Source organism: Mitsuaria sp. GD03876, from assembly GCF_029840635.1.
In the GTDB taxonomy this organism is placed as follows: Bacteria; Pseudomonadota; Gammaproteobacteria; order Burkholderiales; family Burkholderiaceae_C; genus Roseateles.
Genome location: NZ_JAOCCU010000043.1, coordinates 1 through 52,639, shown reverse-complemented (window position 1 = coordinate 52,639; position 52,639 = coordinate 1). Strand labels below are relative to the sequence as shown.

Annotated in this window: 42 protein-coding genes and 6 tRNA genes; 19 read left to right on the top strand and 29 right to left on the bottom strand. The window is 71.1% G+C overall.

Going from position 1 to position 52,639, the window contains the following annotated elements; genetic code table 11:
- From N5D62_RS22420 to N5D62_RS22400, 5 genes are all read left to right on the top strand, one after another.
- Positions 1-551: hypothetical protein (locus N5D62_RS22420; protein ID WP_279760107.1), on the top strand; the 551-nt coding region annotated here is incomplete at its 5' end.
- A gap of 133 nt (positions 552-684) precedes the next feature.
- On the top strand, positions 685-1,539 hold the full coding sequence (locus N5D62_RS22415; protein ID WP_279760106.1) for a hypothetical protein: 855 nt from the start codon (positions 685-687) through the stop codon (positions 1,537-1,539).
- Positions 1,536-3,263 (top strand): ATPase, T2SS/T4P/T4SS family, encoded by a 1,728-nt coding sequence (locus tag N5D62_RS22410; RefSeq protein WP_279760105.1) that lies wholly within the window; start codon positions 1,536-1,538, stop codon positions 3,261-3,263. Before N5D62_RS22415 ends, N5D62_RS22410 begins: the two co-directional genes overlap by 4 nt.
- Before the next feature lie 3 nt (positions 3,264-3,266).
- The gene (locus tag N5D62_RS22405) at positions 3,267-4,343 is read left to right on the top strand and encodes a hypothetical protein (protein ID WP_279760104.1); all 1,077 of its coding nucleotides are present in this window, start codon (positions 3,267-3,269) and stop codon (positions 4,341-4,343) included.
- Positions 4,340-4,846 (top strand): lytic transglycosylase domain-containing protein, encoded by a 507-nt coding sequence (locus N5D62_RS22400; protein ID WP_279760103.1) that lies wholly within the window; start codon positions 4,340-4,342, stop codon positions 4,844-4,846. The genes N5D62_RS22405 and N5D62_RS22400 overlap by 4 nt, the downstream gene beginning before the upstream one ends.
- Here the strand turns inward: N5D62_RS22400 and N5D62_RS22395 are convergent.
- The gene (locus N5D62_RS22395; RefSeq protein WP_279760102.1) at positions 4,827-6,152 is read right to left on the bottom strand and encodes a hemolysin family protein; all 1,326 of its coding nucleotides are present in this window, start codon (positions 6,150-6,152) and stop codon (positions 4,827-4,829) included. The genes N5D62_RS22400 and N5D62_RS22395 overlap by 20 nt on opposite strands.
- Before the next feature lie 108 nt (positions 6,153-6,260).
- On the bottom strand, positions 6,261-6,758 hold the full coding sequence (locus N5D62_RS22390; protein ID WP_279760101.1) for a histidine phosphatase family protein: 498 nt from the start codon (positions 6,756-6,758) through the stop codon (positions 6,261-6,263).
- 194 nt (positions 6,759-6,952) lie between these two features.
- Here N5D62_RS22390 and N5D62_RS22385 point away from each other — a divergent pair, with 194 nt between their 5' ends.
- Entirely contained in the window at positions 6,953-10,705 is a 3,753-nt protein-coding gene (locus tag N5D62_RS22385) for an ATP-binding protein (RefSeq protein WP_279760100.1), read from the top strand.
- Here N5D62_RS22385 and ligD read toward each other — a convergent pair.
- Positions 10,659-13,523: a DNA ligase D gene (gene ligD, locus N5D62_RS22380; RefSeq protein WP_279760099.1), complete on the bottom strand. Its 2,865-nt coding sequence runs from the start codon at positions 13,521-13,523 to the stop codon at positions 10,659-10,661. The two genes, N5D62_RS22385 and ligD, sit on opposite strands and share 47 nt — an antisense overlap.
- 81 nt (positions 13,524-13,604) lie before the next feature.
- A complete protein-coding gene (locus tag N5D62_RS22375) occupies positions 13,605-14,612 on the bottom strand; it encodes a Ku protein (protein WP_279760098.1) in 1,008 nt (335 codons plus the stop codon).
- A 151-nt stretch (positions 14,613-14,763) separates the two neighbouring features.
- Here N5D62_RS22375 and N5D62_RS22370 point away from each other — a divergent pair, with 151 nt between their 5' ends.
- Positions 14,764-15,495 (top strand): phosphoribosyltransferase, encoded by a 732-nt coding sequence (locus N5D62_RS22370; RefSeq protein WP_347881830.1) that lies wholly within the window; start codon positions 14,764-14,766, stop codon positions 15,493-15,495.
- 99 nt (positions 15,496-15,594) lie between these two features.
- Here N5D62_RS22370 and N5D62_RS22365 read toward each other — a convergent pair whose 3' ends face one another.
- From N5D62_RS22365 to smc, 4 genes are all read right to left on the bottom strand, one after another.
- A complete protein-coding gene (locus N5D62_RS22365; RefSeq protein WP_279760097.1) occupies positions 15,595-17,160 on the bottom strand; it encodes a hypothetical protein in 1,566 nt (521 codons plus the stop codon).
- A gap of 1 nt (position 17,161) precedes the next feature.
- Positions 17,162-19,027: a hypothetical protein gene (locus tag N5D62_RS22360; RefSeq protein WP_279760096.1), complete on the bottom strand. Its 1,866-nt coding sequence runs from the start codon at positions 19,025-19,027 to the stop codon at positions 17,162-17,164.
- A gap of 133 nt (positions 19,028-19,160) precedes the next feature.
- Positions 19,161-20,261 carry a cell division protein FtsZ gene (locus tag N5D62_RS22355; RefSeq protein WP_279760095.1) on the bottom strand — a complete coding sequence of 367 codons (1,101 nt, stop codon included), beginning with the start codon at positions 20,259-20,261 and terminating at the stop codon, positions 19,161-19,163.
- 58 nt (positions 20,262-20,319) lie between these two features.
- Positions 20,320-23,832: a chromosome segregation protein SMC gene (smc, locus tag N5D62_RS22350; RefSeq protein WP_279760094.1), complete on the bottom strand. Its 3,513-nt coding sequence runs from the start codon at positions 23,830-23,832 to the stop codon at positions 20,320-20,322.
- Between the two features lie 328 nt (positions 23,833-24,160).
- Here smc and queF point away from each other — a divergent pair, with 328 nt between their 5' ends.
- From queF to N5D62_RS22310, 8 genes are all read left to right on the top strand, one after another.
- Positions 24,161-24,592 (top strand): preQ(1) synthase, encoded by a 432-nt coding sequence (gene queF / locus N5D62_RS22345; RefSeq protein WP_067281975.1) that lies wholly within the window; start codon positions 24,161-24,163, stop codon positions 24,590-24,592.
- Between the two features lie 40 nt (positions 24,593-24,632).
- Positions 24,633-25,058, top strand: a complete 426-nt coding sequence (locus N5D62_RS22340) for an SET domain-containing protein-lysine N-methyltransferase (protein WP_279760093.1) — start codon at positions 24,633-24,635, stop codon at positions 25,056-25,058.
- Positions 25,059-25,122: 64 nt separating this feature from the next.
- Positions 25,123-26,358 carry a succinyldiaminopimelate transaminase gene (gene dapC / locus N5D62_RS22335; RefSeq protein WP_279760092.1) on the top strand — a complete coding sequence of 412 codons (1,236 nt, stop codon included), beginning with the start codon at positions 25,123-25,125 and terminating at the stop codon, positions 26,356-26,358.
- A gap of 50 nt (positions 26,359-26,408) precedes the next feature.
- Positions 26,409-27,227, top strand: coding sequence for a 2,3,4,5-tetrahydropyridine-2,6-dicarboxylate N-succinyltransferase (gene dapD, locus N5D62_RS22330; RefSeq protein WP_279760091.1), 819 nt, complete (start codon positions 26,409-26,411; stop codon positions 27,225-27,227).
- 55 nt (positions 27,228-27,282) lie between these two features.
- Entirely contained in the window at positions 27,283-28,449 is a 1,167-nt protein-coding gene (locus N5D62_RS22325; protein ID WP_279760090.1) for a PilT/PilU family type 4a pilus ATPase, read from the top strand.
- Positions 28,449-29,600 carry a succinyl-diaminopimelate desuccinylase gene (gene dapE / locus N5D62_RS22320; protein WP_279760089.1) on the top strand — a complete coding sequence of 384 codons (1,152 nt, stop codon included), beginning with the start codon at positions 28,449-28,451 and terminating at the stop codon, positions 29,598-29,600. Before N5D62_RS22325 ends, dapE begins: the two co-directional genes overlap by 1 nt.
- On the top strand, positions 29,597-30,517 hold the full coding sequence (prmB, locus tag N5D62_RS22315) for a 50S ribosomal protein L3 N(5)-glutamine methyltransferase (RefSeq protein WP_279760088.1): 921 nt from the start codon (positions 29,597-29,599) through the stop codon (positions 30,515-30,517). The genes dapE and prmB overlap by 4 nt, the downstream gene beginning before the upstream one ends.
- The gene (locus tag N5D62_RS22310) at positions 30,514-32,553 is read left to right on the top strand and encodes an ATP-binding cassette domain-containing protein (RefSeq protein WP_279760087.1); all 2,040 of its coding nucleotides are present in this window, start codon (positions 30,514-30,516) and stop codon (positions 32,551-32,553) included. Before prmB ends, N5D62_RS22310 begins: the two co-directional genes overlap by 4 nt.
- Positions 32,554-32,589: 36 nt before the next feature.
- Here N5D62_RS22310 and N5D62_RS22305 read toward each other — a convergent pair whose 3' ends face one another.
- Positions 32,590-33,981, bottom strand: coding sequence for a hypothetical protein (locus tag N5D62_RS22305; protein ID WP_279760086.1), 1,392 nt, complete (start codon positions 33,979-33,981; stop codon positions 32,590-32,592).
- A 213-nt stretch (positions 33,982-34,194) separates the two neighbouring features.
- The gene (locus N5D62_RS22300) at positions 34,195-34,680 is read right to left on the bottom strand and encodes a hypothetical protein (protein WP_279760085.1); all 486 of its coding nucleotides are present in this window, start codon (positions 34,678-34,680) and stop codon (positions 34,195-34,197) included.
- Between the two features lie 292 nt (positions 34,681-34,972).
- On the opposite strand from N5D62_RS22300, the gene N5D62_RS22295 reads away from it, so the two are divergent.
- Positions 34,973-35,452 (top strand): MarR family transcriptional regulator, encoded by a 480-nt coding sequence (locus tag N5D62_RS22295; protein WP_279760108.1) that lies wholly within the window; start codon positions 34,973-34,975, stop codon positions 35,450-35,452.
- A gap of 49 nt (positions 35,453-35,501) precedes the next feature.
- Positions 35,502-35,936: an organic hydroperoxide resistance protein gene (locus tag N5D62_RS22290; RefSeq protein WP_279760084.1), complete on the top strand. Its 435-nt coding sequence runs from the start codon at positions 35,502-35,504 to the stop codon at positions 35,934-35,936.
- A gap of 124 nt (positions 35,937-36,060) precedes the next feature.
- Here the strand turns inward: N5D62_RS22290 and N5D62_RS22285 are convergent, their stop codons facing one another.
- Positions 36,061-36,996, bottom strand: coding sequence for an asparaginase (locus tag N5D62_RS22285; protein WP_279760083.1), 936 nt, complete (start codon positions 36,994-36,996; stop codon positions 36,061-36,063).
- A 112-nt stretch (positions 36,997-37,108) separates the two neighbouring features.
- On the opposite strand from N5D62_RS22285, the gene lexA reads away from it, so the two are divergent.
- Together lexA and N5D62_RS22275 are read left to right on the top strand one after the other, a co-directional pair.
- Positions 37,109-37,786, top strand: a complete 678-nt coding sequence (lexA, locus tag N5D62_RS22280) for a transcriptional repressor LexA (protein ID WP_279760082.1) — start codon at positions 37,109-37,111, stop codon at positions 37,784-37,786.
- 2 nt (positions 37,787-37,788) lie between these two features.
- Positions 37,789-38,109 (top strand): helix-hairpin-helix domain-containing protein, encoded by a 321-nt coding sequence (locus N5D62_RS22275; protein ID WP_279760081.1) that lies wholly within the window; start codon positions 37,789-37,791, stop codon positions 38,107-38,109.
- 115 nt (positions 38,110-38,224) lie between these two features.
- Here N5D62_RS22275 and N5D62_RS22270 read toward each other — a convergent pair.
- The 18 genes from N5D62_RS22270 to N5D62_RS22185 all read right to left on the bottom strand — a co-directional run.
- Positions 38,225-38,301, bottom strand: a tRNA-Asp gene (locus N5D62_RS22270).
- Positions 38,302-38,403: 102 nt separating this feature from the next.
- A tRNA-Glu gene (locus N5D62_RS22265) sits at positions 38,404-38,479 on the bottom strand.
- Positions 38,480-38,529: 50 nt separating this feature from the next.
- Positions 38,530-38,605 (bottom strand) — tRNA-Ala (locus N5D62_RS22260).
- A gap of 47 nt (positions 38,606-38,652) precedes the next feature.
- A tRNA-Asp gene (locus N5D62_RS22255) sits at positions 38,653-38,729 on the bottom strand.
- Between the two features lie 182 nt (positions 38,730-38,911).
- Positions 38,912-38,987, bottom strand: a tRNA-Glu gene (locus N5D62_RS22250).
- Positions 38,988-39,029: 42 nt separating this feature from the next.
- Positions 39,030-39,105, bottom strand: a tRNA-Ala gene (locus tag N5D62_RS22245).
- Between the two features lie 145 nt (positions 39,106-39,250).
- Positions 39,251-40,651 (bottom strand): glutamate--tRNA ligase, encoded by a 1,401-nt coding sequence (gene gltX, locus N5D62_RS22240; protein ID WP_279760080.1) that lies wholly within the window; start codon positions 40,649-40,651, stop codon positions 39,251-39,253.
- Entirely contained in the window at positions 40,648-41,883 is a 1,236-nt protein-coding gene (locus tag N5D62_RS22235; RefSeq protein WP_279760079.1) for an O-succinylhomoserine sulfhydrylase, read from the bottom strand. Before N5D62_RS22235 ends, gltX begins: the two co-directional genes overlap by 4 nt.
- Complete coding sequence (gene purF, locus N5D62_RS22230; RefSeq protein ID WP_279760078.1) at positions 41,883-43,394, bottom strand: amidophosphoribosyltransferase; 1,512 nt, start codon at positions 43,392-43,394, stop codon at positions 41,883-41,885. The genes N5D62_RS22235 and purF overlap by 1 nt, the downstream gene beginning before the upstream one ends.
- 60 nt (positions 43,395-43,454) lie before the next feature.
- Entirely contained in the window at positions 43,455-43,943 is a 489-nt protein-coding gene (locus N5D62_RS22225) for a CvpA family protein (protein ID WP_279760077.1), read from the bottom strand.
- A 66-nt stretch (positions 43,944-44,009) separates the two neighbouring features.
- Positions 44,010-45,002: an SPOR domain-containing protein gene (locus N5D62_RS22220; RefSeq protein WP_279760076.1), complete on the bottom strand. Its 993-nt coding sequence runs from the start codon at positions 45,000-45,002 to the stop codon at positions 44,010-44,012.
- 125 nt (positions 45,003-45,127) lie between these two features.
- Positions 45,128-46,522 carry a bifunctional tetrahydrofolate synthase/dihydrofolate synthase gene (folC, locus tag N5D62_RS22215; protein ID WP_279760075.1) on the bottom strand — a complete coding sequence of 465 codons (1,395 nt, stop codon included), beginning with the start codon at positions 46,520-46,522 and terminating at the stop codon, positions 45,128-45,130.
- 97 nt (positions 46,523-46,619) lie between these two features.
- Complete coding sequence (gene accD, locus N5D62_RS22210) at positions 46,620-47,492, bottom strand: acetyl-CoA carboxylase, carboxyltransferase subunit beta (RefSeq protein WP_279760074.1); 873 nt, start codon at positions 47,490-47,492, stop codon at positions 46,620-46,622.
- Between the two features lie 52 nt (positions 47,493-47,544).
- Positions 47,545-48,342: a tryptophan synthase subunit alpha gene (gene trpA / locus N5D62_RS22205; RefSeq protein WP_279760073.1), complete on the bottom strand. Its 798-nt coding sequence runs from the start codon at positions 48,340-48,342 to the stop codon at positions 47,545-47,547.
- On the bottom strand, positions 48,339-49,649 hold the full coding sequence (trpB, locus tag N5D62_RS22200; RefSeq protein WP_279760072.1) for a tryptophan synthase subunit beta: 1,311 nt from the start codon (positions 49,647-49,649) through the stop codon (positions 48,339-48,341). The genes trpA and trpB overlap by 4 nt, the downstream gene beginning before the upstream one ends.
- 44 nt (positions 49,650-49,693) lie before the next feature.
- Positions 49,694-50,329, bottom strand: a complete 636-nt coding sequence (locus tag N5D62_RS22195) for a phosphoribosylanthranilate isomerase (RefSeq protein ID WP_279760071.1) — start codon at positions 50,327-50,329, stop codon at positions 49,694-49,696.
- Between the two features lie 13 nt (positions 50,330-50,342).
- Positions 50,343-51,125 carry a tRNA pseudouridine(38-40) synthase TruA gene (truA, locus tag N5D62_RS22190; protein WP_279760070.1) on the bottom strand — a complete coding sequence of 261 codons (783 nt, stop codon included), beginning with the start codon at positions 51,123-51,125 and terminating at the stop codon, positions 50,343-50,345.
- Positions 51,126-51,269: 144 nt separating this feature from the next.
- Positions 51,270-52,639: FimV/HubP family polar landmark protein (locus N5D62_RS22185; RefSeq protein WP_279760069.1), on the bottom strand; the 1,370-nt coding region annotated here is incomplete at its 5' end.

Sequence of the window (52,639 nt, the reverse complement as noted above, 5' to 3'; positions counted from 1 at the left end):
TCGCGGCCTTGCCACTGAGCCGCGCGGGCTGGACCCTGCAGCGGATCGCCTGCCGCGGCGGCGCGGGCTGCGTCGCCACCTGGGCGCGGCACCACGGCACGCTGGCGCAGCTGGACGCGGCAGCGACGACCGCGCTCGTCATCGATCGCGAACCGGGCGCGGACCGGCTCGCGATGCCGATGCGCGAGGCGCTGGCCGTCCGCGCGCCGGGCGATGCCCCGGCGCCCGCGCTGCGCGCCGGCGCCCTGCCACCGTTGCGCGACGCCGTCGTCGACTGGGGCAGCCGGCTGCAGGACCTGATGCTCGTCGGCGGCGGACAGGCGACGCTGGACACGGGCACGGCGCTCGAGCCCCCCGGCAGCGGCCACCCCGCCGCCGTGGCCCCGGACGTGCTGCGGCTCGGCTGGCGGCTGCGGGACGGCCTGTGGTCGCTGCCCTTCCTCCAACTGCCGCCCTACGTCGTCGCGGACTCCCTCGTCGTGACCCTGGGGGCCACGCACATCACCTATGAACTCTCCGGCTCCCTGTTCGCGCTGGGTCCGTCGCCATGACGGCGCGCAACGACCCTCGCCCCGTACCGGCCGCCTGCGCCGACACCTCGTCCTGGCGGCCGCCGGGCTGGCCGCCCTTCCCGGCACCGGCGGATCGACACCGTCTGGCGCCACCGGCGAGGGCGACGCCGCCGTGACGCTGCGCCAGCTGGTCGATGCCGCGAGCCGGCAGAAGGCCGCCGAACTGGCGTCGGCCGCGGCCCGGCTGGCGGCCGGCGTCGGGGCCGGGAACGGCAACGGCAACGGCAACAACGCCGGCATCCCCGCCGGAATCGGCGCAGCCATCGGCAACGGCCAGCGCGTCGCGACGCTGTCGCCGGACATCGGCGGCGCTGCCGGAGCCGCAAGCGACGAGCCGCCTCGCCTGTGGTCGCTGCAGATGGTCCGAGGACGCTGGCAGGCGGAGATCGTCGTCGGCGGACGGGTGCATCGGCTCGACGCGTCGGGCGCCGCTACGGGCGCCGCCGCGAGTGAGGCTTCGGGTGGGGCCGCATGTGGGGCCGCAGGTGATGCCGCAGGTGAGGCCGCAGGTGCGGCGTCGGGTGAGGCGTCGGATGGAACCTCGGGTGGAACCTCGAGCGGGGCCCCGGGTGGAACCTCGAGCGGGGCCTCGGGTGGGGTCTCGAGTGGGGTCTCGAGTGGGGCTTCGGGTGACGCCGCGGGTGACTCGTCACGCCGGGCCGGGCCCTGGCGCGCGATCGCCCTGACCGCCGGCGGCCTGCTGCTGGAGCGGACAAGGCCGGTCGCGCGGGCGCCTCGCCACCTGCTGCTGGCACCGCCGGGTCGCGGCAGCGTGGCCGCGGCTTTCCCCGTCGACCGCGTGGCGATGCCCGCCGCGCCCCTGGCGGCGGCGCCCTCGCCCTCGCCCTCACTCTCACCCGAGCTCGAGGCCTGGCGCCGCGCGGCCGCGCTGCCCCTGCCGGCCGGGTCCTCGGACCCGGCGCCGTCGGCCGCGTCGCCGCCGGCGCCCCCCGCTTCCGCGCCTTGAGCCGCCACATCGACGACCCCGCCCGGCTGCCGCCGTTCGAGCGGGTGCTGTCCGGCGTCGCCGACGCGCGTCCCGCCGATCCCTCCTCCGGCTTGCTGCCGGTGGCCGCCCACAAGCAGGACTGCCTGGCGGCGCTGGCGCTGCCCGGCGGGCGCTTCGCCGTGGTGTCGACCGTCGACGAGGTCCACCGCCCCGACTGGTATCGCCTGGTGCAGGCTGGCAAGGCGCGCGGCCTGGTCTTCGCCGGCCATTGGACGGCCGACGCCGGGGTCCTCGCCTCGCTGCGCGCCGGTGTCGCCGCGGCGCCGGCCGAGCCGACCGCCGACGAACGCCGCGCCGAGGAGGCCGCCCGCGACATCGAGGCGATGGTCGCGGACTCCTCCCCCCTGGAGTGGTTCCGCGGCATCGTGTCGCGCTGCCTGCACGCTGGCGCGAGCGACCTGCACCTCGAGCTGCGCGGCCCGGTGGCGCTCGCGCGCGTGCGCCTGGACGGCCGCATGCGGGTGCTGGGCCGCTATCCCGCGCGCCATGCGATGAACGGCGTGTCCGCCGCGTACACCATGCTGGCCGAGGAGCGCTCCCGGACCGAGGTCGCCTTCAACGGCGGCGTGCCGCAGGCCGCGATGATCCCGCTGGACCTGCCGGGCCAGCGCCTGACGCTGCGTTACCAGAGCCATCCGGCCGTCGGCGGCATGGACGTGGTGATCCGGCTGCTGCGCGCGGCCGCGCCGGCCACCGGCGCGCAGGCCCGGGATCCGCGCCGCACGCTGGCCTCGCTGGGCTTCACGCCCTGGCAGGCCAGCCGGCTGGGCGAGGCGCTGGCCTCGGCCTGGGGCGGCGTGTTCGTCGCCGGCGTCACCGGCTCGGGCAAGACGACGACGCTGAACACCATGATGGGGATGCTGGCGGCCGAGGGCTCGCGCAAGCTCTTCACCATCGAGGACCCGGTCGAGTACGAGACCCCCGGCGTCAGCCACCTGTCGATCCAGCGCGGCGCGTCCGGCGGCGCCGACCCGTTCCACGCCGCGATGCTGGCCTTCCTGCGGATGGATCCGGACGTCGGGCTGTTCGGCGAGATCCGCGACGCGCTGTCGGCCTCGATGGCGCAGGCCGCGATCCAGACGGGCCACAAGATCCTGTCGACGGTGCACGCGACCTCGGCGCTGGGCATCGTCGGGCGGCTGTCGTCGCGGCTGCTCGGGCTGGACCGCGCGGACCTGTGCGACCCCGAGTTCCTCTCCGCGCTGGTCTACCAGGTGCTGATGCCGCTGAACTGCGAGCAGTGCAAGCGCCCTGCCGTCCAGGTCATGAGCGCGCGGGCGCTGGCGGTGTACGAGACCGGGTTCGGGCTCGATCCCTTGACCATTCACTGCGCCAGCGCGCGCGGTTGCCCGCACTGCCGCCGGCCCGGCATCGACTACGGCGACGCCGACGACGGCGACGAGGCCCGCAACGGCACCGCCGGCGTCAAGGTCGGCGCCGAGGTGATCGTGCCGGACCTGCGGCTGCTGGACCTGCTGCGCCAGGGCCGCGACGCCGAGGCCCGGCGCCACTGGCGCCGCCGCCGCGCCACGGCGTTCAGCGATCCGGACATGGACGGCAAGGACGCCTGGGGCCACGTGCTGCACGACGTCGCCCGCGGGCGCGTCGATCCCTTCCATTTCGAGCGGGCCTTCGGCAGCGCGGCGCTGCTGGCCAAGACGCTCGCCGACGACGAGGACTGACCGATGCATCCGCTCGACTGGTTGCTGCTGCGCGCCGCCGCGCGTCGACTGAGACGCCGGCGCGGCGACTTCTACTTCGACCTGGCCTCGGCGCTGGAGGACCGCGTGCCGCTGTTCACCGTGCTGCGCAAGCTCGAGGCCCGCGCCCGGCGCCGCTCGCGCGGCGACCTGCTGCTGTACCGGCGCATGCTGCAGGCGGCGATGGGCGGCTCGCTGGCGCGGGCGCTGCACGGCCTCGTGCCGCCGACCGAGGTGCTCATGATCGACGCGCTGCAGGGCGGCGGCGACGAGCGCCTGTCCCAGGGCCTGCACTTCCTGTCCACCACCGTCGAGAAGGTCGACGGCATGTTCCGCGCGGTGCGCAAGGCGGTGGCCTATCCGCTGCTGCTGCTGGGCGCGATGACGGCGGTCCTGGTGGCGTTCTCGCTGCACGCGGTGCCGGTGCTGGCCGAGCTGATCGACCCGGCGCGCTGGCCGCCGCTGGGCCGGGCGCTGCACGCGGTGGCCTCGACGATCCACGACCACGGCGTGGCGCTGGGCGCGGCGCTCGCGTTCGCCGGCGGGCTGTTCACCTGGTCGCTGCCGCGCTGGCAGGGCCGCGCGCGCCGCTGGCTGGACCGGCATCCGCCGTTCAGCCTGTACCGGGACTTCTCCGGGGCGATGCTGGTGATCTCGCTGTCCTCGCTGATGCGCGCCGGCGTGTCGCTGCGCTCGTCGCTGGAACGCGCCAGCCGCTTCAGCGCGCCCTGGATGCGCTGGCACCTGCGCCAGATCCTGCGGCGGCTCTCGGGCGCCGAGGCGGCGCAGTTCGGCCGCGCCTTCGCCACCGGCGTGCTGTCGCCGGCGATGGAGGAACGCGTGCAGGACGCCGCCGAGCGCCGCGACCCGGTCGCCGCCTTCGTGCGCATCGGCATCGGCTCGATCGACCGGTTGCAGCTCGGCATCGCGGACTCCGCCGCGCGCCTGAACGGCGTGCTGATGGTCGTCGCGGCGGCGCTGATGCTGTTTCTCCTCGGCGGTTTCCTGAGCACCGTGATGGAGGTGCAGGGCAGCCTGCAGTCCGAGGTGGGGGCCTCATGAGGCGCCCGCTGCTGCTGCTGGTGCTGTCGCTGGCGCCGCTGGTCGGACACGCGTCGCCCGGGCGCTCGCCGGCCCGGACCCGGGCGCCCCTGTCGGCGCCCGCGCCCGCGCGTTTCGACCGCTGCTTCCTGGCCGCCGGCCAGCGCTACGGCGTGTCGCCGCTGCTGCTCAAGGCGATCGCGCGGCAGGAGTCCGGCCTGGACCCGGCGGCGCGTCACCGCAACGCCGACGGTTCCACCGACACCGGCCTGATGCAGATCAACAGCGCCTGGCTGCCGACGCTGGCGCGCCATGGCGTGCGCGAGAGCGACCTGCAGGACCCGTGCGCCAACATCCTCGTGGGGGCCTGGATCCTGGGCAGCAACTTCCGGACGATGGGGCCCACCGTCCAGGCGCTGGGCGCGTACAACGCGCGCGATCCGGCCAAGCGCCAGGCCTATGCCCGGCAGGTGCTGCGGCACTACGCCGCGCTGCGCGACGCGCTCAGTCCGCCGGTCCGCTGAGCTCCGCGGCCGGCGCCGCCGTGCCGGCCCGCGCGATCATGACCTGGTCGACGCGGTGGCTGTCCACGTCCACCACCTCGAAGCGCCAGCCGTGCCATTCGACGACGTCGGTGCGCTTGGGGATGCGGCGCAGCATCACCATCAGGAAACCGGCCAGCGTGTCGTACTGGCCGGGGTGGGGGAAGTCGTCGACGCCCAGCGCCCGCTGCACGTCGGGGATCGGCGTGATGCCGTCGGCCAGGAAGCTGCCGTCGTCGCGCCGGATGATCTGCTGCTCCTCCTCGTCGGTGGAGACCATCGAGCCCATCACCGTGCTCATCACGTCGTTGAGCGTGATGACGCCCACGACCAGCGAGTACTCGTTGACGATCACCGCGAAGTCCTCATGCGCCTGGCGGAACTGGGTCAGCACCTCGGCCAGCGTCAGCCGGTCGGGCACGATCAGGACCTTCTTGATCAGCCCGGGCTCGGCGCGCAGCGAGATCACCTCGCCGCGCAGCACGCGCTGGAACAGGTCGGTGGCGTCGACGTAGCCGACGACCTGGTCGATCTCGCCGTCGCAGACCAGGTAGGTCGAGTGCGGCGAGTCGGCGATGCGCGTGCGCACCAGCGCCTCGTCGTCGTCCAGCGAGAAGTAGACGACGCGCTCGCGCGAGGTCATCGACGACTCGACGGTGCGGAACTCGAGTTCGAACACGTTCTCGATCACCTGCTGCTCGGCCGCCGCGACGACGCCGGCCTGCTGGCCGGCCGCGGCCAGGGCGAGAATGTCGTCATGGGTGATCGTGTTGTCGGGCGTCACCGGCCGGCCCAGCAAGCGCAGCAGGCCCTCGGACACCAGGTTCAGCGCCCAGGCCACCGGGCGCAGCACCAGCGTCAGGAACAGCATCGGCCGGATCAGCGCCATCGCGACGCGTTCGGGCTCGTTCATCGACAGCCGCTTGGGCAGCAGGTCCGCCAGCACGACGAACAGCGTCGTGACGCAGGTGAAGGACAGCGCGAAGGCCACGCGCTGCGCGGTGTCCACGTCGATCAGCGGGCGCAGCAGCGTCTCGAAATGCGGCGTCAGCGCGCCCTCGCCGACCACGCCGGCCAGGATCGCCAGCGTGTTGACGCCGATCTGCACGACGGTGAAGTAGTAGCCGGGCTGCTCCTGGACCTTCAGTACCTGCGCGGCCCGCAGGTCGCCCTCGTCGGCCAGCTGGCGCAGCTTCAGCCGCCGCGACGCGGCCAGCGACAACTCCGCCATCGAGAAGAACGCGCTGGCCGAAATCAGCAGGAAGATCAGGAGCAGGCTGGAACTCAAGGCGGCTTTCGGAATGCGGAAGCCACCAGTGTAGCGGGCACCCCATGGCGCACGCGGTCCCGCATCGAGGCCGGCGCGCCCCTGGCGGCCAGCCCATCGGAGGGATGCTCACGGCGAATCGGGGGATCGCACCGTCAGCACGATCACGCCCGGCCGGTCCTGCGTGTCGCGTTCGCAGCGCAGCCACCAGAAGGCGCCCTTGCGCAGCCGCCACGGCGTGGTCCGGTCGAGCTGCGCCAGCGGCACGCCGCCGACCAGGTGGGCCAAGGCCAGGCCCAGCGTGGGCTGGTGGCCGACGACCATCACCGGCGTCGACGCGGTCGCCCAGCCGACGGCGCCGAGCAGCGCCGCCACGCCCTGCTTCGGCGCGAGCGCGTCGCTGAGCTCGACCTTGCGCCGCAGGTCCTGCGCCGTCTGCCGCGTCCGCACGGCCGGGCTCGACAGCACCCGGGTCGACGCGGGCAGGTGCTTGTCCAGCCAGTGCGCCATCTCGCGCGCCTGGCGCTCGCCGCGGCCGGTGAGCACGCGCGACAGGTCGTCCATGCCGGGCGCGGCGTCGGCCGCTTCGGCATGACGCCACAGGATCAGGTCCATCGAATCGGTCATCGTCGGGGCGGCTCCTGCGGCAAAAGAGGGAATGACGGCGGCGGTCTCCGCGCCCTTCGGCGGCAAGCGCGGTTCCCGGCACGCCGCGGCGTCGTCCCGGGAGCGGGCGTCCGGCGCCCGGGCGACCCGGGTGCGCCGCTTGCTTCGCGCTCCTGGATTCGACCTCCCTGGCCCGGACAAGGAAATTCCTGCCGATGCACGCCCTCCCCGACGGCCCATCCCCGTCCTCCTCCCCGTCCTCCCCCGCGCCCGCCTCCGCCGCGCCCTCGACCGCGGCGCGCCCTCCCACCGCCTCTTCCGGACCGCTCGCCGACGCGACGCGCCCGGTGGCGCCCGCCCCGCCCCGGCGTCGCCACTTCCTGGACGGCGGCGGCGAGATGGGCGAGCGGATGCGCGCGCTGGACTGGACGTCGACGCCGCTGGGCCCGCCCGACGCCTGGCCGCAGTCGCTGAAGACGGTGGTGCGGATGATGTTGGACTCCCGCTACGCGATGTGGATGGCGTGGGGTCCGGAGATGACCTTCTTCTGCAACGACGCCTACCTGCCGACGCTGGGCCTGAAGCGGGACTGGGCGCTCGGGGCCCGCTCGGCGCGGGTCTGGGCCGAGGTCTGGGATGCCGCCTACAGCCGCATCCGGCATGTGCAGACCACCGGCGAGGCGACCTGGGACGAGGGCCTGCTGCTGTTCCTGGAGCGCAGCGGCTTCGCCGAGGAGACGTACCACACCTTCTCCTACAGCCCGGTCTACGACGACGCGCTGAGCGTGAACGGCATGCTGTGCGTGGTCACCGAGGTCACCGACCGCGTGATCGGCGAGCGCCGGCTGCAGGTGCTGCGCGAGCTGGCCGCGCGCACCGTCGGCGCCGAGCGGCCCGAGGACTGCGTCCGGCGCGCCTGCCAGGTGCTGGACGAATTCCCGCTGGACCTGCCATTCGCGGCGCTGTACCTGGCGGACGCCGACGGCGCCTCGGCGCGCCTGGCCGGCTGCACCGGCGAGGCGCTCGGTCCGGACGGCCCGGACGGCCCGGCCGCGCGCATCCCCGAGCGGCTTTCCCTCGCGGAGCCGCCCCATGGCTGGCCGCTGCGCGCGCTGGCGGACGGCGGGCCGCAGGACCTGCCGTCGCTGGCGGCCCTCGACCTGGCGCCGATCCCGTCGCCCTGGACGGAGCCGATCGATCGCGCGATCGCGCTGCCGCTGCGCAGCGCGGGCCAGGCGCCGGCCGGTTTCCTGGTCGCCGGCGTCAGTCCGCGGCGGCCGCTGGACGAGGCCTACCGCGGCTTCCTCAACCTGGTCGCCGGCCAGGTGACCGCGGCGCTGGCCGACGCGTCGGCCTACGAGGCCGAACGCCGCCGCGCCGAGGCGCTGATGGCGCTGGACCGCGCCAAGACGACCTTCTTCTCCAACATCAGCCATGAGTTCCGCACGCCGCTGACGCTGATGCTGGGACCGCTGGAGGACCTGGTGACCTCGCCGGGCCTGGACGGCGCGCAGCGCGACCGCCTGGCCCTGGTGCTGCGCAACGCCGCGCGGCTGCAGCGGCTGGTGAACACGCTGCTGGACTTCTCCCGGATCGAGGCCGGGCGCGCGCAGGCGCGCTACGAGCTCACCGACCTCGCGTCGCTGACCCGCGACCTGGCGAGCACCTTCCGCTCGGCGATGGAGCGCGCGGGCCTGGCCTTCGAGGTCGACTGCCCGCCGCTGGCCCAGCCGGCCCACGTCGACCGGGAGATGTGGGAAAAGATCGTCCTGAACCTGCTGTCCAACGCCTTCAAGTTCACGCTGCGCGGCCAGGTGACGGTGCGGCTGCGCGAGGACCGCGGCGAGTCGCCGCAGGCGGTGCTCGAGGTCGCCGACACCGGCACCGGCATCCCGGCCGACGAGCTGCCGCGCCTGTTCGAGCGCTTCCATCGCGTCGCCGGCGCCGAGGGGCGCACGCACGAGGGCTCCGGCATCGGCCTGGCGATGGTGCAGGAGCTGGTGAAGCTGCACGGCGGGCGCCTCGAGGTCGCCAGCGTGCATGGCCAGGGTTCGTTGTTCCGCGTCCGGCTGCCGCTGGGGCACGCGCACCTGCCGCGCGAGCACGTCCGGGCGGCGTCCGCGTCGCCGGAGCCGGCGGCGAGCACGACCGGCGCGCGCGCCTTCGTCGAGGAGGCGCTGCGCTGGCTGCCGGCGCCGGAGCCGCTGCGCGACGGCGAGCCCGCGCGCATCGACGGCGGCGCCTGGCCGGGCGGGGACCCGCCGTTCGCGACGACCTTCGGCGCGCGGCTGCTGGTCGCCGACGACAACGCCGACATGCGGGCCTACCTGCGCGACCTGCTGTCGCCGTACTACGCGCTGGAGCTGGTGGCGGACGGGCTGAAGGCGCTGGAGGCGGCCCGGCGGGAACCGCCGGACCTGGTGCTGAGCGACGTCATGATGCCCCGGCTCGACGGGCTGTCGCTGCTGGCGGCGATCCGCGGCGACGCGCGGCTGGGCAGCGTGCCGGTGGTGCTGCTGTCGGCCCGGGCCGGCGAGGAGGCCCGCATCGAGGGCCTGGACGCCGGCGCGGACGACTACATGATCAAGCCGTTCTCGGCCCGCGAACTGCTGGCGCGGCTGGGGGCGCTGCTGGAGCTGCGGCGGATGCGGCAGGCGGCCGAGGCGGCCTTCCGGCTGCGCACCGAGCAGTTCGAGACGCTGCTCAACGCGGCGCCGATGGGCGTGTTCCTGGTCGAGCACGACGGCACCGCGCTGCGCCTGCGCGAGGCGAATCCGACCGCGCGGGTCACCTTCGGCGATCCGCCCGACCTGATCGGCGCCCGCTTCGACGCGCTGGTCGAGCGGCAATGGGGCCATCCGCTGTCGGACCAGATCGTGGCGCTGTTCCAGCGCACGCTGGAGACCGGCGAGCCGTACCAGACGCCCGAGTTCATCCAGGAGCGCAGCGACCTGGGCGTGACCGAGGCCTACGAATGGCAGATCAGCCGCATCCCGCTGGCGGACGGCGCGCCGGGCGTCGTGTGCTACTACCGCGAGATCTCCGCCCACCTGAAGGCGCGCTGGCGGCTGGAGGCGGCGGACCGGCAGAAGGACCAGTTCCTGGCGATGCTCGCGCATGAGCTGCGCAACCCGATCGCGCCGATCCGCAGCGCCGGGGACGTGCTGTCGCGGCTGGCGCTGCCGGACGACCGCGCGCGCCAGATGGTGGCCATCATCCGGCGCCAGGTCGAGACGCTGACGCGGCTGGTCGACGACCTGCTGGACGTGTCCCGGATCACGCAGGGGCGCGTGGAGCTGCAGCTCGCGCCGGTGGCGCTGCCGGACGTGATCTCGCAGGCGGTCGAGACGGTGGAGCCGCTGATGCGCGAGCGGCGCCACCAGGTCTCGGTGACGATGCCCGGCCGCGCGCTGCGGGTGCGCGGCGACCTGGCGCGGCTGGTGCAGTGCGTGGCCAACATCCTGACCAACGCGGCCAAGTACACCGATCCCGAGGGCCGCATCACGCTGGCGATGAGCGAGGAGCCGGGTCCGGACGGCGGCCCGGGCCTGGCGGTGATCGCGATCAGCGACAACGGCATCGGCATCCCGCCGGGCTTGCAGGCGACGATGTTCGACCTGTTCGTGCAGGGCGACCGGACGCTCGACCGCTCGCAGGGCGGGCTGGGCATCGGGCTGTCGCTGGTCCGGCAACTGATCGGCATGCACGGCGGCAGCGTCGCGGCGCACAGCGAGGGCCCGGCGCGAGGCGCGCGATTCGAACTGCGGCTGCCGTTGATCGACGCCGGCGATGCCGGCGCGACGGCCGCCACGACCTCCCAGGCCGATGCGGCCGACACGGCCGACACGGCCGACACGGCCGACACGGCCGATGCGGCTGATGCTGCCGATGCGGGCCGCTCGGGCGCCGCGATGGCGGCGACTACTTCAGACCCAGCAGCTTCATCCCCGCCGTCAAGGTCTGCTTGACCCCGCCGGCGCCCTTCCACGGGTCTTCCTTCTGGAAGCTGAGCCGGTCGCGCGCGTTGGCGATGGTCCACTGGTCGGCGCGCTTGACCTCGGACAGCTCGTCCCAGTCGATCGGCATCGACACGCCGAGCCCGGGCCGCGCGCGGGCCGAGAACGCGGCGGCGGTGGTCTGCCCTTCCCCGTTGCGCAGGTAGTCCGGGAAGATCTTCCCGACGCGGTTGCGCGGGCCGCTCTTGGCCGAGAACTTCTTCGGGAAGGTCGCGGCCAGGTGCTGCACCACCGCCTGGCTGAAGGCCTTCGCGGTCGCGTGGTCGTGCCGGCGCTCGAGCGGCACCACCACGTGCAGCCCCTTGCCGCCGCTGGTCTTGAGCCAGGCTTGCAGGCCGAGCTCCTTGAGCAGCGCGCGCGTGATCCGCGCCGCCTCCGCGACGGCGCCGAAGCTCACGCCCTCGCCCGGGTCCAGGTCGAAGATGATCCGGTCCGCGCGGTCGAGCCGGTCGTCCTGCGCGTTCCAGGTGTGGAACTCGAGGGCGTTCATCTGCGTCAGGTGCATCAGCGTCGCCGGGTCCGGCACGACGATCAGCGCGTCGCCGTCGACGTGCTTCTGGAAGAACAGCTCGCCCTCGATGCCGTCGGGCGCGCGCACGATCGCCACAGGGCGGCGGCCCAGGTGCGGCAGCATCCAGTCGAGGACGCTCTCGTAGTAGCGGACCAGTTCGATCTTCGTGTGGCCGGTGGAGGGGTCGATCACGCGGTCCGGGTGCGTGATGCGCAGTTGCCCCGACGCCGCGGAGGTCGACGCGGTCGATGCCTTCGTCGACGTCTTCGCTGATCCCTTCGTCGACGCCTTCGCCGATGACTTCGTCGACGCCTTCTCGGCGGCCGCGGAGGCGCCCTTCGACGCTGCCGTCGACACCGCCTTCGAAGCAGCCCGGGACGCCGCCCGCTGCTTGATCGGCGGCTTGGGCTTTTCGGCGGCAGCGGCCTTCGGCGCCTTCACCTCGTCCGCCGGCTTGGCCGACTCGCGCCCGACGTCCTTGGGCGCCTTGTCCTCGCGCTCGCCCTGGAACGACGCATGGCGGATGTGGCCGTCCGGCGTCCATTCGGCGAAGGCGACCTCGACGACGGTCCTGGGCTTGACCCACCGCGCCGCGCCGCCTGAGCGGCCGGTGATCCGCGCCCAGTGGCTGCGCGCGATCGTGGCCTCGTCGAAGTGCGGCGTCTTGACCTCGAGGGCCGACAGCCGCTTGTGCAGTTCGCCCGCCAGCGCATGCGACCAGCCGGTGCCGACGCGGCCGGCGTAGCGCAACTCCCCGTCCTCGTAATAGCCCAGCAGCAGGCTGCCCAGCGCCTTCGCGCCGTCGGAGCGGTCGGTGAAGCCGACGACGACGAACTCCTGGCGCAACTGGCACTTGAGCTTGATCCAGGCGTCGCTGCGGGTGGAGACATAGGCGCTGTCGGGCCGCTTCAGGATCAGGCCCTCGAGCCGCATCTGGCAGGCCGCGGCCAGCATCTCCTCGGGCGGCACCGCGAAGTCCTCGCTGAAGCGCAGGCGCTCGTCCTCCTGGCCGTCCATCAGCGCGCGCAGCACCGCGCGTCGCTCGCGCAGCGGCACCTCGCGCAGGTCGTGCCCGTTCAGGAACGGCACGTCGAACAGGAAATAGACGATGTCCTCGTGCCGCGTCCGCTTCGGATGCCCGATCGCGTTCTGCAGCAGGTTGAAGTCGGGCGCGCCGTCGTCGCGCAGCACGACGATCTCGCCGTCGAGCCAGCCGTTGTCCAGGCCGAGCGCCTGGAGCGACTCGGCCAGCGACGGCAGCCGCTCGGTCCAGTCGTTGCCGCCACGCGTGATCAGGCGGACCCGGCCCTTGTCGACGCGGGCCATCAGCCGGTAGCCGTCGAACTTGGCCTCGGCGATCCAGTCGCCGGGGGGCGTCGCGCTGACCAGCGTCGCGAGCTGCGGTGAGAGCTCGGCCGGCAGCTTCGCCTTCTTCGCGCGGCTCAGGTCCGGCGAAGCGGCGTCATCGCCGGGGGCGGCCGCGTCGTCCTTGTCGACCGCGGAGGCCGCCGCCTTCGCTCGCGCGGTGGCCGCCTTCTTCGACGCCCCCTTGGCGGCCGGCGCCGCATGGCCGTTGCCGCCGGCGGCACGCTCCTCGGCCAGCCCCAGCGGCTGCTGGAGGACGCTGTCGGGCAGCGCGACGGTGACGTCGTAGTCCGAGTGCGGGCGCTCGAGCCCGTCGTGTTTCTTGATCAGCAGCCACTGCTCGCGCTTGGACGCGTCGCGCGAGGTGCGGATCAGCTGCCACAGCCCCGCCAGCTTCTGCCCGTGCAGCCGGAACACCAGCTTGCCGTCGCGCAAGCCCTGTTCCGGATCGCCCTCCGGCTCCCAGGTGCCGTTGTCCCAGACGATGACCTCGCCGGCGCCGTACTGCCTGGGCGGGATCGTGCCCTCGAAGCCGCCGTAGGACAGCGGATGGTCCTCGACGTGGATCGCCATGCGGCGCTCCTTCGTGTCGTAGGACGGGCCCTTGGGCACCGCCCAACTGAGCAGCACGCCGCCGAGCTCCAGCCGGAAGTCGTAATGCAGGTGGCTGGCCCAGTGCTTCTGGATGACGAAGGACAGCGCCTGCGGCTTCGCGGCTCGGCGCGGCGCGGCTCGCTTGGCGCCCTTGGCGGCGGCCTTGGCGGCGGCCTTGTCGGCGGACTTCGCGGCGGGCCTGCCGCGCGCCGGACGCTCGTCGTCTGGCTCCGGCGTGACGCGGAAGTCCCGCTTCTGGCGGTAGCGGGACAGCGGATCGTGGCGCGGGGCGGTCGGCATCGGGCGGGTCTCCTGTCGCGTGGGGCGATGGCGGCAACGGCAAAGGCGGCGGCGTTGGCGGTGACGGCGGCCTTGGTGAACTCAGGCGCTCTTCTTCTTCGCCTTGCCGCCGAGGCTGCGCTTGAGCAGCTCGGTGAGGTCGACCACGTTGCCGCCCTCGCCGGCCGCTTCCGGGACGGCCTCCAGCGGCGTGACCGTCTCGGTCTCGCCGGCCTCGACCTTGCGCGCGATCAGGTCACGGATCGCGGCGGTGAACTCGTCGTGGTAGTCCTCGGGGTGCCAGTCGCTGCTCATCTCGTCGATCAGCTGGCGCGCCATCTGCAGCTCGCTGGGCTTGAAGCCGTGGGCGGACTTGCCCTCGGCGGGCAGGTTCAGGTCGTCGCAGGGACGGATCTCGTTGGCCCAGCGCAGCATGCCCACCATCAGCGCAGGCCCGGCCGGCAGCAGCGCGGCCAGGTGCTCCTTGCTGTGGATCACCAGGCGCGCCACGGCGATCAGGCCGGCGTCGGACATCGCCTCGCGCAGCAGCGCGTAGACCTTGCCGGACTTGCCGATCGGCTCCAGGTAGTACGGCTTCTCGAGGTAGACGAAGGAGACCTGCGTCGCGGGGACGAAGGTCTCGATCTCGATCGTCTGCGTGGTGGTGGGATAGGCCTTGCGGATCTCGTCGTCGGAGACCAGCACGTAGTCGCCGTTGTCCTGCTTCACGCCCTTGACGACCTGCGTCTTGTCGATGTCCTTGCCGGTGCGCTTGTTGATGCGCTTGTAGCCGACCGGGTCCATCGAGCGCTTGTCCAGCCAGTCGAAGTCCACGCGCTGGTCGCGCGAGGCCGGGTACAGCGCCACCGGCACGTGCAGCAGCCCGAAGCTGATCGCGCCCTTCCAGATCGCGCGGCGCGCGGCCGGCGCCTCGTCGCTGTCGCCGCGCGCGGAGGCGCCGCTGTCACGGGACTTCGCGCGGGCGCCGTGCGAGGCGCGGTCGGCGTTGGATGCCCGGGCGCGTGCCGCCGGCTTGCGGGCGCCGCGGGCCGCGGAGGCCTTGCTGGCGGAGGACTTGGCGCTGGACGTGGCGGCGGTGCGGCTGGGCATGCGGGACCTCGGCGGGGACGGTCAGGAGGAACCGCCGTGCGGCAAATCACGCGCCCGCGATCGAGGGGGTGGTGCAGGCATCCGGCTTGCTCTGAACTGGGGATGGCGACACCGCCGCTGCGAGCCCATCATGACCCCGGAGAACCCCGCCATGCTGCCTGTGCTGACCCCTCTCGACCTGCCGGAAACGCCGGCGCGTCCGCAGGCGATGCCCGCGCTGGGGCATCGCTTCGCCGACCGGCGGGACGCGGGCCGGCAGTTGGCCGGGCAACTGGGCGCCTACGCGCACCGCGACGACGTGACGGTGCTGGCGCTGCCGCGCGGCGGGGTGCCCGTGGCGGCGGAGATCGCCCGCGCGCTGGGCGCGCCGCTGGATGTCCTGGTGGTGCGCAAGCTGGGCCTGCCCGGCCAGCCCGAATACGCGATGGGCGCGATCGCCTCGGGTGACGTGCGGGTGCTCAACACGCAGGTGATCCAGCAGCTGGCGATCAGCTTCCCGGCGATCGACATCGTGACCCGCGCGGAGCTGCGCGAGCTGCACCGGCGCGAGAAGCTCTATCGCGGCGACCGGCCGATGCCGCCGATCGCCGGGCGCCAGATCATCCTGGTGGACGACGGCATGGCGACCGGCGCGTCGATGCGCGCCGGCGTCCATGCGCTGCGCGACCTGCACCCGGCACGCATCGTCGTGGCGGTGCCGGTGTCGGCGGCGCAGACCTGCCACCTGCTCGCGCAGGACGCCGACGAGGTCGTCTGCGGCCACACGCCGGAGCGCTTCCGCTCGGTCGGCCAGTGGTACGAGACCTTTGACCAGACCACCGACGACGAGGTGCGGCGCCTGCTGGCCGCCTCGGGCGAGCTCGCCACCGCCGGCCGCGAGTGAGCGCCGAGGCGCCGGCCGGCGGCGGCGTCATGCCCCGCCCATCGCGTCAGGCACTCGCCGCGCGCGGCGAGCCGGCGCAAGGGACGCGCATGGCGACGCTCAGAACGGGATGCGTGCCTCCACGACGCCGTTGGCGACGGTGAACACCTGCGCGGTCGGCGCCTGGTCGCTGCGGGCGACGTCCACGCCCTTGGCCGCGAGGTCCTGGAGCAGCGGCAGCCGCGGAATGTCCGGCCAGATGCTGCGCGTCAGCGTCGAGGCCATCGCGCAGCAGCCGCGCGGCAGGTAGCGCTTCACGAAGTCCGGCGGCGTCGCGTTGTGGCTGGCGTGGTGGCCGATCTTGTAGAAGCTCAGGCGGCGCAGCATCGCCTGCCACTCCTCGTCCGCCAGCACCGCCATCCAGGTGCCCCACTGCGCGTCGCCGGGGAACAGCAGCAGCGTGCCGTCGACCTCGATGACGATCATCAGGCTGGTGCCGTTGACCGCCTTGTCCAGCGCGACCGCGACGGCCAGCTCGGACAGCGCGCCGGCGCTCTCGATCTGGCGCCGGTCGGCGTCCGACAGCCACAGGCCTGGCGGGGTGCCTGCGGCCGCGAACTCGGCGGCGAACGGCGCGGGCAGCGCCGGTTCGGCCGGCTCGGGGGCGGCCCGCCGGGCCGCGGCGCCCGATGGGCGGGATGCGGTGGATGCGGCCGATGCCGTCGAAGCCGCTGAAGCCGCCGCCGCGGGGAGGTTCGTCGCGCCTCGCGCCGCATGCAGGCGCAGGTAGCTCGCGCCCTTGGGCGGCTCCATGTCGCGGATGACCTCGGGGTCCCGCGACGGGCCCAGGATGTGGAACTTCACGCCCGGGACCGCGTCGGTCTCGGCCAGCCGCGCCCGCTTTGGATCGGCCTCCGGCAGGAAGCGGCGCAGCGGACGGCCCTTGAAGCCGTCGTGCAGCGTCTTCATCGCCGACTCGTTGCTGAGCATCAGCGCGTTCTCGACCAGTTGCGCCTGCTGGCTCATCGCCGGCGCGAGGGCCGCGCCGGAGGCCCTCGCCTTCGCCACCGACTTGTCCAGCGCCATCGCCAGGTTGGACTGCAGGTCGCGGATGCGGCGCGCCGCCGGGTCCTTGGGGTTCTCGGTCCACGGCAGCCAGACCTCGCCGACGCTGACCTCGCGCCAGGCGGGGTCGGAGAAGCCGGAGACGTGGTCCTTGTGGCGGTGCGTGCCGATCACCAGGTCGATGCGCGCGTCGCCCGGGCCGCCCACGTCGGCCACGATGGCGCGGACGACGTCGGCCATCTTCGGCCCCGGCGCCGGCGGCGCGGCGACGGAGCCGCAGTCCACCAGGATGCGAAGGTCGCGGTCCTCGCCGGGGATCAGCACCAGGAAGGCATCGCCGAAGCCGACGTTGTACATGCGCACGCGGATCTCGCGCGCCCCGGCCGGCGCACGCTTCCTCGCGGGCGCGCGCTTCTTCGCCGGTGCGGTCTTCTTGGCCGGCGCAGCCTTTTTGGCCGGCGCAGCCTTTTTGGCCGGTGCGGCCTTCTTGGCCGGTGCGGCCTTCTTGGCCGGGACCGCCTTCTTCGCGGGCGCGGTCTTCTTCGCCGGCGCCGCGCCCTTCGCGGCGGGAGCGCGCTTCTTCGCGGCCGGCGGCTTCGCGGACGTCTTGACGGTTGCCATGTCAGCCTCCGTGCAGGTTGGCGAAGTTGGCCATCGCGGCGATGCGCCGCGCCGATTCCGTCTTCGTGTAGTACGGCGTCATCGCGTTGCGCATGTCGCAGCGCTCGACGAAATGCCGCTGCCGGGTCAGCCGCGCGAGCGCCGCGAGCTCGTCCTTGCCGCCCGACTTGAGCATCGGCTTCTTGACCAGGTAGCGACACCGCCCGTCGGACGACGCGATCAGCGTGCAGCCGCCGCGGAACGGCACGCCGCCGAGTTCCTCGCCCAGCCGGCGGTCGACCTGCGCGAACTGCGCCACCAGCTCGACCAGCAGCCGGCCGTTGGGCGCGACGCGGAACACCGGATGGAAGCCGCGCACCTGGATCTTGTAGTCCGGGTCCAGCGACAGGCCCAGCATCGTCGCGTTGGCAGTCGCGTAGCGGTGCAGCGCGACCGCCAGCTCCTTGCTGACGTCGATGTCGAAGGCCTCGCCCGCGTCTTCCTGGCTGAACTCGGTGTGCGCATCCGGTGCGTCGTCGGGCGACGTGGCTCCCAGCGGCGCGTCGATCGCACGCACCGTCTGGACGAAGGCCTGGCCGATCAGCCCCTGGAGCTCCGCGCCCAGCATCGGCAGCCGGCTCTCGACGTTCTCCCAGAGCAGCGACTCCTCGGCCAGCGAGGCGACGCCGTCCGGATAGATCGCCCGCATCCGGAAGGCCTCGATCATGGCGCCGCGGCAGTCGAACTCGTCCTGCGGCACCAGCTCGAAGTCGGCGGTGATCATCGCGCGCAGGAAGTCGCCGAAGGTGACGTCCACCGGCGGCAGGTAGTCGAAGGCGCGGATGCACATGTCCAGCACGCGCTGCGCGGTCTTGGTCGCCTCGGCGGCGATGCGGTTGGCCAGGTCCGGATGCAGCTCGCCGGTGGGCAGGTTGCCGGTGCCGCCGGTGGCGATGCGCACCAGGTCGGCGATGCGGCGCTGGTAGGTCTTGAAGAAGCCGTCGAACACCGCGGCCACCAGGATGGAGCCGCGCTCGTGCGGCTCGTCGATCGCGTCGCTGAGCCGGTTGCCCGGCTTGTCCAGCGCCGAGCGCAGCGCCGCGCCGGCCCCGGTGGCGTAGCCGAACTGCTGCGCCAGCTGCACCAGCGACGAGGGCTTGCGGATCTCCACGCCCTGGCGCTGGATCTGCTCGCGCAGGATGTCGGGGAAGGAGAAGTGCTGCAACAGCGCGACGATGTCGGCGAAGCCCTCGTGGAAGGCCAGCACGTCCAGGTTGCTCGGTTCCAGGAACAGCGGCCGCAACCGGTCGACGATCGCATGGGTCATCTCATGGGCGATGACGTCGTGCGACAGGCAGGTGAAGACGATCTGGCCCGGCAGGTTCTGGCCGACATCCTCCGCCTCGGCCTTGAAGTAGCCGAACAGGATCGCGTTGAGCTCGGGCGTGTAGAAGGCGTTGGCGCCGTAGAACGCATGCGGCAGCAGCCGCAGCCGGGGCTGCCCCTCGCGCCCGCGGCCGGCCCGGGCGCTCAAGCGCAGCGTGCGGCCGAGCGCGCGGTCGAAGTTCTCCAGCGTGCGCGAGGCCACCGCGTAGACCATCTGCTGGTGGAAGCGGGGATCGGCCTCGGAGGGCTCCAGCCCGCCCTGCAGCAGCACGACCGGATCGTCCAGGTCGACCGCCTTGTAGTAGGTGCGCTGCGCGCCGTCGTAGTCGACGACGGCCAGCCGCGCGCCGACCGGGCCGGCCTGCAGCGCCTCGTTGATGACGTCGATGCGGGCCCGGTTGCCGAAGGTCTTCCCCAGCATCGGGTCGGCGGCGAAGATCTTCAGCGGCCGCCGGGTGGCCGGCACGAGGCCGCCGGGCGAGGGGGAGAGTCGTCGGGCCATCGGGGTTCCTCCGTGTCGCGGCGGCCGTCCCGTCGCGCGATCGGGCGGGCCACAGGCCGGCGGACGGTAGCACCCGTCGACCGCCACCGTCCGACGCGGCCGGGGCGGGCATCCGCAATCTTGAGGATGCGGGTCAGCTGAACAGTCGCCGCGCCACCGCGCTGCCGGCGGCGAGGTCGCGCGCCGCGAGCGACTTGTACAGCTCGGCCAGTTCCTGCCCGATGGACTGGAAGGCGTGCAGGTTGAGCACCTGGCCGCGGTCGTCGCAGACATCGGCCTCGAAGTCGCGGGCCAGCGCGCGGGCCGATTCCTGCCAGGTCGCGAAGGGCTCCAGCGCCTCCGGCGTCTGCAACACGTCCAGCGCCAGCGTCAGCTCGCGCAGCGACGAGGCCTGCGGATCGTCCGCCAGCGCCGCCTGCGCGTCGAAGTGCAGCGCCAGCAGCGGCGGCGCGCCCTCCTCGGCCGCCGGCATCACCAGCCGGCCCGGGATCGCGCCGGGCACGAAGCCCTGGCGCAGCGCGCCCTGCTGGACGAAGCCCAGCGTCCACGCGGCGCCGCGCGCCCGCAGCACGATGGCGAGCTGCGCGTCGTGGCTGGCGGCGAACTGGTCCAGCTCGCGGGCCCGGGCCACGACGTCCAGCATGTCGGGGAACTCGGGCATCGCGCCGATGCCGTCGGCGAAGCCCTGGATCTTCTGCACGAACTCGGAGTACTCGATCTCGTTGAGCGCGCCGCTGCGGTTGGCCATCTGCAGCCCGGCCTGGAACTCGCTGTAGCGCTGGCCCGGATGCGGCAGTTCCCAGTCGCCGCTGTCGGCGTTCAGGCCTTCGACCTGGAACGGCTTGGTGCCCGCGCGCCGGCTGCCCGGCAGGTGCGACAGCGCCATCTCGCCGCTGACCGGCGATTCCGGCGTCAGCGTCGCGATCGCGTCGATCAGCGCGTCGATGCGGGTCGAGGCCTTGCGGGCGCGCGCCACCGCCGGCACGGTCTCGTCCAGCGTGCGCAGGTCCGGCAGCTCGCCGCCGGCACTGCCGTCCAGCGTCATCGCCGGTTCGCCCGCGGCCGCGCCGTTGGCGCCCAGGCTGGGCTCCTGGCGGTCGCCGGCCGGCGCCAGCGGCTCGGCGCGCCGCGGGCCCGCCTTGCGCGCGCTCCACCAGCCCTGCGCCAGCAGGCCCACCAGCACCACGCCGCCCAGCGCGGCCAACAGCGTCGTCAGGTTCCAGTCCGTCGTCATCGCGTCATTGCTCCTGCGGCCCCGCGCGCGCCCTGCGCCGCGATCGCCGTCGTCATCCTCATTGCTCGGCCATCGCCAGCGCGGATTCCATGTCCACCGCCACGATGCGCGACACGCCCTGCTCCTGCATCGTCACGCCGATCAGCTGCTTGGCCATCTCCATCGCGATCTTGTTGTGGGAGATGAACAGGAACTGCGTGATCTTGCTCATCTCCGACACCAGCCGCGCGTAGCGCTCGGTGTTGGCGTCGTCCAGCGGCGCGTCGACCTCGTCGAGCAGGCAGAACGGCGCCGGGTTCAGCTGGAAGATCGCGAACACCAGCGCGATCGCCGTCAGCGCCTTCTCGCCGCCCGACAGCAGGTGGATGGTCGAGTTCTTCTTGCCCGGCGGCTGCGCCATCACCTGCACGCCGGCGTCCAGGATCTCGTCGCCGGTCATCACCAGCTTGGCCTGGCCGCCGCCGAACAGGCTCGGGAACATGCGCCCGAAATGCTCGTTGACCTGGTTGAAGGTGGTGCCCAGCAGGTCGCGGGTCTCCAGGTCGATCTTGTGGATCGCGTCCTCCAGCGTCGTGATCGCGCTGGTGAGGTCGGCGAACTGCGCGTCCAGGAAGGTCTTGCGCTCGCGCGCCGCGCCCAGCTCGTCGAGCGCGGCCAGGTTGACCGCGCCCAGCGCCGCGATGTCGCGGGTGATGCGGTCGATCTCGCCCTGCAGCCCGTAGAGCTTGACGCCGCCGTCCTCGATGCCCTTGGCCAGCGCCTCCAGGTCGACGTTGGCCGCGACCAGCTGCTCCATGAACTGCGCGCCGCCCAGCGACGCCGCCTGCTCGTCGAGCTGCAGTTTCGTGATGCGCTCGCGCAGCGGCTCGAGCGCGCGCTCGATCGTCATGCGCTGTTCCTCGGCGCGCTTGAGGCGCTGGCTCAGGTCGTCGTAGTTCGCGCGCACCTTGGCCAGGGCCTGCTCGCGTTCCATCTTGAGCGCCAGCGCGTCCTGCAGCCCGGCCTGCGCGGCGGCGTCGTCGAGCTCGGCGCGTTCCTGCGCCATGTTCTGCACCGTCTGCTCGTTGACCTGCACCTGCTGGCGCGCGGTCTCGATGCCGCGCTGCAGTTCGCCGCGCTTGGCCGCCAGCGCGCGGGCGCTGAACACCGCCTCCTGCGCCCGGCGCTCCAGCACGCGCTGGTGCTCGCGGGCCTCGGTCAGCTTGCGCTCGGCGTTGATCACCGCCTCGTCGAGTTCGGCGTGCTTTTCCTGCGTCGCTGCCAGCTGCAGGTCCAGCTCCTCGAAGCGGGCCTCGCCTTCCATGCGGCGCTCCATCAGCGCCTCGGTCTGCGCGTCGATCTCGCCGAGCTCGTCGTCCAGCTGCGTGCGCCGCGCGACGGCCGCCTCGGTCTGCTGCGCCAGGCGCAGCAGCTCGACCTGCAGTTGATGCGCGCGGGCCTGCGTCTCGCTGGCCTCGCGCCGCACCACCGCCAGGCGCTGCGACGCGTCGGTGTAGAGCGCCTCGGCCCGCACCGCCTGCGCGCGCGCCTCGTCGGCGATCAGCGTCTGCGCGCGCTGCTCGCGCTCCAGGTTCTCGATCTCCTGCGCGCGGGCCAGCAGGCCGGCGGTCTCGGTGTCGGCGGCGTAGAAGCTGACGGCGAACTGGCTGACCGCGTGGCCCTCGCGGGTCATGATGACCTCGCCATGGCTGAGCTTGGGGCGCTGCGCCAGCGCGTCGGCGATCGACTCGGCGGTGTAGATGCCCTCGAGCCAGTCGTTCATCAGCGCCTTCATGCCGCTGGATTCCAGCTTCAGCAGGTCGCTCAGCGGCGCCAGCGCGCGGTGCGTGTTGGCGATGTCGCCGCTGGGCAGCGAGTAGAACGCCAGCCGCGCCGGCGGCGGATCCGCGGCGAAGGCCTGCACCGTCTCCAGCCGGCCGACCGAGAGCGCGCCCATGCGCTCGCGCATCGCGGCCTCGAGCGCGTTCTCCCAGCCCGGCGTGATGTGCAGCTGGGTCCACAGGCCCTTGATGTCCTGCAGCCCGTGCTTGGCCAGCCAGGGCTTGAGCTTGCCCTCGGTCTGCACCTTCTCCTGCAGCGCGCGCAGCGCGGTCAGCCGCGCGACGATGTCGGTCAGCCGGGCTGATTGGCGCTGCGTCTCCTGCTGCGCGGCCTGGCGGGCCTCGTCGGCGGCGGGCGCGGCCTCGGCCAGCTCGGCCAGGCGGGCGTCGGCGACGGCCTGCTGCTCGTCGGCGGCGACCGACAGGCGCTTCACCTCGTCGAGCCGGTCATGCTGTGGCGCGGCCAGGCCCTGGCGTTCCTGGGCCAGGCGCTCGCGGCGGCCGCGCAGGCCCTTGAGCTGCTCGTCGACGCTGCGGCTCTCCGCGGCCAGCACCTGGATCTGCTGCTGGACCTGCGTCACCTGCGTGCGCTGCTCGTTGGCGCGCGCCTGCGCGGCGCGGCCCTGGTCCTCGACGTCGGGCAGCTTCATCGCCTGCTCCTCGGCCTGGGCAGCGAGGATCTCGCTCTGCTCCTCGGCCTGGGCGATCTGCCCGGCGACCTCGTCGAGCTCGCCCTGCGCCTGCTCGGCGCGTTCCTGCCACTGCTGGTTCTGCGCCTGCAGCTCCACCAGGCGCTGCTCCAGCCGCTGGCGGCCCTCGACGACGTAGCGGATGCGTTCCTCGAGCCGGCTGACCGCCATCTGCGCCTCGGCCATGCGGCCCTGCTCGGCGTGGAGCTCGTCGCCGGCGGCGTAATGGGCCTGGCGGACGGTCTCCAGCTCGGCCTCGAGCTGGCGCAGCTCGGCCATCTTGGCCTCCAGCGCGTTGACCGCCTCCGAGTGCTCGGTCTTGACCCGGGCCGACTCGCCGGCCGCGTCGCGGTGCTTCAGGAACCACAGCTGGTGCAGCTTGAGCGTGCCCTGGTCCTGCAGGTGGCGGTAGCTCGCGGCGACCTCGGCCTGGCGTTCCAGCTTCTCGAGGTTGGTGTTGAGCTCGCGCAGGATGTCCTCGACGCGGGTCAGGTTCTCGCGCGTGTCGCGCAGGCGGAGCTCGGTCTCGCGGCGGCGTTCCTTGTACTTGGAGACGCCGGCGGCTTCCTCGAGGAACATGCGCAGTTCCTCGGGCTTGGATTCGATGATCCGGCTGATCGTGCCCTGGCCGATGATGGCGTAGGCGCGCGGCCCCAGGCCCGTGCCCAGGAACACGTCCTGGACGTCGCGCCGGCGCACCGGCTGGTTGTTGATGAAGTAGCTGGAGGTCCCGTCGCGCGTGAGCACGCGCTTGACGGCGATCTCGGTGAACTGGTTCCACTGGCCGCCGGCGCGGGCGCTGGTGTTGTCGAACACCAGTTCGACGCTGGAGCGGCTGGCCGGCTTGCGGTTGCCCGAGCCGTTGAAGATCACGTCCTGCATGGACTCGCCGCGCAGTTCGCTGGCCTTGCTCTCGCCCAGCACCCAGCGCACCGCGTCCATGATGTTGGACTTGCCGCAGCCGTTGGGGCCGACCACGCCGACCAGTTGGCCGGGCAGCTGGAAGTTCGTCGGATCGGCGAAGGACTTGAAGCCCGAGAGCTTGATCGAGTTCAGTCGCATGGGGGACGTTCGGAGCGCGGCTGCCCAGAACGTGAGCTAAGCCTTTGATTTGATTGTGGAAACGCCCCTCGAGGGGGCGTCCGGATCGCGGCGGATGATACCATCGCGCCCTTCGACTTCCGGCTGCCGCCGCCCTCTGAAGCGGCGACCCGGCCGGGTCCTGACCTCCATTTCCATCCCCATGGCCAAGAACACCCCCGCCAAGCCGGCCGCCAAGGCCGCCGCATCGTCGTCCGCCGCGAAGGCGCCGAAGGCGTCCAAGCTGAAGATGGTCGCGCCGATCAAGGCCGGCAAGGCCGACACCGCCGTCGAACCCAAGATGCGCGAGATGCCGCCCAACCCGCCGAGCCGCCCGAGCAAGGAGATCCACGTCTTCCCGAACCCGGCTCCGGAGCGCGACTACGTCATCCAGTTCCAGATCCCCGAGTTCACCTGCCACTGCCCGCTGACCGGCCAGCCGGACTTCGCGCACTTCACGATCGACATGATCGCGGACCAGTACTGCGTCGAGCTCAAGAGCCTGAAGATGTACTTCTGGAGCTACCGCGACGAAGGCGCGTTCCACGAGAAGGTGACCAACACCATCCTCGAGGACATCGTGAAGGTCACCAATCCGCGCTTCATCCGCATCACCGCGAAGTGGTACGTGCGCGGCGGCATCTACACGAACGTGGTGACCGAGCACCGCAAGAAGGGTTGGAAGCCGCTGCCCGCGGTGGACCTGCCGGCGCACGGCTTCGAGACCGGCCTGCTGCGCTGAGCCGGCGCGCCCCGGATCCGCTGACCGACCTCCCGCCAGGATGGCCCTTGCCTACGACGCCAGCACGCAGTTCGTCGCGGTCGCGCTCAAGCGCAGCCGGATCGACGGCTACGGCGTGTTCGCGGCCGAGGCCATTGCCGCGGGCACGCGTCTGGGGCTGCTGACCGGCGAATCGATCACCGTCGCCGAGGCGCGGCGCCGTGCCCAGGAGAGCCGCCGGCTGATGCTGGTGGAGCTCTCCCCGGCGCGCGCGATCGACGCGAGCCGCTCGCAGGATGCGATGCGTTTCACCAACCACAGCTGCCGGCCCAACGCCCGCATCCAGGTCGAGGACGGCGAGGTCAGCTTCTTCGCGCTGGCCGACCTGGCGCCGGGCGACGAGATCACCGTCGACTACGGCCTCACCCACCACGAGGGCCGCCTGGCCTGCCGATGCGGCGCGCCGGGGTGTCGAGGCTCGCTCTGAGCGTCAACCCAGCGTTGTCCAGTGAAGGATGGGGCGCCGCGACCCGCCGACCTATGATTCCCGGATGACTTCCCCCGCTGCCACGCCGCCGGTCAATCCACGACTGGCGCTGCTGAATCCCTACCCGTTCGAACGGCTGCGCGCCCTGACCCAGGGCATCGTCCCGAACCCCGATTACCGCCCGATCTCGCTGGGCATCGGCGAGCCCAAGCACCCCGCGCCCAAGCTGGTCGAGCAGGCGCTGACGGCCCACCTCCAGGGCCTGTCCAGCTACCCCGCGACCGCCGGCGATCCCAAGCTGCGCGAGGCGATCGCCGGCTGGCTGCAGCGCCGCTACGCGCTCGCCGTCGACCAGGCCACGCAGATCCTGCCGGTCAACGGCTCGCGCGAGGCGCTGTTCGCGCTGGCGCAGGTCGTGATCGACCCGAGCCGTCCGGGCGCCACCGTCGTCTGCCCCAATCCGTTCTACCAAATCTACGAAGGCGCCGCGCTGCTCGCCGGCGCCACGCCGGCGTTCGCGAACTCCGATCCGGCGCGCAACTTCGCCGCCGACTGGTCCCGCATCGACGACGCGACCTGGTCCCGCACGCAGCTGCTCTACGTCTGCTCGCCGGGCAACCCGACCGGCGCGGTCATGCCGCTGTCCGAGTGGCAGACGCTGTTCGAGCTCAGCGACCGCCACGGCTTCGTGATCGCCTCGGACGAGTGCTACTCCGAGATCTACTTCCGCGACGGTCCCGACGCCGCGCCGCTGTCGGGCCTGCAGGCCGCGGTCCAGCTCGGCCGGCCGGACTTCCGCAACCTGATCGCGTTCACCAGCCTGTCCAAGCGCTCGAACGTGCCCGGCATGCGCTCGGGCTTCGTCGCCGGCGACGCCGCGTGGATCAAGCGCTTCCTGCTGTACCGCACCTACCACGGCTCGGCGATGAGCCCGCTGATCCAGGCCGCCAGCATCGCCGCGTGGAACGACGAGGCGCATGTCGTCGAGAACCGCGCGCAGTACCGCGCCAAGTTCGCCGCGGTCACGCCGCTGCTGGCCGAGGTCCTGGATGTCGCGCTGCCCGACGCGGGTTTCTACCTGTGGGCGGCCGTGCCAGACGGTAACGATATTGGCTTCGCCCAGGGGCTGCTCGCTCAATACAATGTCGGCGTCCTGCCTGGCAGCCTGCTCGCCCGCGAGGCGCAGGGCGTCAACCCCGGCGCCGGCCGCATCCGCCTGGCGCTGGTGGCCGAGCAGGCCGAATGCCTGGAAGCCGCCCACCGCATCGTCGCCTTCGCGAAGCCATTGAAATCGTCCTGAGCGCTTCGCCCCCCCTCTTTCCGAATTCCCCCGAACACACCCTCCGCACCATGACGCAAGACCTGCAATCGATCATCGACCTCGCCTGGGAAGGCCGCGCCAACCTGAACTCCGCCAACAGCCCCGAGGTCCGCGCCGCCGTGGACGAGGTCCTGGCCGGGCTGGACGCCGGCACGCTGCGCGTGGCCGAGCGCAAGGCCGTGGGCGAATGGACCGTGCACCAGTGGATCAAGAAGGCGGTGCTGCTGTCGTTCCGCCTGAACGACAACCGCCAGATGGGCGCCGGCGACATGACTTTCTTCGACAAGGTCCCGACCAAGTTCGGCGGCATGAGCGACGAGGCGCTGCGCGCCACCGGCGTGCGCGTCGTCCCGCCCGCGGTCGCGCGCCGCGGCAGCTTCATGGCGCGCAACGTCGTGCTGATGCCGTCCTACGTGAACATCGGCGCCTACGTCGACGAGGGCACGATGGTCGACACCTGGGCCACCGTCGGCTCCTGCGCGCAGATCGGCAAGAACGTCCACCTGTCCGGCGGCGTCGGCATCGGCGGCGTGCTGGAACCGCTGCAGGCCAACCCGACCATCATCGAGGACAACTGCTTCATCGGCGCCCGCTCCGAGATCGTCGAGGGCGTGATCGTCGAGGAGAACTCGGTGATCTCGATGGGCGTGTACATCGGCCAGAGCACCCCGATCTACGACCGCGAGACCGACACCGTCTCCTACGGCCGCGTCCCGGCCGGTTCGGTGGTCATCAGCGGCAGCCTGCCGAAGAACGACAAGTACAGCCTGTACGCCGCCATCATCGTGAAGAAGGTCGACGCCGGCACCCGCGCCAAGACCTCGATCAACGACCTGCTGCGCGCCTGAGCCCCGGGCCCGCAGCCGCACGTCCGAAGAAGATCATCCGTCCGGAGGAGACCGCATGAGCACTGGGAACATGGAGCGCATCCTGCGCCTGATGGCCGAGAAAGGCGCGTCCGACACCTACCTGTCGGCCAACATGCCGGTGCTGATCCGGATCAACGGGCAGATGCTGCAGCTGTCGGACCAGCTGCTGACGCCGGCGCAGCCGCGGGCGCTGATCTCCGAGGTCATCGACCCGCAACACCTGGCCGAGCTCGACGCCAACGGCGAGCTCAACATGGCGGTCTCGATCCCCAAGGTCGGCAGCTTCCGGCTCTCGGGCTTCCGCCAGCGCGGCTCGATCGCGGCGGTGTTCCGCCACATCCCGCACGTCATCCCGACGCTGGACAGCCTGGGCCTGCCGCCGGTGCTGGCCAAGCTGATCACCGAGAAGCGGGGCCTGATCCTGATGGTCGGCGCGACCGGCACCGGCAAGAGCACCACGCTCGCGTCGATGCTGGAGCACCGCAACCAGACGATGACCGGGCACATCCTGACGATCGAGGATCCGCTCGAGTACCTGTTCACCAACAAGCGCTCGCTGGTCAACCAGCGCGAGGTCGGCCGCGACACCGCGTCGCTGCAGATCGCGCTGAAGAACGCGCTGCGCCAGGCGCCGGACTGCATCCTGATCGGCGAGATCCGCGACCGCGAGACGATGACGGCGGCGATCTCGTACGCGCTGTCGGGCCACCTGGTCGTGGCCACGCTGCACGGCAACAACAGCTATCACGCGCTGAACCGGATCATGTCGTTCTACACGCCGGAATCGCGCCCGGCGATGCTCAACGACCTGGGCGCGGGCCTGAAGGCGGTGATCTCGCAGCGCCTGGTGCGCGCTGCCGCCGGCGGCCGCGTGCCGGTCACCGAGATCCTGCTGAACACCAAGCTGGTCGCCGAGTTGATCGAGCAAGGCGACTTCGCCGGCGTCAAGGAGGCGATGGAGAAGTCCATGGCCGAAGGGTCGCAGACCTTCGAGGAACACTTCGCCCGCCTCATCACCGACGGCACCATCACCCGCGAGGAAGGCCTGGCCTTCGCCGACTCGCCGACCAACCTGCTCTGGCGCCTGCAGAACGACGGTCCCGGCGTCAAGGCCGGCGGCCCCGGCGCGCCGAAGAAGGAAGAGCCGGCGGACGACACCGCCAACTTCACCTCCATCACGCTGGACGTGCAGCCGGGCTGATGGACGAAGCCACGCTCCCGCTGCTCGAGCAGCTGATCGCGCGCCCGTCGGTCACGCCGGACGACGCCGGCTGCCTGGACCTGATCGGCGAGCGGCTGGCCGCCGCCGGCTTCGTGCTGGAACGCATGGACAGCGGGCCGGACGGCGCCCGGGTGAGCAACCTGTGGGCGGTGCGCCGCGGAAGCGACGCCGGCGCGCCGGTGCTGGTCTTCGCCGGCCACACCGACGTCGTGCCGACCGGCGCCCTGGCCCAGTGGTCCAGCGACCCGTTCGTGCCCACCGTGCGCGGCGAGCGCCTGTACGGGCGCGGCGCGGCGGACATGAAGACCTCGCTGGCGGCGATGGTCGTGGCGGCGGAGCGCTTCGCCGCCGACCATCCCGGCCATCGCGGCAGCGTCGCCTTCCTGCTGACCAGCGACGAGGAAGGCCCGGCGCGCGACGGCACGGTCGTGTGCGTCGAGCGCCTGCGCGCGCGCGGCGAGCGGCTGGACTACTGCATCGTCGGCGAGCCGACCTCGGTCGAGCGGCTGGGCGACACCGTCAAGAACGGCCGCCGCGGCTCGCTGTCGGGCCGGCTGCGGGTGCTCGGCATCCAGGGCCACGTCGCCTATCCGCACCTGGCGCGCAACCCGGTCCACCAGGCCGCGCCTGCGCTGGCGGAGCTGGCGGTGACGGCATGGGACCAGGGCAACGCGTACTTCCCGCCCACGACCTTCCAGGTCTCCAACATCGCGGCCGGCACCGGCGCGGGCAACGTGATCCCGGGCGAGCTGACGGTGGACTTCAACTTCCGCTTCTCGACCGAATCGACGCCCGAGACGCTGCGCCAGCGGGTGCAGGCGCTGCTGGAGCGCCATGGCCTCGAGTACACGATCGACTGGTCCCTGTCGGGCCAGCCGTTCCTGACGCCGGTGGGCGAGCTGTCGGCCGCGATCGGCGCGGCCATCGCCGCCGAGACCGGCCTGACCACGGAACTCTCCACGACCGGCGGCACCTCGGATGGGCGATTCATCGCCACGTTGTGCCCGCAAGTGGTGGAATTCGGACCGCTCAATGCGAGCATCCACAAGATCGACGAATACGTGCCGCTGGACCAGATCGCGCCGCTGACGCGCATCTACCGCCGCACGCTGGAGAATTTGCTGCTGTGACGCTGTTGGAATTGATCGAGGCCCAGGCCGCCCGCCTCACCGAGGCGGGCGTTTCGTTTGGGCATGGCACCACGAACGCCTTCGACGAGGCCGCCTGGCTGACGATGTGGGCGCTGGACCTGCCGCTGGACGCGCTGGACGACCATGAGGCCGACGCCGTCGAGGCCGAGGGCCGCGCGAAGGTCGAGGCGCTGGTGGGCGAGCGCATCGCCACGCGCAAGCCCGCCGCCTACCTGACCCGCGAGGCGTGGCTGCAGGGCGTGCCCTTCTACGTCGACGAGCGCGCGATCGTGCCGCGCAGCTTCATCGCCGAGCTGCTGGCCGACGCGACCATCGACGCCTGGCTGTCGGACCAGACCGCGCGCGTGCTGGACCTGTGCACCGGCAACGGCAGCCTGGCCGTGCTGGCGGCGATGGTGTGGCCGGACGTGTCGGTGGACGCGGTCGACCTGAGCGCCGACGCGCTCGCGGTGGCCGCGATCAATGTCGAGCGCCACGGCCTCGGCGAGCGCGTGCGGCTGCTGCAGGGCGACGGCCTGGCGCCGGCGCCGGGTCCGTACGACCTGATCCTGTGCAACCCGCCCTATGTGAACAGCGCGTCGATGGCCGCCCTCCCCGCCGAGTACCGCGCCGAGCCCGAGCTCGCGCTGGCCGGCGGCGCCGACGGCATGGACTTCATCCGCCAGTTGCTGGCCGACGCGCCCGCGCGGCTCACGCCGCACGGCGTGCTGGTGCTGGAGATCGGCAACGAACGCGCGTTCTTCGAGGCGGCCTTCCCGCAGCTGGAAGCCGCGTGGCTCGACACCTCGGCCGGCGAGGACCAGGTCCTGCTGCTGACCCGCGAGGCGCTGGTCGCGGGCGGCTTCGGCGCGCCCGCCTCGAACGACGTCTCCGCCTCGGAAGGAGGCGCCGCATGATCACCTTGCGCAACGTGGTGCTGCGACGCGGCACGAAGGTCGTGCTGGACGACGCCAGCGTGGTGCTGCAGCCCGGCGAGAAGGTCGGCCTGGTGGGCCGCAACGGCGCGGGCAAGTCCAGCCTGTTCTCGCTGCTGACCGACCGTCTGCACAGCGACAAGGGCGATGTGGAGATCCCGCGCCACTGGGCGCTGGCCGAGGTCGCGCAGCACATGCCCGAGACCGAGATGCCGGCCACCGAGTTCGTGCTCGAGGGCGACATCCGGCTGATGGCCGCGCGCCAGGCGCTGGCCGACGCGGAGGCCGCCGACGACGGCCACGCGATCGCCGATGCCTACGCGCAGTTGATGGACGCCGGCAGCCTGGACGCGCCGGCCCGCGCGCAGGCGCTGCTGATGGGCCTGGGCTTCAAGGGCGCGCAGGTGGATGCGCCGGTCAACAGCTTCTCCGGCGGCTGGCGCATGCGGCTGCAGCTGGCGCGGGCGCTGATGTGCCCGTCCGACCTGATGCTGCTGGACGAGCCGACGAACCACCTGGACCTGGACGCCCTGGTCTGGCTGGAGGCCTGGCTGCAGCGCTACGACGGCACACTGATCATCATCAGCCACGACCGCGAATTCCTGGACGCGATCACCAAGGTGACGCTGCACCTGGACGACGCCAAGCTGCATCGCTACGGCGGCAACTACACCGCGTTCGAGTCGATGCGCGCGGAGCGGATGCTCCAGCAGCAGCAGGCCTTCGACAAGCAGCAGGAGCGCATGGCGCACCTGCAGAAGTTCATCGACCGCTTCAAGGCCAAGGCCTCCAAGGCCAAGCAGGCGCAGAGCCGCGTGAAGGCGCTGGAGCGGATGGAGAAGCTGGCGCCGGTGCTGACCGCGTCGGACTTCAGCTTCGAGTTCCGCGAGCCGCTGAACCTCCCGAATCCGATGCTGATGTTCGACACGGTGTCCGTGGGCTATGACACCGACGAGGGCGAGAAGGTCATCGTGCGCGGCATCGATCGCTCGGTGCTGGCGGGTCAACGCTTCGGCATCCTGGGCGCGAACGGCCAGGGCAAGTCGACCTTCGTGAAGACGGTGGCGCGCATGCAGCGCGCGCTGGGCGGCACGATCACCGAGGGCAAGGGGCTGTCGATCGGCTACTTCGCGCAGCAGGAGATGGATGTGCTGCGGCCCGACGAGGGGCCGCTGATGCACATGATCCGGCTGGCCAAGGAGGTCAGCCCGGGCGCGCGCGAGCAGGAGCTGCGCGACTTCCTCGGCCAGTTCCGCTTCGTCGGCGACATGGTCAACCAGGAGGTCGGCAGCCTGTCCGGCGGCGAGAAGGCGCGGCTGGTGCTGGCGATGCTGGTGTGGCAGCGCCCCAACCTGCTGCTGCTGGACGAGCCGACCAACCACCTGGACCTGCAGACCCGCGAGGCGCTGTCGATGGCGCTCAATGAGTTCGAAGGCACGGTGATGCTGGTCAGCCACGACCGCGCGCTGCTGCGCGAGGTGTGCGACGAGTTCTGGCTGGTGGCCGACGGCAAGCTGGCGCCGTTCGACGGCGACCTGGACGACTACCAGCGCTGGCTGCTGGAGCAGTCCAAGGAGGCGGCGAAGCTGGCCAAGGAAGAGGCCAAGCAGGCGCTGCGCCAGGCGCGTGCCGGCGCGGCCGGCGGCGGTGCGTCGGCCGTGGCGCCTTCGCCGGCGCCGGCACCGGTGGCGGCCGCTCCGGTCGCCTCGCCGGTGGAGGCCCCCGCCGCGGCGCCGGTCAAGCGCGAGGACCGCAAGCTCAGCGGCCAGGCACGGCAGAAGCTCAACGAGCAGACGCGGCCGCTGCGCAAGGAGATGGAGCAGATCGACGCCCGGATGAAGGCCTGGGCGGACGAGCGCACCGCGCTCGAGGCCCAGCTCTCGAGCGCCGGCCAGACGCCCGCCCAGATCGCCGAGGCCGGCAAGCGCCTGAAGGCCATCGGCGACGAGGTCGAGGAAGCGGAGATGCGCTGGCTGGAGCTCAGCGAGCAGGTGGACGCGATCCAGGCGGCGGGCTGAGCGGTTGCCCCTCCCGCCGCGCCGGCTCGACCCTCGTCAAAGGCTGACGAACCGCACCGCGTCCGCCGACAGCGTGCCCACCCCGCTGCCCGGCACCAGCTCGACCTTGGTCGTGCCGCAGTTCTGGTCCGCGGGCACGCGTCCCAGGTAGGTGCCCGCGGCGAGCGTGGCGTCGCGCTGGTCGACCTTGACCGAGAAGCGCCGCGGCGACACGCACGCGCCGTTCTGGGACGCCCAATGCGTCACCACGTAGCGAGCCTCCGCCGAGCGCGTCGCATCGGCCGACCATTGCACGTAGAGGTCGACGGCCCGGCCCGGCGCGCTGGACTCCCAGCTCGCGATGGGGAAGGCATTGGCCGGCACGTAGGCGACCGCATCGGCGAACACCGGCTGCGCTCCCACGCCGGTTTCCTCCAGCAACACGTAGTTCGACTGCGTGCCCTGCAGGTCGATCCGACCCAGCTTGCGCCACTCGCCGTCGGCCGGCGCCTGGGCGGTGTCCGGGTTGCCGATGACGTTGTGCTCATGGCCCGTGCCGCCGACCAGGGTCCAGGCCACGTACGGCGACGGCAGCGGATAGGCCTGCGGCCAGCGCGCGTAGATGTCCACCGGCATGGACCAGGGCATCGACGGCAATTGCCAGCGCGCCGCGTTCACCAGCGTGGCGTCCACCGAGACCAACCGGACCGCGTCGGCGATCACGACGCCGTCCGCGCCGGTCGCGTCGACCTCGATCGTCAGGTCCGACGCGCTGCCGATCGAGAACGGCTGCCCCAGCGGCGCCCAGTCACCGGAACTCTGGCGCTGGTTGACGCGGTGCTCCGCCACGACGGCAGCGCCATTGCGCACGCGGTAGATCGCGTTGCTCGCATTGCCCGGCGACGCGGGCCAGTGCGCCGACAACTGCACCGTGCGCATCTGCGAGATGCCGCCGATCGACTCGGTCACGAACCTGAACTTCGTCACCCGATCGCCCGTCGAGGTCGCGGGATCGAAGTAGCGGTAATTCGCGCCGTAGTAACCCGCCAGTGCCGTACTGCCCAGCCAGTTGTTGGAGCCGCCCTCGGCGCCGTGGTAGGTGTCGTTGTCGAGGATGCGCGGCGGGAAGTGATACGGGAACCGCGCGGACGGCGCGGTCATCGCCACGAAGCTCGGGCCGTACATGCCGATGCCGTCGGTGCGCGCCTGCCAGTTGCCGGTGGTGGAGAACTGCGGCGACGTGTTGTCCAGGATGTTCGCCAAGCCGTTGGCGACCAGATGGTTCGGCCCCGCGAAGGTCGCGGAGCCCGCAGTGCTGGAGGTCCAGACGTAGTTCGCGGTGAACCCGGTCGAGGTGTTGTCGACCACCGTCGTCTGGGCGGCGGCCGCCGACGCGGCGACCAGCCACGGCAGCACGAGCGGCAAACGCCGCTTGAAGGTGCGATTCATGAAACTCCCTGTTGGATGGGTTGGGCACGGTCCCCGGCACTGCCGCCGCGCCTCGTTCGAATTCCGGTGCCGTCAGGAACTCTCCGGCTCCTTGCCGGCGGCACCGGCGCCCTTTCGGGCGCCCGAAGTGTCCGGGCGATTCCGTGGTGCCTCATGCGGGTTAACCCGCATCTGATGGAGCCCGTCAAGTCGGGCTGATCGGCCGGGAGGAGGCTAGCGCCCCTTCTCCGATCCGGCGGAGGCCGCCGGATCGCCCTTCGGGACGAGCGACCGGGTCTCGCCCGTCGTGTCGATGGCGGGCCTGCAGGACAGGCCCGCGATCGGATCCGGCAAGACGGACATCCGCCGGCTGGCGATGTCGATCGACAGGTACTGGCAGGGACCTTCGGTGATCCAGCCGCTCGGGGCGGCCTGGTCCGACTTCATCGGCAACCGCGCGACGAGGATCTTTCCGTCGCGCACGGAGTACCCGTCGACCCGGGACTGGACCACGAACTGCGCGGGCTCTCCCGGCTTGCCGAAGACGATCACCCGGCCGTGGCCGCCGGTGTCCACGAAGGAATAACCAGGCGCTCCGTTGATGGAGGACTCGCCGTCGAGCGCGCCTGGGGAGCAAGCCGCGGTCAACATGATCGCGACTCCGATGACCGTGTTTCGGAAGGCTGGGGGGCCCGGGATGGAAACTTTCGTTGGCTTCATTCGGCGCGGCAGATGCTAAGTCCTTGGCCAGCATGGCGAGGCGGGGAATATCCGGGGCCCGAAGGCAACCCTGACCACGGCGGACGTGGTGGCCCTCTCCAAGTTGGCCTCGAAGGCCGCTCAGCGCCGCTGGAAATCCCTCGGTCTCCCGCCGATAGTTCCCCTCAACCGGCGGGAAAGACCATTTCAATTGCGTGCAATTTAATTGCTCGCTACAGTTCACCCCATGCCGAACGCACCCCGCTCCACCTCGCACGACACCGCCGTCCCGGCCGGCGTCGGCGCCCAGCCGATGCCTCCGGGCACCGACTGGCTGAAGCTGGACGTGCAGCTGTGCTTCGCGTTGTATTCGACGTCGCTGGCGATGACGAAGCTGTACAAGCCGCTGCTGGCTCCTCTGGGCCTGACCTACCCGCAGTACCTCGTCATGCTGGTGCTCTGGGAGACCGACGGCCCGGGCGTCTCGGAACTGGGGCAACGGCTGAGCCTGGACTCCGGCACGCTGACGCCGCTGCTCAAGCGCCTGGAAGCCGGTGGCCTGATCGAACGCCGCCGCGCGCAAAGCGACGAACGCCGCGTCGAGATCCACCTGACGGCCGCCGGTCGCGCCCTGCGCGCGCAGGCGGCCGGCATCCCCGAACAACTGGCTTGCGCCAGTGCCTGCGGCCCCGCCGAAGTGGAAGCGCTGACGCGACGCCTGCATGAATTGCGGCGCAATGTGCTCGAGCACCTCGCCCGCGATCCCGCCCTCGACGACGACGGCGAGACCTGACCCCCTGTCCCCTTCACTCACCCACCCTCTCACCACCAAGGAGCCCCTCATGGCCATCGAAAAAGCCCTCTACACCGCCACCGCCACCGCCACCGGCGGCCGCGCCGGCACCGCGCAATCCTCCGACGACCGCCTGAAGGTCCAGCTGTCCACGCCCAAGGCGCTGGGCGGCGACGACGGCGCGGGCACCAACCCGGAACAGCTGTTCGCCGCGGGCTACTCGGCCTGCTTCATCGGCGCGATGAAGGCCGTCTCGGCCCGCAACAAGGTCGCGCTGCCGGCCGAGGTCTCGATCACCAGCGAAGTCGGCATCGGCCCTCACGCCAACAAGCCGGGCGCCTTCGGCATCGCCGTGTCGATGAAGATCTCGGTGCCGGGCATGGACCGCGCGCAGCTGGAGAAGCTGGTCGCCGATGCCCACGAGGTCTGCCCGTACTCGAACGCCACCCGCGGCAACATCGACGTCACGCTGACGATCGTCTGAAGCTCGCTCGCGAGCGGCTCGCGCGATCTCCCGATCGCGTGATGACCTCACCGGCGCGGCCTTCGGACCCGCCATGAAGAACGCCGGCTCATCGCCGGCGTTTTCTTTTGAGGCCGCCGATCGATCAGCGGCGCCGGAGCAGCGACAGCATCAACTCGACGCGCGCGGCCCACGGCGACAGCGCGGCGGCGGGTTCGTCCTCGGCGCCGACGATGCGCCCCTGCGCGCAGCGGGTCGTCCGCCACACCGGCACGCCGGCGTCCTTCAACGCCTGGACCGGCGCCTCGAGCGCCTGGTTCAGCGTGCCATTGCCGGTGCAGGCCAGCACCAGGCCTTGCAGGCCCGCGGTCCGCCAAGCCTCGAGCGCGCGCGCGTCGGCGCCGGCGTGGCTGGCGAGCACCTCGACCCACGGCCAGGCCGCGCCGTCTTCCGGCAGCAGCGCGGCGCCGAGCGCCTCGCCCGTCGTCCAGTCGCGGAAGCGGCGCAACGCGCCCTCCTCCACCACCGCGAGCGGCCCGGCGTCGGGTCCGGCCTCGAAGGCATCGAGCCGGTAGCTGTGCGTCTTGCGCAGCTCGAGCCCGGACCACACCTGCCCCGCCACCACGGCCACGACGCCGCGCACACCGGCGCTCGCGGCGACCGCCACCGCATCGAGCAGGTTCTGCGGGCCGTCCGCCTGGATGGCCGTCGCCGGCCGCATCGCGGCGGTCAGCACCACCGGCTTTTCCGGCGCCAGCACGCGTTGCAGCAGATAGGCGGTCTCCTCCAGCGTGTCCGTGCCATGGGTGATGACGATGCCTCGGACCTCGGGGCGATCCAGGTGCTCCCGCACCCGCCGGGCCAAGCGCGCCCAGGTCCCGTGGTCCATGTCCTTGCTGTCGAGTTGCGCGAGCTGTTCCGCCTCGAGCGAGCGCGACGCGAGCGCCGGGACCGCCTTGACCAGCGTGTCGACGGACAGCGAACCGGCCTTGTAGCCGACGTTGTCCGTGGCGCTATCGGAGGCGCCGGCGATCGTGCCGCCGGTGCCGATGATCACGAAGGTCTGGGCCGCGCTTTGCAATTTGTCGTCTCCTGTATAAAAATCCAGATGCTGGATGAATTCTCAGGCGGTTTTCGAACCACGCCGCCGCGCCGAACTCACCTGCTCCTCAATGGAATAAAGGCCTGTGCCCGTGGATACACCACCCAAACTCACCGCCCGCCAACAACAGATCTTTGATCTGGTCCGCGACAGCATCGAGAGCACCGGCTCGCCGCCCACCCGCGCGGAAATCGCGCAGCAACTGGGTTTCAAGTCCGCCAACGCGGCCGAGGAACACCTGCAGGCGCTGGCCCGCAAGGGCGTCATCGAGCTGGTAGGCGGCACCGCCCGCGGGATCCGGCTGCCGTCGACGGCGCTGCGCCAGGTCAACCGCGCCCGCGAGCACAGCCAGTTCGCGCTGCCGCTGGCCAGCCTCGCGCAGCTGACGCTGCCGCTGGTGGGCCGGGTCGCCGCGGGCGCGCCGATCCTCGCCGAGGAACATGTGGAGCAGCACTATAGCGTCGACCCCTCGATGTTCTCGAAGGCGCCGGACTTCCTGCTGCGCGTGAAAGGCATGAGCATGAAGGACATCGGCATCATGGATGGCGACCTGCTCGCGGTGCGCAAGATCAGCGAGGCCCGCAACGGCCAGGTGGTCGTCGCGCGCATCGGCGACGAGGTCACGGTGAAGCGCTTCCAGCGCGATGCCGACGGCATCCGGTTGCTGCCCGAGAACGCCGACTTCGCGCCGATCGAGGTCACGCCCGACGAGCAGTTCGCGATCGAGGGATTGGCGGTCGGCCTGATCCGCTCGGGCGGCTTCCACTGACCATGCCCGAAGGCCGCACGTCCGCGCGAAAAACGCACAGGAAAGCGGCCTCGGCCGCCGACTGCGAGGCGCTGCGGCAGATTCCCAACATCGGGCCGGCGATGGTCCGGGATTTCGAGCTGATGGGGATTCAGCATCCTCGGGATCTGATTGGCGCCGATGCCTTCGCGCTGTATCAGCAGATCTGCAAACTGACCGGCCACCGCCACGATCCGTGCGTGCTCGATACGTATATGGCCGCCGTCGATTTCATGAACGGCGCCCCTCCCCGGGACTGGTGGAGTTATACGGCGCAACGCAAACGCGAGTATCCGGATCTCTGATCGGATACTGAATCGGGCAACTCTCGGGATTCCCGGCGAATCCCGTTTTCCGCCAAATCATTCGACGTCGGAAAAGAAAAAACCCTGTCGACTTGCATCGACAGGGTTTCAATGTTGGCGGAGTGGACGGGGCTCGAACCCGCGACCCCCGGCGTGACAGGCCGGTATTCTAACCAACTGAACTACCACTCCAGATACGACGCTATTCGGTGCGTCGATATCGTTAGCGAACAAGTTTCGCTGCAAGCACTCGATTCCATTCAGAACCGCGATGCAGCCAAGCCTTGTCAAACTTGGCGTCCCCTAGGGGATTCGAACCCCTGTAATCACCGTGAAAGGGTGGTGTCCTAGGCCTCTAGACGAAGGGGACTGTACCTTCTATTGCTACCCGGTCTGCGCTCCAGCCTCCCGAAGGAGTTCTGGTGGAGGTAAGCGGGATCGAACCGCTGACCTCTTGCATGCCATGCAAGCGCTCTCCCAGCTGAGCTATACCCCCGAATGCTTTCGCATCGAATCGGTACGCAGCCCGAGTCTCAATGGTGTTGGCGGAGTGGACGGGGCTCGAACCCGCGACCCCCGGCGTGACAGGCCGGTATTCTAACCAACTGAACTACCACTCCAGATACTTGGAATCTTTCGATTCGTCGCATCAAACTCTTCTCGCTTTGCTTTCATCAATCGCTTGATGTCAGCGCCGCGTCGATTTCGTTACTATACCTGATTTTGACAACGATCAAATCGATTTCCGAAGAATTTTCGATTTTCTCGATCAACTTCCGGTCAGTAACCAAGCTCGAAAACTTGGCGTCCCCTAGGGGATTCGAACCCCTGTAATCACCGTGAAAGGGTGGTGTCCTAGGCCTCTAGACGAAGGGGACTAAACCTTCTTCCTTGAACCGCGCGCCACGCAAACCGAAGTTTGGTGGAGGTAAGCGGGATCGAACCGCTGACCTCTTGCATGCCATGCAAGCGCTCTCCCAGCTGAGCTATACCCCCTTCGGGGATTCGATCCGGCTTCTTTTCGGCTTCCTTGAATCTCGTCGGGGAGCTCGCGCTCCCCGTTTTGATTCACCGTCTGCCGCGTCAAAGTTCGTTTCGAACAACGCGCTGTTCAAGCGAGAACGAGAGTATAGACCGAGTTTTAAACGGAACGCAAGCGGTTCAACAAAATTTCTTTGTCGAAGAGTTCCAGCACCGCATCGACCGACGGCGTCTGCGAACGGCCGCAAGCCAGCACGCGCACCGGAATCGCCAGTTGCGGCATCTTCAGGCCATGCGCGGCGATGGTCGCCTTGATCGCGCCGCTGATCGCGGCCTTGTCCCACGTGGGCAGCGCCTCGAGCGCGTCGGCCAGCGCCAGCACCGCCGGCTTGACCGCGTCGGTGAGGTGCTGCGCGCGATCGGTCTCGGTCGGCGTCACCGGCGACACATACATCGCGAGCCAGTCGGCCAGCGCGACCGTCGTGCCGCAGCGGTCCTTGAACAGGCCGCACATCGCCTCCAGCCGCGCCGGCGCTGCCAGGCCCCGCTTGGCCAGTTGCGCCGTCACCAGCGTCGCCAGCCGCGCGTCGTCGGCCTGCTTGATGTAGTGCCCGTTCACCCATTCCAGCTTGGCCGGGTCCCATTGCGCCGGGCTCTTGGAGATGTGGCTGCCATCGAACCAGGACACCAGTTGCTCCAGGCTGTACAACTCGTCGTCGCCGTGGCTCCAGCCCAGGCGGGACAGGTAGTTCAGCATCGCCTCGGGCAGGTAGCCGTTGTCCTCGTAGGCGGTCACGCTGACCGCGCCGCGGCGCTTGGACAGCTTCTGCCCGTCGTCGCCCAGGATCACCGGGATATGCCCGAACGCCGGGAGTTGGGCGCCGAGCGCGTTGAACAGGTTGATCTGCCAGGGCGTGTTGTTGATGTGCTCGTCGCCGCGGAAGACATGGGTGATCCTCATGTCCCAGTCGTCGATCACGACCGCGAAGTTGTAGGTCGGCACGCCGTCCGGACGCAGCAGGATCAGGTCGTCGATCTCGCGGTTGTTGATCGTGATCGGCCCCTTGACCACGTCGTCCCAGGTCACGTCGCCGTCGAGCGGATTCTTGAACCGGACCACCGGCGTCACGCCGTCCGGGATCGCCGGCAGCGTCTTGCCCGCCTCGGGACGCCAGGTGCCGTCGTAGCGGCGCTTCTCGCCGCGCGCCTCCTGGCCCGCCTTCATCGCCGCGAGCTCCTCCGGCGTGCAGTAGCAGCGGTAGGCGGTGCCGGCCGCGATCATCTGCTCGATGACCGCGTGGTAGCGCTCCAGGCGCTGCATCTGGTAGATCGGGCCCTCGTCGTAGTCGAGGCCCAGCCACTGCATCGACGCCAGGATCTGCTCGACCGAGTCCTGCGTCGAACGCGCGACGTCGGTGTCCTCGATGCGCAGCACGAACTGGCCGCCGTGGTGACGCGCGTAGGCCCACGAGAACAGCGCCGTGCGTGCCGTGCCCAGGTGCAGGAAACCGGTCGGCGACGGGGCGATGCGGGTACGGACAGGCGTGGAGGGAGTCGTCATAGGGAGTTCAAACCGCGGGCCAGGTCGCCCTTGATGTCGTCGATGTCTTCGAGGCCGACCGCGACGCGGATCAGCCCCTGCGTGATGCCGGCCGCCTGGCGCTGCGGCTCGGTGAGCCGGCCGTGCGAGGTGCTGGCCGGATGGGTGATGGTGGTCTTGGTGTCGCCGAGGTTGGCGGTGATCGAGCAGATCCGGGTCTTGTCGATCACGTGGAAGGCCGCGGCGCGGCCGTTGTCCTCGGCGCCGCCCTTGACGATGAACGACACCACCGCCCCGCCCTGCCCGCCTTGCTGGCGCATCGCCAGCTCATGTTGCGGATGGGATTTCAGCCCGGGGTAGTAGACGCGCTCGATCGCCGGATGCGATTCCAGCCACGCGGCCAGCACGGCGGCGCTGGCGGTCTGCGCCTTCATGCGCACCGACAGCGTCTCCATGCCCTTGAGCACGACCCAGGCGTTGAACGGCGACAGCGACATGCCCACCGAGCGCATCACCGGCGTGAACACCTCGTCGACGAACTTCGCCGACGCGCAGATCGCGCCGGCGATCACGCGGCCCTGGCCGTCCAGGTACTTCGTGCCCGAATGGATGATGAAGTCCGCGCCCATCTTCGCGGGCTGCTGCAGCGCCGGCGACGCGAAGCAGTTGTCGACCGCCAGCAGCGCGCCGTGGCCATGGGCGATGCCGGCCAGCGCCGCGACGTCGCAGACCTCGGTCAGCGGATTGGTCGGGGTCTCGGCGAACAGCAGCTTCGTCTCGGGCCGCAGCGCGGCCTGCCACTCGGCCAGGTCGGTCTGCGACACGAAGGTGGTCTGGATGCCGAACTTGCCGAACTCGCCCTGCAGCAGCTTGATCGTCGAGCCGAACACCGAGCGCGAGCACACGACGTGGTCGCCCGACTTCAGCAGCCCCATGACCAGCAGCATGATCGCGGACATGCCCGAGGAGGTCGCGATGCAGGCCTCGGTGCCCTCGAGCGCGGCCAGGCGGCGCTCCATCATCATGACCGTCGGATTGGAGAAGCGGCTGTAGACGAAGGCCTCCTCCTCGTTGGCGAAGCGGCGCGCGGCGGTGGCCGCGTCCGGATGCACGAAGGAGCTGGTCAGGTACAGCGCCTCGGAGTTCTCGCCCCAGGGCGACGGCGGCAGGCCCTCGCGGACCGCCAGCGTGTCCAGGCGGACGTCCTCGGGCAGGTCCACGCGCGGGATGCCTCCCTGCTTGCCGTTGGCCATCACTGGTCCCCGCCGCTCTGCAGCGCCAGGCGGCTGCGCGCCGGCAGGTCCTCTTCCTCGGGCTGCGACTGGCGTTGCGCCTGCATCGTCGCGAAGTCCTCGGCCGACACGTCGCCGGTGATGTAGGTCCCGTCGAAGCACGAGGCCTCGAAGCCGTTGAGCCCCGGGCGCAGCTGGCCGACGACGCGCTTCATCGCGTCGACGTCCTGGTAGATCAGCGCGTCGGCGCCGATGAACTGGCGGATCTCCTCGATCGAGCGGCCATGGGCGATCAGTTCCTCCTTCGTCGGCATGTCGATGCCGTAGACGTTGGGGAAACGCACCGGCGGCGCGGCGGAGGCCAGGTAGACCTTCTTGGCGCCGGCCTCGCGGGCCATCTGCACGATCTCCTTGGAGGTCGTGCCCCGCACGATGGAGTCATCCACCAGCAGCACGTTGCGGCCCTTGAACTCCAGGCCGATCGCGTTGAGCTTCTGGCGCACCGACTTCTTGCGCGTGGACTGGCCCGGCATGATGAAGGTCCGGCCGACGTAGCGGTTCTTGACGAAGCCCTCGCGGTACGGCTTGCCGATGCGGTGCGCGAGCTGCATCGCCGACGGGCGGCTGGATTCGGGGATCGGGATGACGACGTCGATCTCGCTGGGCGGGATCGTCGAGATCAGGCGCTGGGCCAACGTCTCGCCCATGTTCAGCCGGGCCTGGTAGACCGAGATGCCGTCCATCACCGAATCCGGGCGCGCCAGGTAGACGAACTCGAACATGCAGGGATTGAGCGTCGGGTTCTCCGCGCACTGCTGCGTGTGGATCGTGCCTTGGGTGTCGATGAACAGGGCTTCGCCGGGCGCGAGGTCGCGCGTCAGCGTGTGGCCGGTGCCTTCGAGCGCCACGCTCTCGCTGGCGACCATCACCTCGCCGTCGCCGGACTGGCCGAAGCACAGCGGGCGGATGCCGTAGGGATCGCGGAAGGCGAGCAGGCCATGGCCGGCGATCAGCGCGATCACGCCGTACGAGCCCTTGATGCGCTTGTGGACCGTGCTCACCGCCTTGAAGATCTGCGCCGGCGTCAGCGGCAGGTCGCGGCCGGCCATCTCCAGCTCGTGGGCCAGCACGTTGATCAGCACCTCGGTGTCGCTCTCGGTGTTGATGTGGCGGCGGTCGACCTCGAACAGCTCCGCCTTCAGCGCGTGCGCGTTGGTCAGGTTGCCGTTGTGCACCAGCACGATGCCGTAGGGCGCGTTGACGTAGAAGGGCTGGGCCTCTTCCTCGCTGTAGGCGTTGCCGGCGGTCGGGTAACGGACCTGGCCGAGGCCGACGTTGCCCGGCAGGCCGCGCATGTTGCGGGTGCGGAACACGTCGCGCACCATGCCGCGGGCCTTGTGCATGAAGCACTTCTGGCCCTGCATCGTGACGATGCCGGCCGCGTCCTGGCCGCGATGCTGCAGCAGCAGCAGCGCGTCATAGATCAGCTGGTTGACCGGCGCCTTGGAAATCACACCGACGATGCCGCACATGGGAGGTCCTTCAATGCTCTTGGAACGGGAGGAAAGCGAAGGCCTGGGCGCTCGTGACGCTCAGGCCGGAATGTAGTCGTGCAGGGCCTCGGGCAACAGCGGCCGGACCTGCGCCAGCGCCGCCGTCAGCCACGGCGCGGCCTGCGAGCCGGTCCAGGCCTCGGACCGGACGGCCGGCGTCATGCCGACGATGACGGTCGCCAGCAGCGCCAGCAGCGCCGCGCGCAGCACGCCGAACGCCGCGCCGCCAAGCCGGTCCAGCAGCCCCAGCGGCGTCGCGTGGATCAGCGCCCGGATCAGCTTGGCGCCCAGGCCCCAGACCAGCAGCACCAGCACGAAGGCGATCACCAGCCCCAGCGCGTGCGTCATCGTCGGGCCGGCCTTGTCCAGCGGGAGCAGGCGCTCGACCGCCGGCGCCACGTACGGCGCGGCCGCGTAGGCCACCAGCCAGCCCGCCAGCGTCATCAGCTCGAACACCAGGCCGCGCCACGCGCCCAGCAGCACGGACGCGACGCACAGGCCCAGCAGGGCGAGGTCGACCCAGTTCATCGCGGGGAGCGGCTCGGCGCGGGGGCGTCATGGCGGTCCATCGAGGCGGTCTCCGTGCCGGGCCGGTCAGAGCGTCAGCACGGCGGGCGCGAGGCCGCCGCCGCGGACCCTCGCCGCGGCCTTGTCGGCCTCGTCCCGGGAAGCGAACGGCCCCACCCGCACGCGGATGCGCTTGCCGTCGGCGGTGTCGACCGCCTGCGTGTAGGTCTTCAGGCCCAGGCGTTCGACCTTGGCGCGGACGTCCTGCGCCGCCTTGCCGTCGGCATAGGCGCCGACCTGCACGATGAAGCGCCCGCCCGAGGCGGCCGCGTCCGGCTTCTTGTCCGAGGTCGAGCGGCCTTCCAGCAGCGCCTGCGCGCGGGCGGCCTCGGCCGCGCGGGTGTCGGGCTTCGATTCGGGTTTCGGCTCGGGCTTGCGCTCCGGCCTGGCCTCGGCGCGGACTTCCGGCTTCGCCTCGGGCTTGCGCTCCGCGCGGGCCTCCGGCTTGGGCTCGGGTCTCGATTCGGGCTTGGCTTCGGCGCGCGGACGGGCCGGCTCGGCCATCGTGGCGCGCTCGTCGGGCCGGGGGTCGGCGCGGGTGGCCGGGACCGGGTCCGCGACCGGTTGCGTGGCCTGGGCGGCGCGCGTCGGCGGCGCCTCGGGCGGCGGGACCGCGCGGTCGCCGGCGGCCTGCTCGGCGGACTCGGTGATGATGCCGCGGCCCGCGTCGCCGTCGGCGCCCTGGGCACGGGTCGCGGGGGCGGCCGGCGTGGGAATCGCCAGCGGCACGGCGCCGTCCTTGCGCGGGATGTCGATCGGCAGGTCGACCGGGATCGGGCGCGGCTGGGTCTCGAACAGCAGCGGGAACACGATCACCGCGACGCCCACGAGCACCGCCGCGCCGATCAGCCGGCGGCGCGCCCTGATGCGCAGCTGCTGGACGTCGTCCACGGCCTCGGCGCCGCCACGGCCGCGACCGCGCCCGCCGTCGCCGGAACGGCCGCGATCGCCACCGCGCTCAGCGCCCCGGTCGCCGGAGTCGTTCGCTCCGCCACGCTTCAGGAAGGACAGAAAACCCATGGAGTCGAAAGGCCTGGTTGATGCCGCGCTGTTGCTCCCCTGGAGCGGAAAGCGGCCCTTCCGCATCTACGGACAGGGCCGCCGACTTCAACTGCGACAGGTTCGAATGCAGCGTTGCGATGCGTTCAATGGGCGTCGGCTTCCGGCTGGACGCCGCTGCCCAATCGCGGGACGCCGTGCTTGAGCACGCCACCCACGGTGAAGAACGAACCGAAGACCAAAATTCTATCAGCGGGGTCCGCCTCGGCCGCGGCGGCGGCCAGCGCCGACGCGGGGTCCGGATGCAGCGACGCGCCCACGTCCTTGGGCGTTTGCAGCGTGCCGGCGGCGCGCGCCTCGTCGAAGCGCTCGCGCAGCGCCTGGGCGGTCGCCGCACGGGCGATCGGCAGGTCGCAGAAATGCCAGTGATCGACCAGCGGCGAGATCCGGGCCAGGATGTTGGCCAGGTCCTTGTCGGCCATCGCGCCGAACACCGCGCGGGTGCGCGGATAGAAGCCCATCTGGTCCAGGTTCTGCGCCAGCGCCGCGACCGCGTGCGGGTTGTGCGCGACGTCCAGCACCAGCATCGGCGAGCCCGGGATCACCTGGAAGCGCCCCGGCAGCTCCACCAGCGCCAGCCCGGCGCGCACCGCCTGGGCGGAGATCGGCAGCCGCTCGTACAGCGCCTCGAAGGCCGCCAGCACGCCGGCGGCGTTCAGCAACTGGTTCACGCCGCGCAAGGCCGGATAGGACATGCCGCTGTAGCGCCGCGCGCGCCCGGCCCACTGCCACTGCTGGCGGTCGCCGGAGTAGCTGAAGTCGCGGCCCAGCTGGCGCAGGTCGGCGCCGACCGACGCGGCATGGGCGGCGATCGACGCCGGCGGCATCGGATCCGACACGATCGCCGGCCTGCCGGCGCGCATGATGTGCGCCTTCTCGCGGCCCACCGACTCGCGGTCCGGGCCGAGGTACTCGGTGTGGTCCAGGTCGATGCTGGTGATGATGCTGCAGTCGGCGTCCATCGCGTTGACCGCGTCCAGCCGCCCGCCCAGGCCGACCTCCAGGATCACCAGGTCCAGCGGCTCCGCGGCCAGCCGGTGCAGGATCGCCAGCGTCGTGAACTCGAAGTAGGTCAGCTGCAGGTCGCCGCGAGCCTGCTCGACCGCCTCGAAGTGCGGCAGCAGCGAGGCGGCGTCCACCGGCGCGCCGGCGACGCGGCAACGCTCCTGGAAGTGCACCAGGTGCGGCTTGATGTACAGCCCCACGCGGTAGCCGGCCTGCAGCGCGACGCTCTCCAGCATCGCGCAGGTCGAGCCCTTGCCGTTGGTGCCGGCGACCATCACGACCGGCGTGTCGGGCCCGAAGTCCAGCTTCAGGCGGCGGCGCATTTCCGACACGCGCGCCAGCGTCATGTCGATCTCCTTCGGATGCAGGCGCTCGCAGCGGGCCAGCCAGGCCTCGAGCACCTGCTGCGCATCGCCGCCGGGCGCCAGGACGGGCACGGTGAGATCGGTCGGGGAGGAAGGATTCGTGGAAGACATCAGGATTTCCCAGGCTCAAATGAAGACGGCCAGACCGGGGCGGGTCTGGCCGTGCTGAGTGCCGGGACCGCCGCGTCGGGCGGTCGGCGGTGCGCGCTCAGGCGACCGCGTCGGAGCTCTGGCGCTGCAGGATGGCCAGGTTGCGGGCAACGACCTCGCGCAGCTTGCGGCGGTCCACGATCATGTCGATCGCGCCCTTCTCCATCAGGAACTCGGCGCGCTGGAAGCCCGGGGGCAGCTTCTCGCGCACGGTGTTCTCGATCACGCGCGGGCCCGCGAAACCGATCAGCGCCTTGGGCTCCGCGATGACGATGTCGCCGACGAACGCGAAGCTCGCCGAGACGCCGCCCATCGTCGGGTCGGTCAGCACGCTGATGTAGGGCAGCTTCGCCTTGGCCAGCCGGGACAGCGCGGCGTTGGTCTTGGCCATCTGCATCAGCGACAGCAGGCCTTCCTGCATCCGCGCGCCGCCGGTGGCGGTGAAGCAGATGAAGGGGGTCTTCTGTTCCAGCGCGGTCTCGACGCCGCGCGCGAAGCGCTCGCCGACCACCGAGCCCATCGAGCCGCCCATGAAGTCGAACTCGAAGCAGGCGACGACCACCGGGATGCTCATCACCGCGCCGCCCATGACGACCAGCGCGTCGGTCTCGCCAGTGTTCTCCAGCGCTTCCTTGAGCCGGTCCGGGTACTTCTTGCTGTCCTTGAACTTCAGCGCGTCGACCGGCAGCACCTCCTGGCCGACCTCATAGCGCCCTTCCCCGTCCAGGAACGCGTCCAGGCGGGCGCGGGCGCCGATGCGGTGGTGGTGGCCGCACTTCGGGCAGACGTTGACGTTCTGCTCGAGGTCGGTCTTGTAGAGCACCGTCTCGCAGGACGGGCACTTGATCCACAGGCCCTCGGGCACCGTGCGGCGCTGGTCGGGATCGGTCTGCTGGATCTTGGGCGGGAGAAGTTTCTCAAGCCAACTCATGGCGGGCTCCTATGTCTATCGCCAAACGCGAGAGCGGGACAGATTGCCCCGCTCAGGCGTCCAGCGCGGCGCGGATGTCTCGGATGAAGGCCGCTGCCTGGATCGCGACATTATCCCTTGTCTGGGACTCGATCCGCTGGACCAGGGCCGAACCGATGACCACCGCGTCCGCATGGCGCGCCACCGCGGCGGCCGTGGCGCCGTCCCGGATGCCGAAACCCACGCCCAGCGGCACCTTCACGTGCCGGCGCAGGCGCGGCATCGCGTCGGCGACGGCGCTGGTGTCGAGGTGGCCCGCCCCGGTCACGCCCTTGAGCGAGACGTAGTAGACGTAGCCGCTGGCGAGCCGGCCCAGGCGCTCGACGCGCTCGTCGGTCGAGGTCGGCGCGAGCAGGAAGATCGGATCCAGCCCCTTGGCCTGCAGCGCGGTGGCGAAGGCCTCGCACTCCTCGGGCGGATAGTCGACCACCAGCACGCCGTCGACGCCGGCGGCCTGCGCCTCGGCCACGAAGCGCTCCAGGCCGAAGCGCTCGACCGGATTGGCGTAGCCCATCAGCACGACCGGCGTCGCGTCGTCCTGGCGTCGGAACTCGCGGACCATCTCCAGCACGCGGGTCAGCGTGATGCCCTTGGCCAGCGCGCGTTCGCTGGCCTTCTGGATGACGGGGCCGTCGGCCATCGGATCGGAGAACGGCACGCCGAGTTCGATCACGTCGGCCCCGGCGCGCGCCATCGCCAGCATCAGCTCGACGGTGACGTCGGCGTACGGGTCGCCGGCGGTGACGTAGGGGATCAGCGCCTTGCGGCCTTCGGCGCCCAGCCGGGCGAAGGTGGCTTGGATGCGGCTCATTGCGCGCCTCCCTTGACGGCATGGCCGGCCATCGAGGGCCGGTCGAAGTAGGCGGCGCCGGACAGGTCGGCGACGGTGCCGATGTCCTTGTCGCCGCGGCCCGAGAGGTTCACCAGCAGCTGCTGGTCGGGGCGCATCGTCGGCGCGAGCTTCATCGCATGCGCCAGCGCGTGGCTGGACTCGAGCGCCGGGATGATGCCCTCGGTGCGGCACAGCCGGTGGAAGGCGGCGAGCGCCTCGGCGTCGGTCGCGCCGACGTACTCCGCGCGGCCGATGTCCTTCAGGTACGAGTGCTCGGGACCGACGCCCGGGTAGTCCAGGCCGGCGGAGATCGAGTGGGTCTCGATGATCTGGCCCGCGTCGTCCTGCAGCAGGTAGGTGCGGTTGCCGTGCAGCACGCCCGGCGAGCCGGCGCTCAGCGTGGCCGCGTGCTTGGGCGTGTCCACGCCCTGCCCCGCCGCCTCGACGCCGATCAGCCGCACGCCCGCGTGCGGGATGTACGGATAGAAAATGCCGATCGCGTTGCTGCCGCCGCCCACGCAGGCGACGACGGCATCGGGCTGGCGGCCGGTCATCTCGGGCATCTGGACCAGGCATTCGTCGCCGATGACGCGCTGGAAGTCGCGGACCATCATCGGATACGGGTGCGGGCCGGCGACGGTGCCGATGATGTAGAAGGTCGACTCGATGTTGGTGACCCAGTCGCGCATCGCCTCGTTGAGCGCGTCCTTCAGCGTCTTGGAGCCGGACTCGACCGGCACGACGGTCGCGCCGAGCAGGTTCATCCGGTAGACGTTCGGCGACTGGCGCTTCACGTCCTCGGAGCCCATGTACACGACGCACTCCATGCCGTAGCGGGCGCAGATCGTGGCGGTCGCCACGCCGTGCTGGCCGGCGCCGGTCTCGGCGATGACGCGCTTCTTGCCCATGCGGCGCGCGAGCAGCGCCTGGCCGATCGTGTTGTTGACCTTGTGCGCGCCGGTGTGGTTCAGGTCCTCGCGCTTGAGGAAGATCTGCGCGCCGCCGAGCTCCTCGCTCAACCGCTTGGCGTGGTAGATCGGGCTGGGCCGGCCGACGAAGTGCGCCAGCTCGTACTGGAACTCGCGGATGAACTCCGGGTCCTGGCTGTAGCGGGCGTAGGCCTCGTTCAGCTCGTCGAGCGCGTGGATCAGCGTCTCCGCGACGAAGCGGCCGCCGTAGTAGCCGTGGGCATTGGCGGTGGACACGGGGCCGAAACGGCCTTGCGCGTCCGGTTGCGCGTAGCCCTCGAGCGGGCCCGTCGCGAACGGAATGGAAGTCTTGGACATGAGGGGTCCTCGGTGAGGATGCCCGCGCGAGATCAAAGAAGGGATCAGACCGACTTCAGGCGGTCGGCCTCGCGCACGGCATCGCAGAACTGGCGGATCTTCACGGCGTCCTTGAGGCCCTTGGCGGCCTCTACGCCGGAACTGACGTCAACGGCCCAGGGCCGGACCTGCCGCACGCCATCGATCACGTTGGCTGCACTCAACCCACCAGACAAAACGACCGGAGAGGGAACGCTTGGAGGCAGCAGTGACCAATCGAAGACCTTTCCACCCCCACCGTAGCCGTCGACGAAGGCGTCGACCAGCACGGCCTGGGCGCGAGAGAAACGAGTCGCGAAGTCTAGCAAATCGAAACCCGGTGCCATGCGGGCCGCGCGCAGGTAGGGGCGCGACCAGCGGTCGCAGTCCTCGGGCGTCTCGTCGCCGTGGAACTGCAGCGTCAGCGTCGGGATCGCGTCCAGCGCGGCCTGGATCGCCTCGGGCGCCGCGTTGACGAACAGCGCCACCGGCGTCACGAACGGCGGCAGGCGCCGCGCCAGCTCGGCGGCGCGCGCGATGCTCACCGCGCGCGGGCTCTTGTCGTAGAGGACCAGCCCGATCGCGTCGGCGCCGGCCTGGACGGCGGCGTCGACATCGGCTTCGCGGGTCAGGCCGCAGATCTTGATGCGGGTACGGGTCATGTCGGTCTCGGCCTCAGGGCAGCCAGTCCATCGGCGCCGTGTGGCGCGGCAGGTTGAGGTGGTCGTCGTAGGTCGGGCCGACGAAATACAGCCCGTCCGGCGGGAAGGTCGGCGCCGCCGCGTCGCGCGAGCGCGCGGCCAGCACCTCGTCCATCCACGACGGCGGCTTGAGCCCCGCGCCGACGGCGACCAGGCAGCCCATGATGTTGCGGATCATGTGATGCAGGAAGGCGATGCCGTCGAACTCGAAGCGCCAGTACGGGCCGCGCTTGTGGATCTCGATGCGGCGCAGGATCTTCACCGGCGACGCCGCCTGGCACTCGGCCGAGCGGAAGGAGCTGAAATCGTGCTCGCCGACCAGCCTCGATGCGGCGTCGCGCATCGCGTCGCCGTCCAGCGGCCGGAAGGTCCAGCCCACGCCGCCGGACTCGATCGACGGCCGCACGTTCGACTCCAGCAGCAGGTACCAGTAGCGCCGGCCGCGCGCCCAGTTGCGCGCGTGGAAGTCCTCGCCGGGAAAGGCCGACCACTGGACGGCGATGTCGCGCGGCAGGTAGCGGTTGACGCCGCGCACCCACGAGAACGGCTCGCGGTCCACCGGCGAGTCGAAGTGCACCACCTGGTTCAGGCCGTGGACGCCGGTGTCGGTGCGGCCGGCGCAGATCGTGCGGATCGGCTGGGCGGCGAACTGCGCCAGCGCCGCCTCGAGCGCGTCCTGCACGGTGCCGCCGCCGGGTTGGCTCTGCCAGCCCTTGTAGGCCTCGCCGCGGTAACTCACGCCCAGCGCCACGCGCATGCCGTCTCCGATGTCAGGAAGGGATCACGAAGGAATGGCCGAATGCGAACGGCCAAAAGAAAAGGCGCCCGGCCAGGCCGAGCGCCTTGTCGCGAAGCTCGCGAGTTTAGCGAAGCGCGAACGCCCCGCCGCCCCGCGACGGCTTCAGCGCATCGAGTCCAGCATCAGCTGCGCGCGGTCCTTCAGCGGGCCGCTGGCCTTGCCGACCAGCTCCTGCAGCACGTCGCGGGCGCCTTCGGTGTCGCCGATCTGGCGGAACTCCTCGGCCAGCTCCAGCTGACGCTGCAGCGCCTCGTCGTCGTTCGGGTCGATGCTGTCGAGGTCGACGCCCAGGTCGTCCAGGCTCATCGTGTCCGGCGTCGTCGACTTGGCGTCGGGCAGCGCGTCCAGGTCGGGCAGGTCCACCGAGGCGATGTCCTCGACGTCGCCGGCCTTGCCCATCGTGCGCTCGTCGCGGCCGGACGGGGTCGTGGCGGGCAGGTCCAGGTCGATGCTCGACAGGTCGAAGTCCAGCGACTCGGGGGCCTGCGGGGCCGGCGACGGGGACGGCGTGCCGCCCAGGTCGTCCAGGTCGCCGAGGTCGAACTCGAGCTCGCGGGCGCTGGCCGCGGTCGGCGCCGCGGGCGGCGTGCTCAGGTCCAGGTCCATGTTCATCGGCGCCTGGCTGGCCGACGACGGCAGCGCCTGCGTGGCGGCCATCGCGGGCGCCGGCGCCGGCGGCGACGCCAGGTCCAGGTCGAGGTCCAGGTCCATCAGGCTGGACGGGCCGCTGTCGCGCGGTGCCGCGGCGACACCGGCCGCGGCGGCGGCCGCCGCGCGGGCGATCGCGCCACCGCCCGGGTGGGCCATGCCGGTCGCGGGCAGCGTGCTCGCGTTCATCGGCTCGGGGCGCTCGTCGTCGCTCTCGAACATCGTCGGGGCGCCGCCGGGCTGGTACAGCGGATTGTCCGGATCGACCTGGCGGCCGAGTTCCTGGACCTTCAGCCAGTCCTCGCCCTGGCCCTTGGTCTCGGCGTACAGCTGGACGGCCAGTTGCTCGAAGCCCTTGATGTCGCGGCGCTTGCCGTAGACCTCGAGCAGCTTCAGGCGGATCGCCAGGCGCTCGGGGTTGGCGCGCAGCGCTTCCTTCAGGATTTCCTCGGCCTGCAGGTCGCGGCCGTAGGCCAGGTAGACGTCGGCCTCGGCGACCGGATCGACGTCGCCGATCGCGTCGAGCTGGCTCAGCGAGTAGCTCATCGACGACTGGCCGGTGGTCGACGCGTCACGCGTGTCGACGCGCTGGCCACCGCTGTGGCCGAAGAACGAGTCCGGCGCCAGGCGGCTTTCGGCGAAGGCGGTCTCCGAGCGGGAGGCCGCGTCGCGGCGCGCGCGCCAGCGGTTGTAGCCGATGCCGCCGACGACCACGAGCAGCGCCGCGCCGATCGCGGGCAGGTAGTCGGTCAGCGAGTCGAGGAAGCCGGGCTCCTCAGGTTCCGGACGCGGCGCGGGCACGGCGCGCGGTGCCGACGCGGCGA

Coding starts and splice junctions, on each gene's coding strand:
- smc (WP_279760094.1), bottom strand. CDS start 23,832: ATGCGACTGAACTCGATCAAGCTCTCGGGCTTCAAGTCCTTCGCCGAT.
- N5D62_RS22400 (WP_279760103.1), top strand. CDS start 4,340: ATGAGGCGCCCGCTGCTGCTGCTGGTGCTGTCGCTGGCGCCGCTGGTC.
- truA (WP_279760070.1), bottom strand. CDS start 51,125: ATGCGCGTGGCGCTGGGCGTGAGTTACCGCGGCGAGGCCTACAAGGGC.
- N5D62_RS22340 (WP_279760093.1), top strand. CDS start 24,633: ATGGCCCTTGCCTACGACGCCAGCACGCAGTTCGTCGCGGTCGCGCTC.
- dapC (WP_279760092.1), top strand. CDS start 25,123: ATGACTTCCCCCGCTGCCACGCCGCCGGTCAATCCACGACTGGCGCTG.
- N5D62_RS22225 (WP_279760077.1), bottom strand. CDS start 43,943: ATGAACTGGGTCGACCTCGCCCTGCTGGGCCTGTGCGTCGCGTCCGTG.
- N5D62_RS22220 (WP_279760076.1), bottom strand. CDS start 45,002: ATGGGTTTTCTGTCCTTCCTGAAGCGTGGCGGAGCGAACGACTCCGGC.
- queF (WP_067281975.1), top strand. CDS start 24,161: ATGCCGCCCAACCCGCCGAGCCGCCCGAGCAAGGAGATCCACGTCTTC.
- folC (WP_279760075.1), bottom strand. CDS start 46,522: ATGTCTTCCACGAATCCTTCCTCCCCGACCGATCTCACCGTGCCCGTC.
- accD (WP_279760074.1), bottom strand. CDS start 47,492: ATGAGTTGGCTTGAGAAACTTCTCCCGCCCAAGATCCAGCAGACCGAT.
- dapD (WP_279760091.1), top strand. CDS start 26,409: ATGACGCAAGACCTGCAATCGATCATCGACCTCGCCTGGGAAGGCCGC.
- ligD (WP_279760099.1), bottom strand. CDS start 13,523: ATGCCGACCGCCCCGCGCCACGATCCGCTGTCCCGCTACCGCCAGAAG.
- N5D62_RS22390 (WP_279760101.1), bottom strand. CDS start 6,758: ATGACCGATTCGATGGACCTGATCCTGTGGCGTCATGCCGAAGCGGCC.
- trpB (WP_279760072.1), bottom strand. CDS start 49,649: ATGTCCAAGACTTCCATTCCGTTCGCGACGGGCCCGCTCGAGGGCTAC.
- N5D62_RS22295 (WP_279760108.1), top strand. CDS start 34,973: ATGCCTCCGGGCACCGACTGGCTGAAGCTGGACGTGCAGCTGTGCTTC.
- N5D62_RS22370 (WP_347881830.1), top strand. CDS start 14,764: ATGCTGCCTGTGCTGACCCCTCTCGACCTGCCGGAAACGCCGGCGCGT.
- purF (WP_279760078.1), bottom strand. CDS start 43,394: ATGTGCGGCATCGTCGGTGTGATTTCCAAGGCGCCGGTCAACCAGCTG.
- N5D62_RS22275 (WP_279760081.1), top strand. CDS start 37,789: ATGCCCGAAGGCCGCACGTCCGCGCGAAAAACGCACAGGAAAGCGGCC.
- gltX (WP_279760080.1), bottom strand. CDS start 40,651: ATGACGACTCCCTCCACGCCTGTCCGTACCCGCATCGCCCCGTCGCCG.
- N5D62_RS22300 (WP_279760085.1), bottom strand. CDS start 34,680: ATGAAGCCAACGAAAGTTTCCATCCCGGGCCCCCCAGCCTTCCGAAAC.
- trpA (WP_279760073.1), bottom strand. CDS start 48,342: ATGAGCCGCATCCAAGCCACCTTCGCCCGGCTGGGCGCCGAAGGCCGC.
- N5D62_RS22310 (WP_279760087.1), top strand. CDS start 30,514: ATGATCACCTTGCGCAACGTGGTGCTGCGACGCGGCACGAAGGTCGTG.
- N5D62_RS22405 (WP_279760104.1), top strand. CDS start 3,267: ATGCATCCGCTCGACTGGTTGCTGCTGCGCGCCGCCGCGCGTCGACTG.
- N5D62_RS22375 (WP_279760098.1), bottom strand. CDS start 14,612: ATGCCCAGCCGCACCGCCGCCACGTCCAGCGCCAAGTCCTCCGCCAGC.
- N5D62_RS22195 (WP_279760071.1), bottom strand. CDS start 50,329: ATGACCCGTACCCGCATCAAGATCTGCGGCCTGACCCGCGAAGCCGAT.
- N5D62_RS22325 (WP_279760090.1), top strand. CDS start 27,283: ATGAGCACTGGGAACATGGAGCGCATCCTGCGCCTGATGGCCGAGAAA.
- N5D62_RS22365 (WP_279760097.1), bottom strand. CDS start 17,160: ATGGCAACCGTCAAGACGTCCGCGAAGCCGCCGGCCGCGAAGAAGCGC.
- N5D62_RS22360 (WP_279760096.1), bottom strand. CDS start 19,027: ATGGCCCGACGACTCTCCCCCTCGCCCGGCGGCCTCGTGCCGGCCACC.
- N5D62_RS22290 (WP_279760084.1), top strand. CDS start 35,502: ATGGCCATCGAAAAAGCCCTCTACACCGCCACCGCCACCGCCACCGGC.
- dapE (WP_279760089.1), top strand. CDS start 28,449: ATGGACGAAGCCACGCTCCCGCTGCTCGAGCAGCTGATCGCGCGCCCG.
- N5D62_RS22305 (WP_279760086.1), bottom strand. CDS start 33,981: ATGAATCGCACCTTCAAGCGGCGTTTGCCGCTCGTGCTGCCGTGGCTG.
- N5D62_RS22385 (WP_279760100.1), top strand. CDS start 6,953: ATGCACGCCCTCCCCGACGGCCCATCCCCGTCCTCCTCCCCGTCCTCC.
- N5D62_RS22235 (WP_279760079.1), bottom strand. CDS start 41,883: ATGGCCAACGGCAAGCAGGGAGGCATCCCGCGCGTGGACCTGCCCGAG.
- N5D62_RS22355 (WP_279760095.1), bottom strand. CDS start 20,261: ATGACGACGGACTGGAACCTGACGACGCTGTTGGCCGCGCTGGGCGGC.